Origin of the sequence: Herbaspirillum sp. RV1423 (genome assembly GCF_000577615.1) — a bacterium.
Taxonomy (GTDB): Bacteria; Pseudomonadota; Gammaproteobacteria; order Burkholderiales; family Burkholderiaceae_D; genus Herbaspirillum.
Genome location: NZ_CBXX010000045.1, coordinates 1 through 43,684 on the forward strand (window position 1 = coordinate 1; position 43,684 = coordinate 43,684).

The following is a 43,684-nucleotide window of genomic DNA, read 5'->3' on the forward strand; positions in this document are numbered from 1 at the left end:
CGCTCCATCATACCCGGCGAAAATGGCAATCAGCAAGTAGCTGATTTAAAAGGAAATATTACGGTGAGCACCGCTGTAACCCGCATGAATACTGGGGGCGACTACCGTCGTAGAGTACACGGGAATCAAAGGAACCCCGAGTAGACAAACGTAAATACGCTTTCGTCGGGGTATCTGTTTAAGAACAATACGTGGCCTAAAAGCGAAATGCCCCGCGAGCAGGCGGGGCATTTCTTGAACCATCATTGCGGAGCCTTACGGTTTCAGCTTTGATGCTTTAATTCTAACAGTAGGTGATTTTGGAATCTAGTTAAATCGTGCTGCTGGCAGATCGCAAAAGACCTTGACTGGCGGCTTCAATCTTCTTATTCGATCCCTGCAAAAGCTGTTCAAGCATTGCAATCGCCGCAGTTGGAGACGATGTCAGGTGGTTCTTTTCGACGATCAATCCAGGTCCACCGGCCCTGTTGTTCATCACCATCGACAGCGTTTCACTGAGTTCTTCATACAATGCGTCACCAGCTAACAGATCCGCGTAAGAAACATCTGCTTCGTTAAATCCGAGAGAAACTGATGCCTTCCCACGGGCAATATTCACTGTCATTTCTAAGCCCGCTGGAAGAGTCTCCAAGATGTGAGTAATCTGCTTCCCCAGTTTTTCGATGGCACTGATGGTCAAACTCGCCGGCTTCCCAACGCCGGGCACCGCATTTTTGTTGGTCATGTTATACATCTGCTGTTAAATTCAACAACTCCCTCGCCCCTTGCCGCTAGACGTGGCCCAAATTTCGTTCTTATATTTGCTTCAACCAGTCAACCCTACGCTACCTGACTGGCCTCCCCCTCGATCGTTTGATTGCAGCCCCCTGCTCATACACGATTCACAAACAGGTAAATAAATTCGTTCCGGTTTGGGCCATATCTCTGCTACAGATTTACCAAGCAGATCAGAGATGTACGTCTGAACTCGCATGGATTTGCCACGCCCACTTACAACCAGACTGACTGTTGACGGAGTAATCCCAAGATCTTTCGCAGCAATCGTTATGCTTTTCCCTGCTTTGCGGATGGATGCTTTGATGTCTTCTGGATGCATAGAATATTCGGCGACCACTTCAAAACTTGATCGCCAGTTTATCTAAATAGTTTGATCAACAATAAGTTCAAATTATATGGAGGCGATTTCCAACGCGCAATAGTCGCTGGCATAAAATGTCGAAATACAACTATAAATGATCAATTCGGCACCATAAAAGGGTGATGGGCAACGATATGCGGTGTTACTTATTTTTTGTTGATACCTGACTGTCTCTGCTTTGCAACTTCGAGTAGGGGATGGCGATGTCAATGAAGGAAGAGTTTATAAATAAAAGAATAGGCAAGACGATTGCAAAGAGGAGAAAAATTGCAGGTTTTACACAAGAAGAGGTCGCTGATCACCTGGGCATAAACACAGAATCTTTTTCGCGGATTGAACGTGGATTAATCAGCCCAGGCATATATAAACTTTATATATTGGCGGACTTTTTTGAATGTGGAGTTGACTCGTTTCTTATCGAAAGCAGCCGGCGCCCAACTGACCAGGCCAAATACATTTCGCAACTGTTGATGAAAAATAGCTCAGCTGATCGAGCGGTCATTGTTTCCGTGCTTGAAAGACTTTCCAAACACATGCGGAAATCCACTTTGTCCAATATTGACGAACGTGAATAGTAAAATCACCTGGAATTGCACATTGATTAGATCAATGTGCATAAATCAATTAATCCTTGTGGTACTATTTAGCCTGTTATGTCACGCAAGGTTCATCAAATGAGCACGCAAACTATTGATCATGCAGCTCTGCTTCTCCTCGCTGAGTCTGGCGTCATTACAGACGTTGAGGTTAAAGGGAGCCAGGGAGGATGGGGTATCACTGTTCGCTATGGCACCAAAGAAAGCACGTTGTCCCAAGCTCGACGCAAGAAAACAAAGTTGTTCAAGAATCTCCAACTGGCAACTTTGTATTTAAAGGATCTTGGTTTGCCAACTTTTAAGGTGGATTCTCAATACTATGAACCGGGCGAGAATTCGCGTCCTGGTAATGCCGAGAGACTCAAAAGCATCCATCAAAAAGCCCAAGTTCAAAAAGCAGGTCATTGATGATCGTAGAGATCCCCGTCAGTCATTTTGAGTGAATTTAAGGCATCAAGGAGAACATGTGGACTCATATAGTCAACCCAAAGTTGGTAGCGCGATCGAGATAAAAACAAAGGCAAACTCCGTAAAAGCGGATATGCGTAAGTTGATTCCTGCGCAATTGGCATTCTGGCCGGATAACCAACGCGCTGTCGCGAATGAGCTTGCCCGCTCTGCCCTCTTTCTTTGCCGTGATCCTAGAGAAAAACGTCAGTTTTTCGATAACGAGTCCCTATATGTGCTTGGGGAAGGCGCTATTACCTACAAGGGAGAGGAGCTGAGAGAACGTGACGAGGATATTTGGATCAGCCTGACACACCTCGCCCGCGAGATGAGCGCCGGTAAAATGGTTGTGACAGTGAGCAGTAGCGATATTTGCAAGCAAAATAATTGGCGCCAGGATCAGCGCTATTACAACGAGATCTTTAAGTCCATCCAGCGTATGAAAGGTGGGGTTATTGGCGTCTACTCGAAACGGTTGGCCAAGGCACTTAAGTACGAGAAAGCTATCCAGGCAAATGCTTCTGATGCGGAGCTGGCCAGATTGCACGACGAGCTAACGAAAGTCGAAGCGCGTCTGGCTGAAGGTCATGAAATTCATGATGACGAGCTGGGCGGCATGATGATGTCTCTGATCCATGGCGATCCGACCTTCACTGGCGCCAAAGGACTCAAAAATAATATCCCCCAGGGTAATCTTCAATGGGAGATTGTCCTGGACAAAAAAATGGTCTCGCTTTTTGCAAAGCCGTTTTTGACGCTGGTTGACAACGAAGTTCGTCAAGAACTAACTGGCACAGGCAAGCGCCTTCATACTTATTTTTCTAGTCATCAAAAACCCTACCCTGTGAAATTACGAAATTTAGAGAAAATGGTGGGCTTGAATTTTGGGGCACTTAACGCTTTAAAAGCAAACATCAATTCCCACTTGAAAAAGTTGCAGGATTTGGGTGCTATTTACGATTTCTCCTATAAAAAAACGGCAGACGACACCGATTGGCTTGTTACCGTTAATCGATTCCCTCCGCAAAAAGAATCAGTGAACTCAAAATGACTGACACTCTCAAAATGACTGACACGCCAAATGCCTTGTCACCCATTTTGAGCGGTTTCATGATCAAAATGAGTGACGGCAAACTCAAAATGACTATCCCCAGGTTTCCGAAAAACTCAAAATGACTGATGCGGCACTCACGCACCTACCCTCATCAGTCGCTTTGAGTAATATTTTCACTCAATTCGACTGATATCGATATTTTAAATTTCCTTTATATTTGAATTAGTTACGCGAGTTATGCACAGGTAGTTAACTGGTTTTTTAACTACTTTTAACCTAAAAACAGCGGCCTATGGCCGCGCCGCCTCTTGGGGCTACGCCCCGCCGGCTCCTCCGCGCCTTTGGCGCTTCGCCCGCGCTACGCGCTCCCACCCGGCAACCCAGGGGCAAGCCCCTCGGCCTACGGCCTCACCCAACACCAATACTAGCCCCCAGAGGGGGCCTACGGCCTTCGGCCTTGAAAGCCCCCCACCCCAGTACGATCCCGCTCCGTAAAAGCAATCCGAAGCACTACTGGTCCGCGGGGGCGTGCCGCCCCCCTGTCTGGCCCTACGGGCCACGGACTCGACCCCCCTGTGGGAGGGCAAGCCCTCCCCCCGCTACGCGGCTCCCCCCACCGGCGCCTTTGGCGCGGTTCGGCAGGAAAGGGGGGTGACAAATGCCTATGGCGCCCTCCAGAAACGCCGTGGAGCTACTTTTGACTGACCGGTAAGGGGTAGGACTGTGTTGATGTGCAACGTGCTCATAGCGTTGGTTATGGGCGTTGGCTAATTTTGTGCATTCGACTGATAGATCATCAGTCGATTTGAGCTCAGTTTCTTTTCGTTTTTGATGATCGGAAGATGCTGATTAGAGGCTGGTTGTCGGTGATTTACGGCCTCTACGGTCGTAAGCCAGCTGGACATTGATGTTCCTGGAGGTGGTGGTGTTGGGATGTGGTGCGGCCGGACGGTTTGGGCTCGATCGGAACCCGCTGACCAGCAGCTGGTCGATCGCGTGGATCTGCCTGCCGGCATCGAGCAGCTGGCCCAGTTTTGCGCGCTGCTGAATCTGGTGCGATAGCCCGGCGGTGCCGGCGGCAGCCGTGGTGCCGGAGTCTGCATTGCGCACACCTGGTCGACGCGGATCTTCGGCGCCGGCGGTCGACATCGAGGGTAGCCAGCGACGTGCTCCTGCAGCTGGTGGTGACGGAAATTGGTGCGGTGGATATCTTCCGCCTCGATCGGATGCCGCTTTCGTACAGCTGGTAGACACGGTGGATCTGCATGCTGGCATCGAGCAGCTGGACCAGCGCGATTCACTGCTGATATCAAAACAAAAATACTCCGAAAAGCGAGGCATTTTTTATTTGTATTTTTAAACTTCGCGATCGACGATCAATCCTAATGCACCGCTGCGACTCGTAAAAAGAAACAGGCCGGCCAGGTGGCCGGCCTCTTATGCGGTATTGGAGGTCGGTATTCGATCGGCCAGCTCCGTCGCTGGCCAAGTCATACCAGAGTCACGTCTTCCCCTTGTCGCTAGTCTGTACGCGCAGGGCTTCAGAGACAGCCAATTGCTTTTCGGCGTCGATGCGCTTCTGGCGCTCCTGGTCCAGCTCGACGCGCAAGTCCTCCAGTTCCTTTTTCAAATCGGGCATCGATTCCAGGCGCAACTTGTCCTTGGCCAACTCAACATGGGCGTGTTCCACTGCAGCGCGCTCACGGAGCACGTTGTCTTTTTCCGTGGCCAGAGCATCGGCCAGCATCGCGGCTTTCGTCTCGGCCGCAGATTTGGCGCCGGCCAAGGTTTCAGCTGTGGCTTGCAGGGATTCGATCTCGACGGCCTGGCGCTCATTCTCGGCCGCGAGGTCGTGATTAGTTTGCTGCTGTTCCGCAATCTCGATTTCCAGCGGCGCGCGCGCCGCGGCCATCTCGGCCGCAAAAAATTCAGCAATACCCCGTTGCAGCGACGGCGGTAAGGCCGAGGCCGTCACGGCCGGCGCCGTATGCCCATTCTTCCATTCATTAACGAAGCGGTTGATGGTTAAGTTGCTTCCCGACCCCAAATGTTCGCGCACTGTGCGTAAGGTGGGGCGCACGTTTTTAGCGGTGAGCGTATCGCAGACGCCGAAGACTTGTTCTCGGGTGATGGTTGCTTCGCGGGCCATGTCGAACCTTTCATAACAATATGAGATGATATGATTGGTATGATACGATATGATATGAAGTAAGGCAACCGGAATATTATTATTTTTCATTGCATTGCGTCGATAGGCAATGCCGAGGTATGCGTCGGTGCTCGATGTATTTGGTATGGTGGTCGACGCCACTTCGGGGCATGATGCGCCGGCGGTTGGTGATCCACAATTCGACTGAATGTCATCACCTACGGCATTCGCTGCCCGGTGTCGGCCGCGCTGGTCATGCTCATACAGAGCTGGCCAGGCTCCAGGCTTTCATTGCTATGAAAGACAAGAATGAACTTTCATCCATTGATAACTACTAATTATCAAGGTATGTAAAAAACGGTGTAAAATCTGGCTTAAATTTTCCGCGCCGCTGAAAGCCTTGCCCCGTCAGCGTTTGCGCGCCACGCCACTCCGGAGCCGTTCATGTCGCCGACCACCGTAGATCTGCCGCAGATCACCCCGACCGTTGCCGACAGCGCAGCACCGGCGCCGCTGCTGCGCGTCGTGCTGGCGACTCCTACTCCGGCTCCGCCCACGCGCCGCAAGCTGCATCTGGGCCACTTCGCCTTCATGCGCGCCTTGGTGCAAGGCCTGGACACCGGTGCCAGCTGGGACCGCTACCTGCGCATCGAGGGTGAGCGCAGCGATATCCGCACCGTTCGCCGCACGATCGCCTGGCTGCGCGATGAATTCGCTGCGGCTGCCCAACGCCACGACCGCCACGGCGCCGCGCGCCTGGTGCGCATGAATCTCTCTACCGTGGTCGACCTGGCGCCGGCGTTGCCGTCACTGGAAGACTTCGCCGCCGAGCGCGGCATGGAAGACTTTTCTGAGGCTGAGCAGTTGGAAGCCTTTCATGAAGCCTACGGCGCCGATGCAGGGACACAGAAGCAATCTCGCCGGGCCCGGCTGATTGCCAAGCAGCTTGACGTGCTGCGCTGGCTGGAGAACCTGGTTGCCGAGCCGCCGCGGGCAGGCGATGGCGTTGGCGCCTGGCTGCATCCGGATCGCGCACAGCGCCTGATCGCAGCCGGCGTTGAAACACTCGCGCAGCTGGTGGAGCATATCAATGGCGTCGGCCGTGGCTGGACTCGGCGGTTCAAGGCAATCGGTGCCGGCAAAGGCGAACCCATCCTAGACTGGCTACGCGATCACGAAATCACCATCGGCCTGTCGCTGGCATCGCATGTGGGCCAGCCACGCTCGAAGCTCAATGCCGTTGCGCTGCGTACAGTGGTGCCGCATCAGACCGGCATGGTGCCGATCGACAAATTCATCGTGCCAGCAGACCTGGACGGATCAGCAGGACGCTTCCGAGCGCCGTTAGGTCAATGCCTGATGCGCGCCAATCATGACTACGATGCGATTCTCGCATTCATTCGCAGCAAGCACGGTTTGACTCCGGACCAGCGAGCCGCCTTGGCCAAGAAACGCGGCATCGATCCGGCAGTGCCGGCCGGTCCGCTCGACTGGCTGAGCATGCTATCTAATACGCAGCGCGCCTATCTGAAGGAAACTGAGCGCTTTTTATTATGGGCCATCCTGGATCGTCAATTGCCCTTGTCGTCCATGACGATGGAAGATTGCACGGCATACCGGGATTTTTTAAGCGATCCGCAGCCAGCTGCTACCTGGTGCGCGCCACGCGGCCGGGAGCGCCTGAAAAGCGGCTGGCGGCCGTTCGAGGGACCGCTGTCGCCAAGCGCGCAGCGGCGTACCATCACCATCCTCAAAACGTTTTATAAATTTCTGGTCGATCAGCGCTATCTGATTGGAAATCCCTGGGCAGGCGTAAGCAAACCGAAGCCCGTACATGCCGAGCTGGACGTCGCTCGCAGCTTGACGCAGGCAGAATGGGCCTTTGTAAACGCCCGGCTCGATAAGTTGGCGCCAACCTCCGCCAACTTGCGGTTGCGCTTTGGCTTGCGCCTGCTCTATCGCACCGGCCTGCGTCGTTCAGAAGTGGTTGCGGCACGCGTAGGAGACATGAAATGGGAAACATTGCCGGCAACAGATGCTGGCGATCCAGCGGTGTCAGGCTGGCTGCTGCGCGTAGTCGGCAAGGGGGGCAAGATCCGTGAAGTCAAAATTTCCCTTTCACTGGCCGAAGATCTAGCGCGATACCTTGAATCCCGTGGCTTGTCGCCGTTCGTGATTGATCCTGCCAATGCAAACGCGTATATGCTTGGCCAGGCCGTGGACGTGGCTGAACGGGCGCCCTGGTCGCCGGCAGGGAAACGAGCGCTGGCAGGCCAGCCTGTCGATCCGCGCGCCGGCATTGAGGCTTCGACTTTGCACGATCAGATCAAGGGATTTTTTGCGGAGTGCGCCGGCGCGATGTCGGCCATCGATCCTACGTCAGCGGCCCAGTTTGGAAAGGCCAGCACCCACTGGTTGCGACACACTCGGATCTCACATTCGCTCGCGGCAGGCACGCCAATCGATATCGAGAGCAAAAATGCTGGTCACTCCTCGATCGGCACGACCAGCCTGTACACTCATATTGAGAAACGGCGCCTGCTGGAAGGCGCGGATAAGTTCTGGAAGTCGGCTGACCGACAATAAATCGTCTTAGTTCACTGGCCCACTTGGAGTTTTCTGTCGTGGCGTAACGATGAACTGCTGACCATTGAACTCAATCAAGGTCATTCCGCTTTTGGTCAACTTTATCAATTCAGCCGTTCCAAGAAATTCCCTACTGTTGCCATCCTGGTTGATGAACTGGATCATCAGGATGGCCCCCGCATACTTGACACCAAGACACTCCATCAGACGGTTGATCCATTGGAACTACCTGGTGTCCAATCATCTCTCGATCCTCGTTATAGTGAAGAGGATTGAGTGGTGGTAGCGATGTTAAATCCATCTCTTTCCGGCGTCGGTGATTCACGAGATTTTCCCTATAGTAAAGGCTGATTCTTTACTCCCACATCGATTTGGTTGCTAGATGTCTTCGAATACGCCTAGCCACCCGCTTACCGAAATAACTTCTTGCATATCAAGATCAAAGGCCATGAACTTGCTGTCGAGGTCGGTATCGGGAGCAATTAGTAAGTTGAGTTCCTGGTCAAACGACCTTCCAATAACTTCGCGTGACAATCCGGCTTCAATCGCTTGAGTTTCAGTTGTGATTGGAATCCGACCTGCTGCAAGCACTTCGCGTAACTTGGGAATTAAGTCATCATGACGCCGGATCTCTCTTTCATCTTTTTTTAACAAGAGAGCGGTGTACATATATGCTTCCGCGGCAGCTTGGACATCCCATCCAGTTAATTCTGGATACAACGTCAATACCTTGCGACCATCTTGGTTTAAAAATGGAGTTTCGCTCAGGCCAGATCCGAGTTCAGGAATAACCCTCATCACCAGGCTTGCATTGAATGGAATTTTTTCTGTATTCGGATTCTCACTGGTCATAGTTTTAGATTCCGAATACGTCTTGTTGAAGTCCATTCAGTTCGTCTGCAATCGCAGAAATGCGCTCTTTCAATTTTGGATTGGTGTGTAGAAGAGCGGAAGCGAGCACTTGTGTTTTGAGGCCACTGGCACTGAAATACAGCACATTTGCCAGCTCTTCTTTTGTAGTAGCTGCAGGGGGATTCCATTCAACTTTATCTGTCATTCCGATTCCTTAATTTGGACAAATTTCGCATGCGAAAAATGAAAGGGCCGTCAATGACGGCCCTTTCATGACGGCCCACACAGCGGCCGGAACTTACTCAGCGGGTTTAAGCAGCACTTCAAAACCTTGGCGATTCGCATCGAGAATCGCGTTAACGGTTTCGGTGGAACGATCGACCGTTCCGGTAATTTCAATCCGATCAGGTGTGGTCCGGAGGGCGCTTGTGACTTGAATCGCCAGGGTGCTACCAGTAGCTAACTTGACGATCCTGCGGCCATCTTCAATTTCAATATCCACGATCCATTCCTTTCAAGTTGTGCATAGGCCTCAGTCACTGTGAGGCCATTAGCTATTTGGTTTTCTTGCCGCCGACTTTGCCGATGATAGCCAGGATGATTGCGGCAACCACTGCAATTCCGCCGACAGCATAGGCGCGTTCAGGAGTGTCTTCGAAAAGGGCTCGCAAAATGCCCAGAATGGCAAATGCAGCTGCCATCAGGTAGAAGAACGTTTTGTGGCTCATCAGTTTGTTTTTGTCCATGGGTTGACCTTTCAGTGTGATTAAACGTGGTGAATAATATTTCGCATGCGAAATTCGCAATAACCTGCTCCGAGTTCAGAGTTTTTAGCTGTTGATTTTTGCTCCTTCTCAAGCACCACTCATTGCCTGCTCGTATGCGCGAGATGCGGATGCCGGACTGGTAAACAAAAAATCGAACTGATCCTTAGGAGCCATGAAAGTTATCAGAGCGTCCATCGGATGACTCGGAGATCCTGTTTTCTTCAAGCTCACGCCCAATCGTGCAACCCGTTCGATGAAACTTTGCGACTCTTTACTAAGAGTCTTTTTTGCAATCGCATCAATAATTGATGTCGCCCTGGGGAGGTCAGATTTCAACCATTCCCCAATCTGCGCCCCCTGTTCCCAGGGATTTGACGCTTTCTTACTTTGAGATTCCGGTATTGCCTCAAGATCGACCACGCAACCATGCGTAGCAGATTCGGTATCCGTTACAGCTATGTACACCTTCGACATGCCCTTCTATCCCCCCGTGAGTGGCAATATCGACTGTATTACCCCTGATAATTATACGTTGGGATTATAATTATAATCAATGATTTCGTTTATTTGAATTATTTCTGCTAGGAATCTGCTCCTAATTTGGCCTGCAATAAAGCGCCTTGGCGCGCGGGCGTCCCCGCTTGCTTGCGTACCGACGATAAAGCTGTCGGCACGCCTCGTTACCGCGCCTGGCGGCGCCACGGCGGATCTTGCGCCGCCTTCAAAGCCACTTGCTGTGCCTTGGCGCGCGGGCGTCCCCGCTTGCTTGCGTACCGACGATAAAGCTGTCGGCACGCCTCGTTACCGCGCCTGGCGGCGCCACGGCGGATCTTGCGCCGCCTTCAAAGCCACTTGCTGTGCCTTGGCGCGCGGGTGTCCCCGCTTGCTTGCGTACCGACGATAACGCTGTCGGCACGCCTTGTTACCGCACCTGGCGGCGCCACGGCGGGTCTTGCGCCCGCCACCCTGAATGCCACTAAATCCGATTTGGTCACTCTTTCGTCGCACAGTTAATTGTTCGTTAGGGCTTCGGGCTCTGCCCTTCGCGATTCCAGCCTGGCTATCGCCAGGACAAGAAGTCTCCAAATTTCGCATGCGAAATTTACTCCAGACCACGCTACGCGTGGTGATGAAATTCCCCCTCCTACCTGCCGCCCTATTCGCTGTCACAATACCCTCCGCCCGCGCTTCTCCAGTCAAGGGCCGCGCTGCGCGCTGATATCCTCGCCCGTTCGGTGCTCGCCTTCGGCTGTGCTCCGCATGCGGCCTGCGGTATCTCCCTTGACTGCGCGCCGGCTCCAGGTATTGAGACACCGAGGCGACAGGTATACGGGGAAATTTCATAGCACCGCGACGCTCCGCTTTGCGGTGGGCAAATGCGATGAAACACCTCGGGGCCAGTTCCTGCCCCGAACCCCACCCGAGGCTATAGGAACCGGCGAAATCTGAAAAAACGTCAAGCAAAATAGTTGCTAATTTATGTTGTTATGTATTATCGGATATCCTGTAAAATGTTATAATGATGTTGTTGCGGTGGTGGTGAGCAGACCAAGCCGCAACACCTCTAACCATCATTTATCAGGAGAATGACCGTGACTAAGAATCCCCCAAAGATTGCGATCCAACAGGATGCACATTCTATCTATGTGCCACTGAAAAACTGCGTTTTGTCCCCTCTGAACATGCGCTCCGATGAAGTCGAAAACACCGAGTTGGATGCCTCCATTGATGACGTGGGCCTGCTGCAAAACCTGATCGGCTACCGGGAGACAAACAAGGCCAAGAAACCCACTGGGAAAGTAGCAATCAATGGTGGTGGTAGCCGTCTGCGTTCCCTTTTCAAGAAGCTGGCAGAAGGTCTGATCGATGAAGACTTCCCGGTGCCCGTCAAGATCATCGACATCAAAGATGCCGTCAAAACAAGTCTGATGGAAAACAAGGCGCGCACGAATCCGCATCCAGCCGACGAACTCAAGGCATTTCTGGCGCTGGCAGACATGGGGCATACATCAAAGGATATCGGTGCAATGTTCGGTTATGCACCCATTCTCATCACGCAACGTCTGCGCCTTGCAACCATCAGCCCTATGCTGATGGATCTTTACCGAAAGAATGAAGCAACCTTGCAGCAGCTGACTGCCCTGAGCATAGTGGAAGACCACGCACGCCAAGAAGCAGCTTGGAATGCCACACCAGACTACCAGCGCGATCCGGAAGAACTGCGCGCCCTCGTAACCCAAGGCGAAACGCCTGCTAATAGCCCCCTCGGCCTGTTCGTAGGGAAGGATGCATACCTCGCCGCTGGCGGCGAGTTCAACGTTGACTTGTTTGCCCAAGAGGGTGAAGGTTTCATGGTCAATACTCCGCTGGTTCAACAGTTGGCATTAGAAAAACTGACCTTGGCAGTGAATCAAATCAAGGAACAAGAAGGCTTAGCTTGGGCAGAAGTAAGCGTTGCTCGACCCTACGCGGCGATTTCTGAATTGCGCGATGTACCGACCACCCAGCGCGATTTTACCGAGGAGGAGCAGGCCAAGTATGACGCTCTGGAAACGCGAAATGCCAAGACATATGACGAGTACCAAGATACCTCGGACACCGAAGAAGAAGAAAAGCTGAGCGCAGAAATTGACGCCAATGAGGCAGAGATGGAAGCAATGCAAGATATGCGGGTGATGATTGACCCAGCATACGCCACTCGCGCTGGTGCGTTCTTCTGGTTCAACAATGGCGTTCTGGCGCGCTCCAGTCTGAAAGTCCGCCCCGTCGCAAAAACCGAGAGCGAAAGCGAAGATGAGGAAAGCGAAGAGGATGCAAACGAAGGCGCAGGCATCGCACAGTCACAAGGACAACCAGAGAAAAAAGAACGGTCTGCACATTCGGATGCGCACACCCGCCGTATGAGCGCGCACCGCAATGCGGCGCTGCAAAAGTTGGTTGCAGATAACCAGAAAGTTGCTTTTGCAGTCATGCTGGCAGCAATCCTTCCAGGCGTGCTGAGTGACCGCGATTGGTCGCGTAAAGATTCGACCATCGCAATCCGTCCGCCTTACCTCAAAGGCGCTGCGAATGAAATCGAAACCAACGGAGCATGGCAGAACGTTCAAGAGCAGATCGAGCAAGCGGCTCAGATCGTGAAGGCGAAGGAAGGGGACGACAGCTCGATGTTTTCCCGTCTTTTGGAACTGCCAGAAAGCAGCCTTTTGCAACTGGTAGCGCTTTGCGCGGCGCTGTCTATCGACGTACTGCACGGCAATGGCGAAAAAGAAGTACCTGCTGCGGAACTGGCAAAAGCAGTGAATTTGGATATGGCTGACTGGTGGAAGCCGACACCGGATGCATATCTGAACCATGTTTCGTCAAAGCACCTCTTGGCTGTCGTGACCGAGGCAGTTTCTGCAGACGCCGCAAATAAGATGGTCGGCTTGAAAAAAGCGCAAATGGTTGAAGCGGCAGCACTCAATTTGACTGACACACGTTGGGTGCCGGAAATGATGCGTACCGCCTAAGCATCGGTATCGCGCCGCTCGCAACATCAAAGCGGCGCGATTTATTCAAATACTTGCATATTTATGCAAGTGCTGATATAATTAACCCATGAAACCAATTGAATTTCTCGGCTCAAGTCTGAGCGATTTACGTGATATGCCGGAGGATGTTCGTCACGGTTTAGGCGTTGAGTTGGCACGTGTCCAATATGGATTAGAGCCTACAGATTTTAAACCAATGCCGACAGTTGGTGCAGGAGCATATGAGATCCGCTATCGCGACAAAGCCAATGGTGCGTTTCGCGTAATGTATGTGGCAAAGGTTGCTAACGCCATCTATGTTCTTCATGCCTTCCAGAAGAAGACACAAAAGACCGAAAAGATGGATATCGATCTTGCGGCAAAACGGTACAAAACGATTGGAGTATGAAAATGGAAACCACTGATCCACGCTGGAATGATGAAAGCCGCACACCCAGCAGCGGCAATGTGTTTGCTGACTTGGGTTTCGACACTGCTGAAGCGCAAGTCATGCTCATGCGCGTCAAGGTGCTGGCCGAAACCTCCCAGCGCCTGAAGGAAACAGGCTGGACACAAGCCGTAGCGGCCAAAGAATTAGGTCTGACCCAGCCGCGAGTTTCCCGCCTGATGAAAGGCAAAGTTGAGGATTTCAGCTTGGATATGCTGATGACCTTGGCGGGTAAACTTGGTTTGAAGCCGCAAGTTAGCTTTGCTGGCTAAATCCTCCTGCACGGCTTGGGCTTGGGCGTGGCTACGTCCTGCCACAAGTGACCCGCAGGCTCAGGCCTCCGGGTAAGTCGTCCTGGCATGCCAGGACAAGTCGGACGCTCTTGGGGCTACGCCCCGCCGCTAGGCACCCCCTCCTCTCTCGCATTGGCCTTGCCTGACTTGGCCAACGTAAGACCCAAATGCTCCGATGAAATTTCGCATGCGAAATTTCAAAGAAACGCACACTTTACTTCACAGCTAAATATCTGCCCTGATAAAACCGAATTAGGTTGAAACTTGGTCTGCGGCAAAATTCGGTTTCATTCTCAATCAATTTCGCAGGCGAAATTTCTAAATGATGATAATCAGCAATTTTGCTCAAAATGACTGACGACCGACTTTGTTAGTCATTTTGAGTAGATGAACCATAGCAAAATCCGTTTCAACTTCTAAATGCTATCCCGTGACCAAAAACCTCAGCAACAAGAGTGCCGAGGGGTCTTTACTCAATCTGACTAACGGTAAAAAATTTCCACCTTGCCCCACGCCGGTTTCCGAGGCGTCACTCATTTTGAGCAGCAGGTTGACTAAGGACAAACCTCGGATATTGAGTTGAAAAATCAGTATTGCGATTAATATAAGATATGGAGTAATGCAATCGTAAGTATGAAATCGGTAGATATTGAGCAATAAAGCTGTGAAATTAGTCGTTTTGAGTTAATTAGTTGTCTCAGCATTAAATGCACTCGTTGCGTAGTCGTCAGTCATTTTGAGCATTTTGAATTGAGAGCAAGCCCAGGTTGGGAGTAAATCAGCTGATTTCGAGCTCCGGTTGTGTCGTTTAGAAAGACCTTGGGCGTTCCCCGGCTGCGCCGGGTCGGGCTTTCGTGCTTCGCATCGAGCCGCCTGCAGCGTCTCGCCCCTTCGGGCTTCAATCCTTCCCTCCCTTCGGTCGGCTAACGCCTCCGCGCCTCTGGCGCTGCGCGCTTCGCTTGCCAACCCCCTGATTAGGGCGCCATGCGCCCGGACGGCGCTGCGCGCCGTTACCCCATGCAGTGGCCAGCACGCTACCTACTCGGCGCACATAAGTCCTGCCGCTAGTCAGGCAAAAAATAAAACGGAGACGGCTGCCGGCGCAAGGGTCGCTAACGCTCAAATCCTCACCCGGTCCTGTCCGCTGCGCGGCCAGGCGTGCGGCTTCCGGTTTGCCCCTTGCCCCGGCAACCGCCTCCATTTTTTGCCAGCCTGGCCGCGACAGGACTCATGTGAACCGATCACCAGATAGCCCAAGCGGCATCAGCAGTGTGAAACGAAAACCTACGATCGCCGCGCCGGATCTATGCGCCCCGATCACTCAAAAAACTCGAAAGGAAATTCTAAATGTCGTACAGCGCCACTTACTCCCCTGAAGACAATAAATTGCGTCTCTATGCAACATCTCGCTTGGATAAAGAATTGTACGAGCGAGTAAGAGCGGCCGGTTTCATCTATGCGCCCAAGCAAGGGTTTTTTGTCGCGAGCATGTGGACGCCGAGCCGTGAAGACCTCTTGATTGAATTGGCGGGGGAAGTTGGCGACGAAGATACGACACTGGCAAGCCGTGCAGAAGAACGAGCCGACCGCTTTAGCGATTATCAAGGCAACAGGACTATTGAAGCGAATTATGCGTACAAAGCTGTTTCAGATATCGGGGCACGCTTTGATTTTGGCCAACCAATTATAATCGGCCATCACAGCGAAAAACGAGCGCGTAAGGACAAGGAACGCATGGAAAACCACATGCGCCGCGCTGTTAGCTTATGGGATACCGCCGACTATTGGAAACGTCGGGCAGCTGGCGCGCTTGCGCATGCCAAATACAAGGAGCGCCCGGACGTGCGCGCACGTCGCATCAAGACCATTGAAGCGGATTTGCGCAAGCAAAAGAAAAACCATGATGAAGCAGACATGTGGTTGAAATTATGGACGGAATGCGAAGCCGAAAAAGACACCGAATTGCAAATGGCTGTTGCGCTACGTATCGCCGGTATGTCTACGTTCTACCTGGCGCGCAAGGAGGGCGACCGCGAAGACCATAACGGCAACCCATCGGCATATACGGCATTAACTGGCGAGTATCCGGGATTGTATGCCCCGCGGACGTTGGCGGAGGTTATCAAGGCTGCAAAGTCCGCATACCCACGCCGTATCGCATTTTGCAACCGCTGGATTGCACACTACGAAAACCGCCTTGCATATGAGCGTGCAATGCTGGCAGAACAAGGCGGACTAGCCGCCGATAAATTCGACATCCAAAAGGGCGGCCAAGTAAAAATCGGCGGTGAATGGTTCGATGTTGTACGAGTGAACAAGGCAGGCGACCGAATCAATAGCGTGACCACAAATCAACGATTCGTGCCGATTCGCGGCATCGAAGAAGTGCAGGACTATCGCGCACCAAGTGCAGAAAAAGCCGCTGAAGTGGAGAAGTCTGCCAAGTTGCCGCCAATGTGCAACTATCCAGGAGAAGGCTTCCACCACATCACTAAGGCGGAATGGGATTCTACCCACAAGGATTACAAAGGTTCCCGCGAGTTGGGACATGGTGCAAAGCGCCCCGGCGGCTATCGCCCGGACATCAAGAATGCAGTTTCTCCGGGCGAGCAATACGGGCGGCACCGCGTCCGTTCAATGATTCACCGTGGCAGTTTGACGGCGGTTTATTTGACCGACACCAAGCGAACTAATCCACCAGCAGCACCAGGAGCACCAGCAGCGGAAAACAACTCACCCGCCGAAGTCACACAAGATGAAACCCAAGAGATTGACACGGCTACGAGCTGCACAGCAGCTGAACAGCAACCATCACCAGCAACAGCCAGTGATGTCCCCGCCGCCCAGGGAGAGAAAAAGTCTGAACCCTACATTGACGCTGCAGCTTTTGAGGCGATGCGACAGCAGCTAAAGCGCGGCGTTGAGATCGTAACCGCTCCGCAGCTTTTCCCGACACCCGAAACGCTGGCGGCACGCATGGTCGATGAGGCAGGCATTAAGCCAGGCATGCGCGTCTTAGAACCTAGCGCCGGCACCGGCCGCATTCTTGACCAGCTTCCCGAAGGCTGCAGCGTGGTGGCGGTGGAAATCAATGCAAAACTAGGCGGCCGCCTCGATGCGACAAAGCGTGCTGTTGTTATCGGCGATTTTCTGAACTGCAGCGCTGAAACCTTGGGCGGCGAATTCGATGCAATTTGCATGAATCCGCCTTTTGTAAATGCAGACGATATCAAGCACATTCGCCATGCCTACAACATGCTGAAACCGGGCGGACGACTGGTGGCGATCTGCGCCAACGGCCCTAAACAAAAAGACCTGCTGCTACCGTTCGTTGAGTCCCAGGGAGGAATCTGGGAAGTGCTCCCCGACAGCACATTTGCGGAATCAGGAACGAACGTAGGAACGGCCATGCTGATCCTTGATCGTTGAGTAATTGACGATTGCAATATGCCGCCCTTGTGGCGGCATTTTCATTTCGGCCGCGTGATTGCGTGCCTCAAATTTCGCATGCGAAATTTTTAAAGTAGCGATAGGTAACGTATACCAAAACCTTATGGATTATCAATAAATACAATGATGAATAGAGTCTTTATAGAGTATCGAATACTCTATAACATGCTATAATTCTTTCATTGGTTAATTCAACAGAGGGGCAACGATATGGCGCAATTCACCATCGAGCAAATCGAATCCGCTATCAACCTGATGACCAGACTTGAGGGCACGGAAGGCCAAAAGCTCGGCCCTAAAACCCGAAAACTGGCTGACATTTACGGCACCATGATTTATCAGAAAGTCAAAACCGTCTCTGATTCGGAAATGAATTCTGACCAGCTGGAAATTCTTGCAGCGGCAGGCTTCGGAAACCCTATACCGGAGGCTAAGCAATGAAAAATCCTCAACCTCAAAGCGTCCTGCAGGACGGCTCTGACGACATCGATTATGCCGCAAATCTGGCGTTGTTCCTGCTGGAACATACGGGCAGCATTTACGGCGAATGGCACGGAAAAATGAAGGCTGCGGATCAGCGTGAACTCATGGGCCGATTTCTCGGCAAAGGAACTATCGTTATCAACGGCCTCAATGAGACTGTCCGTAACCGCGTGTCGGTTTGTTTTGGTCATGACTGGGACGACCGCAACATCGCGTCTTTTGCATCGCTGGAAGTGGCACAAGCCGATAACGAAGGCGAACACTTCCAGGAAGCGACGGCCGGAATCCTGACAGTGCAGCGCAGCGGGCGGCGCATGCTGGTTTGCGGCGCCGCTGCCTAAGAGGTGACGGTATGCGCTTTCAACGCTTGGCAAAACGCCAGTATCGGGAGACGCACCAAAAGCGCACCGCCATCGTGCGCAGGCAACGGCGCGAGTTAGAGACAGATTTTCCACTGTTCGCAGCGGAAATCTCTGAACGCCAACTTCCCGTCGATCAGGAAATCGACCAGCTGCGCGCCCTTCATGATCGCCAGCAACGCGAGACCAGGACAGCGAGGGCTCATGGCTGGGTGACTGCCCGCGCACGTATTCGGGCAATGGGTGCGCCAGCAGGCCGAACTGTTCTCAATTACTGGAACAGCCGCAGCAAATACCCTGCCCATCCAGAAGCATTACACCGCCTGATTACCCGTTTTGAACGCGGCCAGGTGAAGCCGTAGGTTACTCAAATTGAGTGACGCCGATGGCGTCACATTCAGCCAAGAAATACGAAAGTGAACTCAAAATGACTAACGTATCCAGCCAGCAACATACACCGTCAGGAGCAGCATTCCGAATTATCGGCAATGTCGTCCGCGACTTGGATATGGGGAAGGACACGAAGAACGCCCAGGCGAGCTTCACGGTCGCGGTGGACAACCCCGATGCGGATCATGAGGCAAGCTATTTTTATCTGCGCTGCTTTGGCCAGCTGGCCAAAGATGCAGAACTGATGCTCACGAAGGGTTCCCGCATCGAGGTCTTTGGCAGCATGCAGACATGGCAAAACCGAGCCGAGAAAAAATCAGGCGTCTATTTCGCAGTCAGAAAAATCATACCGCTGGCGCGTTGCAAACCTCTTCCAGCAGCAACGAATGAACAAAAACCAGCTGATAAAAAAGGGGCGGACGAGTGGATTGCGTCTTACGACGCCGCTGTAGCCGAGCTGGCACGCCAAGAACCGAAACCTATTGCCCGCAGGGCGCAACGATAAGGAAAACCATGATAACTATGTATGAATGGACAGGATCGATTCTTGGCCTGCTGGGAGCGTTCCTGCTGGCGCTCAACAAGCCAGCCCTTGCACGCTTTGGCTGGCTTGGGTTCCTCTTGGCCAATTTCGCAATGATCCTTTTCGCCATCAGCATCGAACGCAATGGCCTGTTAATACAGCAATGCGGTTTTCTCTTTACAAGCCTCTTGGGATTCTGGCGTAGTCAGTGTTGACCAGGAAGAGAATTAAAAAGGGCAGGGCAGGGGAGGCACGATAAAATTACCCTGTTTAAATATGTCCATTAGCCCATGACCTATAGCACTCCCCAAGATCGCCAATCCTTCATTCTGTCTTTGCCTATAGCGATCGGAGAAATTATCCGTTTGATCGAGCAGAACGCAAGCAACCAGGAGGGCGAACAGCTTGTGCAATTTGTGGTGTCGTTCCTTCATCCCGATATGGTATGCAGCCTTTCGTTACTCAATTCGTTGGAGGACAGTTCAAAAACGGCCGTAGAGAAGTTTTTTCAATACGCCTTAGGTGAAGGCTTAGATCCGCTATTATCGGCCCAGCTATACGATTTCCTGACTCCACATCTTTTGGGGCAGTTTAGAGTTCGTTGAATTACCAACCTTCCTTTTGGGGCGTTCCCCGGCTTCGCCGGGTCGGGCTTTCGTGCTCCGCATCGAGCCGCCTGCGGCGTCTCGCCCCTTCGGGCTTCAATCCTTCCCTCCCTCCGGTCGGCTAACGCCTCCGCGCCTTTGGCGCTGCGCGCTTCGCTTGCCGTTAATAGCCTCCAGGAGTAAAGCAAAAATTTCGCATGCGAAATTTCATTGACCTTGCCCGACGGCCTCAGCGCATCCGACGGGCCTTCGCCGGGATACGGAGTGCCGCTGCGCGGCAGCGCTAACCGCGCCGGCTCCTACCGGCTCACCCTGGCACCTACGGCGCCAGGGCTTCGGGCTACCCGCCGGACGTAGATCGCAGGCCGAAACCCCGCGCCCTATCGGGACGCGGCAGCCTGCTCGCCCAGGATGAACAAAGCTCTAAAAAACGGTTCGGCAGCATGGGGGAGGGGATAGCCTATGTATACCAATATCTTACGGATGATTGGTTAATACAATGAGTAAATTACACATTATGCAGTATTCGGTAATCTATAAGTGATATAATGTACTCATTGGTTAAGTCATCCAGGAGATTAAAAATGTCGAGAATCCCCGAGAGTTTTGCAGACGCGCTGAAGTTGGACGCAGCATTTTCATTAAAACGAATCTATGCCCGTATCGACCTGTTAGCAGCCAAAGCGGAATACGATTTTGCCAAACGGCATCTCTCATTTGCTCATGAGCAAGGATACTCGAACGAATATATCGACGTAGCAATGGAACGGATGGAAATAGCAGACGGAAAGTATTCAGCTGCTGAATTTCGCGTTGAAGACGATCATGGCGAGTACATCCGTTGCTGGTCGTCCGGAACCTATTACGATTTGACAGGATTGGACTATACCTATTCGGTCAGTTACTCCCCGAGTGATTATGCATTTGTCGTTCACCGGCATGACGAAGCAGACTCATGGAATACCGGCGAATTCAAAACGAAACAAGAAGCGATCGCTTATGTTGAGAGTTGCGAAGCATGGGAAATTGAAGAAGTAACCCCAGTATTTACCCGTGAAGAAAGCGACCAGGCCGGAGAGGTTGAAATTACCGTGGGCGGCGAAACCAAGAAAATCAAAGACGTTGTAGACGCAATCCTGAGCAAAGCTAATCAAGGATGCGGACTGCACTACGAAATCTATGCAGATCGCGCTAAATCATCTCTGGACGCCTTCCAGCAATCGCGCAGAGATGACGCCCAGCTGATCGCAAAATACTTGGATCACTGCAGATATTGATCCGAAAGTAAGCCAATCATCCATTCCGCATACGAGCTCAAGCGAGAAACAACAATGAAATACGTGATCTACGAGGTATGCCGCCATGGCCGTCACTTCTGCCGCGATCAGGAATGCCTCCCTGCAATCCTACGCAGACAAGCGTTCTAGGAAACATATGCCATCGGTCGAAATTAAGAAAATCCTAGCCGTATCGTTTGCAACTGGTGAAGTGCGAGCATCGTCTAGTCGAATGGTAGACGGAAATTTAGAAATTCTGAAAAAATCTAAATCCGTCGTGAAGTTCTCTGTCGGCGATGAGGTATTTTTCGCCTCTGCTAAGGATTTTTCGAATCGCAATCAAGGCTTCATTTACGTCTGCTAATTCCGAAGAAAATCATGGATTACGAAATCGACTTCAATAAAAAATTGGCATGGTGGCAGCATGCGATGTTGCTCGCAATGGCCGTGGCGCCAGCTGCTGTATACGTGGCTAATTTGTACACTCATTTTATCTACTAAAAATGAAAATTGGAGAATTTCGCCGAATAGTGGATGCGCTGAACTGGTCGAGAAATGACCTGTCCGGCAGCACACGCCAGGAATTTGCCCGATGCAACGTGCCCGCACGGCTCAATGAGCACATCGAGCGCGTAAGAACAGCAACGCAAGAAATATCGCCCAGGTTCACCGACGATATAGAAAGCGCAGCGAGAGCAATCGACTACGCCAACAAGACGATTGAACGCTGGCAAGCCGCCCAGGAGCAAGAGCAAGCCCCTGTCCGCGGGGACATTAAAAGTGCATTTGCGAGAGCAGGCCTAAAGCTCGTTCATTCTGAGAACTAAAAGAATAAAACCATGAATCGCCAAGAAATAAGCACTGAAATGAATCGCCTCCGCAAGCTCGGATTTCGCGGGCCGATTCTGCGTTCTATGAGCATGGAAAATCTAGCCATAAAGTGGGGCATGTTCCTGGATGAAGTTGCCGAGGTGTTTGTCGCGGAACGTCTTTAATTTAAACGAAGAAATCGAACGATGCGATTTAAGCGGCTAGAAAGGTACGAATTTCACGATACCGAGCGCAAGAGAAAGGCATACGCACGTAAGCAAAAACGGGAAATCGAGCGTTATCCGCTTTTCCCTGAAATGATTGCGGCCGAGCAGAAAGACGTAGACAGCGAAATGACATTTCGGCGAGATCGATGGAACAGGCAGGAGGTTGTTGATCGCGCCCGGCGAGCCGTAAGCTGGCGTCAGGCGCGCGAAAAAATGGCGACCTATCCTGACCAGGTGAAGGCCGAATTGCTGGCGTATTGGAAGCGATGCGGCTGGCCGGGCGACCCGAGCTATCTGGCATCCCTGATGCGCATGTTTGACGACGGACGCTTAGACCTGAAGCCACAAGTATTTGAGCAAACAGAGGCGCAGCGCGAGGCGGTTCGTAAGACGATCCAACGGTTACATGAACGGGCAGAAGCCAAGCGAAAACAAGACAACAAATAGAAAGAATGAAGCATCCAGCGAACCAGAATAACAGCTCATTCCTCAAAGGACGGATAGATATGATCGACCAGCAAGTAATTTCATTTAGCGTGATGGTGGCGCTGGAATTAAATGAATTGAAAAAATTAGGTGTACCAGTATCAGCGAATGCTCTTAAATGCGCGAAAGATACAGAACTCATGTCGGAGTACGTAGACATGAAAACTAGCGATTGCGCTGATTTATTGATGAATCTCTATCCTTAGGAAATAGGGGTATAGAAGAAAATCCAGACTAGAAAGATTCCTGCCCAGGATCGACCGCCTTTCAGTCTGGCCACCGCTCTCTCGGAGGCGTTCCCCCTCCGGCGAGGCCACCCACCCCCTCGACCGAAAATCCACGATGGCCCGACCGACATTCGATCCGGCCATCGCTCTCTCGGAGGCGTTCCCCCTCCGGCGAGGCCACCCACCCCCTCGACCGAAAATCCACGATGGCCCGACCGACATTCGATCCGGCCACCGCTCTCTCGGAGGCGTTCCCCCTCCGGCGAGGCCACCCACCCCCTCGACCGAAAATCCACGATGGCCCGACCGACAATCGATCCGGCCACCGCTCTCTCGGAGGCGTTCCCCCTCCGGCGAGGCCACCCACCCCCTCGACCGAAAATCCATGATAGCCCGACCGGCATTCGATCTGGCCACCGCTCTCTCGGAGGTGTTCCCCCTCCGGCGAGGCCACCCACCTCCAGGCAGAACGTTGAATTGGCCGCGCAATGCGCGGAAGATAGTTTGCGCTGAACTGACTGAAATTGGGGAATACGCTTTACCCACAAATCCACAAGCCCACGTGCCTTATCGGTTACCCACAAAAAGTCTTTTGTGGATAACCGGGCACGTTCCCCGGCTCTTGCGACTCTTGCGGTCGCGGCCGGGGACAAGGGGCATGTGGATGTGTGGATAAAGCTCGGAGATGGTCGAAAGGTAGGAGAAACCAAAAAACCAGAAAAAACAGCTGTACCTGCACGTCCGTGATACCCACAAATCCACAAGCCCACGTGCCTTATCGGTTACCCACAAAAAGTCTTTTGTGGATAACCGGGCACGTTCCCCGGCTCTTGCGACTCTTACGGTCGCGGCCGGGGACAAGGGGCATGTGGATTTGTGGATATCACTACATTAATCGCGACATGCTTCTTTCCTAATCCCTGCTGTTATGCACCAACACCTAAAACCTTCTTAATTTGCAGCATGTTTGCTTTCCAAACATCTGCAGGTACATCCAACAATCCTTCCGATTGGAAAAGCGCGGCAATGACTTTTCCGTTCTTTTCCCGTTCCTTCTTTACCATCTCATCCTTCTTACGTTGCAGCACCTTCAGCTGAGCATCAAGCTCCGCCATCTTTTCATCGATCGTCTTGCTGCGTTTCTTCGGTGCAGCATCCGCTACGTTCGCTTGCGCTTCACTTGCCATGTTTCATTTCCTTCGCATTTAGATAATAAGTTGTTTCGGGGTAATTCCCACGTTTCGAATTCTATCTCTAATGATCGAGAAACGCATCCCGAAAAAAAACCGAAATGCTCCAGTGTGTCGCCGGTCGTCTGCGACGCCCATCAACACAAAAACTAAACTTCGTGGGAGTCCCCACACCCCCTTAAATCTGCACACATTACGCACGCGGACGTGTCCTATGCAAATCGGCCTGAAAGCCTTTTACTAGCAAGGTTTACTTCGTGGGACAGAAATGAAAAAGGTGTATGCGAAAAGTACTCCAAGTTTCAAATAGTTGAGTATTTATCAACGATTGCGCTGTGGGACAACGACACACAATGAATTTCCACAAGGGAAAGTGTATTAAAATTCGAATACAAAGGAGTGAAAATGGCAAAAAAGCGATTTGACGTCAGATTGGATCTCGAAGACATCGAGGAACTGAAGAAACAAGCGGACAAGTTAGACATAACACCTTCAACGCTTGCGCGAATTTTTATAAAAAATGGGCTTACCGAGTACAGCCCTGAAAAGTTACGGCTCATGGATTCAGTTGACGCCATATCGGCAGCTACCGGTTCAATCGCCGAGATGCTTTTGGCGAATCTTTTCCTCGCTTCACGTGTGCAGGTTATGAACCTGCCGAAACTGGATGGAGAGTCGCAAGAGGCGTATATGGTGCGGCTGGGTAGCGAATCGATGCGGCTTATTAAAGTCGCCATGGGAAATACGAAAGCAATTCAAAAAAGTCTTGAAGGTAAGTGAGGGGAAAACTATGTTCGATGCGATACCTGATTTTGCTTCAATCAACAAAATAAGCGATCTACGCCAGGGAACCTATAGCAAGGTTTGTTCTGAATATCAAAATGCTGGTGGCACCGCCGCCATCTTAATAAACGAATATCGATACGAATTTGAAGAGGCACCATGTGTCATCGATTTAATCGTTATCGACAACATGGAATTTGTCCGAGCAGCTGATTTTATTCAAATTCAAAGCGGACAATGGCGGACATCAACAGGGCAAGTCGGTCCGACATTAGCGGACGTTTTGCCTCCTGAATTGGAGACTTTCCGTTTGGTAGAAGAAACGAAAAGCGGAGATGTATATGTTGGTGACGGACGTTTTTACATCCTTTAAGCGAGTGTAAAGTGGAAAAGAATTCAGCGGCTACAGATGCCGGAGTTGGCCAAGCGAGTTTTATAACTCGCGTAAAGTTGACCGTTCAGGCTGTGCGAAGATCAGTTCAGTTCGGCCTCATTCCAGGATTACTACTACCGTTTATCTTTTGGTTCTCTTGGAGTTCTGTGCAAAGCGTAGACGTAACCAAAAACATCATCATGTCCAAATTCATGTCCGAAGGATCACATCGAAGATGGTTCATCCGTGACGTAGATAGGCAATCCAAAGTGGTGACTGTCAAGCGACCAGATGGTGTACTTGTGCAAAATTTGTCCGCTGCAGAATTCGAAACCTTGTTCAAAGATGACCGCCAAGGTTTTGACAATCTGATACTCAGCTTCTGGCTGGCCCTGCTTTTTGGGGGTATCGGCTATGCTTCAGTTTGGCAATATTTTGTAAAGATCGGGCGTCATCAAAAAGCCAATAAGCGTATCCAAGGTGCGCTTGAAAAAGTCGATGCAAAAACCCTAGACAAACTTGTGAAAGCGACGGGACCGACCGACTACCAAATAGTAAGCGTCGCAATTCCCAAGGATGCACCAATGCGCGGCATGCTCTTCAACGGCGCCCAAGGATCGGGTAAGTCGCTTGCTATGCATGATCTGATCCAGCAGGTTCTTGCAAGGAAACGTAAGTCAATTATCTATGACAGTACCGGGGGCTACTATCGAAGCTATTTCCGAGAAGGAATTGACGTTTTCTTCAATCCGGCCCTGTTAGGATCGATCCCCATCAGCCTCTTTGTTGAACTTAAATATAGCTATAACGCAAATACACTTTCAGAGGCATTTTTGCCGCCCAGACCTCCAGGGCATGCTGCTGGTAATAACAAGTTCTTTGAAGACGCGGCAAGAGCAGTTTTTACCGTCATCGTGCGAAGGCTGGCCGAAAAGGGATCGATAGATACGCGTGATATTGCACGTGCTTTCCTTGAAATGCCCGCAGAAGAAATGGCAATTCTTGTCAAAAACTCCGTTGCGAGCTCCACGATTGGTGGGGATTCTAAACAGCAACGGCAAGGGGTTCTCAGTTCCATATCAATGTATCTGGATGGTATTGCAGCGGTCAATCCAGGGGCATGGTCGATAAGTGAGTGGTTGGCTCGTGATGATGACAGTTGCCTTTACCTAGTAGGAACAAAAGACACGCGGGCAATGTTTGCCCCAATGTACAGATTGATTCTGCAAATGGCATTTGACTCAATCGCAGCGAAACAAGAAGAAGTCTTTTTTGATCGCTTTTGGTTCTTCTTCGACGAGATACCAACACTTGGCGATATCCAGGTTGATAAGGTTTTGGCCGAGTTGCGCAAATACGGTGTCTGCGTAGCTGCAGGAACTCAAAGCGATAAACAACTGACTGCTGAAGTTGGTCAAGACAGAGCTGAAACCATCATGAATTGCTTCAACACCACTCTGCAATTAGCGATTAACGATCCTGATTCTCAGGAGCGAGCTGCGCGCCGAATAGGACAAATGGAGATGGAAGTTGTATCTCAAAATCAGGCTCTGGCAGTTGTTGAGCAACGTGATGGTGCTGGTCTTGTTATTAACGAGAACGACAGAAAATGGATTGTTATGCCATCGACACTTGGCACACTGAACCCTTGTGTGGGATATATCAAAGTACCAGGTCATTTTCCTGTTGCGGAAGTTGATTTTTCAAGCTGGTTACCAAATGGAAAACAAGCTAGTCGTCTCGCAAGCTTTGCACCAAAGATCGATTTGCCTCCGCGTGACAATCGATTTGCTATTTCTCGGCGCCAGCTGCAGGCGGGCGAGACTGCTTTTGATGGAGTAATCGTAGAAGCGCAAGAAATTCGCGATGCTGCGGCCAAAGAAACAGAACAACGCAAACAGGTTCAGCCTGATGGCCCAGGGAATCAAAATCCTGAAAATCCGGTAACTGCAATCACTATGGGCTTTGCGCCTGCCACGGATTCTGGAAGCGACGGCCCAGCTCCAGAACAGGGTAAGCAGGGCGACCTGAATATGGGATTCTGATATGAGCAACGATTCTTTATGCCTTAAGGGCTTGTGGCAGTTTATTGGCTTCCTGCTGTTTCTCGGAATTCTGGTCATGGTCCTTTACCGGCGCGAACTTCTTGATGCCGTGCAAACCGGGATCGATCCTTTCAATAAGAAAGAGCCGCCGGCGGTTCTGCGCGAAGGAGACTTAGCGCGAATTACTGGCTATGAACTTCGCCCCTACCGGAATGACGCCGCTATGATCCGCGTCGATCAATTCGCGATGGCGCCACGACCAAATGGAACTAGCCAGCTGACGTTCACCATGACGAATGCCGGCGGTGTCAATGCCTATCCCTATTTGAAAGTAACTTGGAATCGCGACGGTCTACCTAGCCGGGCGGAGACATTCGCGCCGAAGGATTACCATCCATCCGGCCGCTTCACATCGATGACAGTAAAGCTGCCGACCGGACCTGGCGCCGGCGAATCTGGCGTGACCGTTGAACCGTTCTACGGAGATGACAATTGATTAGCTCTGCCACGATTTCTAGCAGCGGTGACGCTGCAAAATACCATGACGCAGCGCTGGCAAAAGACGGCAATACTCCTGCGCGTGAAGCTGACAACTACTATGCCAATGACCAGGCGGTAGCCACTTGGCAAGGAGCCGGCGCCGAGCTGCTGGGAATCAAGGGCGAGAAAGTCACTAAAGAAGCATTTGTTGAACATCTGGAAGGGCGTCTGCTGAATCCAGACAATGGGCAAACGCAAGATCTATCGAAGAACAGCAAAGGGGGCGATCGCCGCTTGGGTTATGACTTCACCGTTTCGGCGCCGAAGTCAGTTTCGGTGATGGGCCTGGTTGGTGGAGACAGGCGCGTAGTAGACGCCCACATCGAGGCCAATGCACGTGCACTGGCTTGGATTGAACGTCATGCGTCTCAAGTCCGCATCAAGGACAGCGATGGTAACAACGTCATTAAGCATACGAATAATTTGCTCTATGCCACGGTTCAGCACGAAACCAGCCGTCAAAACGATCCCCAGCTGCATAACCACAATGTCATTGTGTCTGCCACCTACGACACCGAGGCGAAGAAATGGCGGAGCTTGACGAATGATGAGCTGTTTAAGATACGTGCGTCAGCTGACACAATTTATAAAAACGAACTGTCGATGCTGTTGCATGAGGCGGGCTATCAGATTGTCCGAAACGAGAATGGCGTGGACTTTGAGATCGCCGGCATATCTGGAGAGCAGCTGAGCGAATTCAGCCAGCGCACCAAGCAAATGAATGAGGCGATCGCCGCGCACGGGGGCAACCCGGAGCACGCATCCTATTTTGAGCGGCAAACAGCAGTGCTGGATAGTCGGGCAGCTAAGAGCGATATCGGTAAGGATATTCTTTGGCAACAATGGCGCGATCGAGCAGCTGATATGGGACTAGGTGTTGATCGCATTGTCAATTCGGCCATTGATCGCGCAAAATCAAGAGATGAACAGGGGTACGATCCTTCCAGGGCGAGATCCGCGGCTGCAAATGCCGCGCTGAACCGGGCTATCGAGCACTTGTCGGAGCGCGAACAGACTTTCAAGCTGTCAGAGCTGGAAAAGCAAGCCGTGTTTTTCACCATCGGTGACGCCAGCATTACCGACATCCAGGCGGCCATCTCGGAGCGCTTCAAGGACCGTAGCTTGGTGGAGCGAGAGAACCGACCAGGTGAAGACGCAAGGTTGGTTACGACCGCTGCGGCCGTTTCCCATGAACTGACTCTTAAAGACGCCATCGAGCAAGGCCATAACAAGGGCGTGAAAGTACTCATTGAGCAACAGGATTTCGACCGGGCATTGCAAAAGTTTGAAGAGCGCAAGAGCGCGGAGACAAATACCACCTGGCGCCTGAGTTATGAGCAGCGTATCGCAGCACAGAATCTTCTAATGCATGCGGACAAGTACCAGGGCGTGCAAGGCGATGCCGGCACCGGCAAGACTGCAGCACTAGAGTTCGTGCACGAGGTCGCGGCGGAAAAAGGCTGGGAAATTGTAGGTATCGCGACCACGACTACTGCAGCGCGAAACCTGGAGAAAGATACTGGCATCCCTAGCCAAACTGTAGCAGCGTTCATGCTTCACAATGATCAACAGGCAGAGATGCTGAAAAGTGATCTTGATAAGCTGGCCATACAAATCGCGCACGAAAAAGACAATTCCCCGGCCATCAAACTTGTTCAGCGCCTGGACCTTAACTTAAAGGGTGATCTGGGCGGCTTCGGAACTGCCCGATATGTCTTCGACGAGAAAACCGGACAGGTGCATAAATCGCCGGCGTCGCCACACAACGTTTTGAACCGTCTTGGCCACCATCTGACCGATAGCAGCATCGAGCGGCACGAGGCCGCGAAAGTGGCATGGAGATCCGCGGAGCGTTTTCAGGACCGGTTTAAAGCTGGTGCGATCCAGGTAAGAGCAAATTTAGAAACGAGACTCGGCGCCAGCCTTGCCAGCTACAGTATTGTAGGTAGCGACGAAAAAAATAAGGTCATTGACGAGCGGGATAAAAAAGGCCTGCGCAACTTCAATGAGCTGCAGCAGCAGTTCGCAGCGAAGCAGGCCCAGTTGAGCAACCTGCAAACCACCGGCCACGTCGAGGGCCGGCAATACCTGCTGGTCATGGACGAAAGTTCTTTGACCGGCACGAAAGACACGGCGCGACTGACTGAGCTGGCCAGGGATATTGGCGCGCGCGTTGTACTCCAGGGCGACATCAAGCAGCATGGCTCTGTCGCAGCTGGCCGCGCCTTTGCCCAGGCACAGCAAGCAGGAATTAATCTGTCCAAGATCGAAGAGACGCGCCGCTTCGATAATGCGGCACCTGAGCAAAAGTTGGCAATTCATGCGATGAAAAAAGGTTGGTATGCAGAAGCAATCGACGTGCTGCCAATCTCGGAAGTCGAAGAAAAAGACCTGGCCGTGACGGCCGCAGAGCGATATCTTGCCAATACAGAAGAGCTAGAAAAGCGCGGTGTGGAGTCTCCTAAAGTCGGTATCGTTGCGATTACGAATGCCGATCGCAAAGAGATTAATAGCGCGGTACGGGATGGGCTGAAAGAAGCAGGCAGGATCTCCAGTGTCGAGTATACAAAGCAACACCTGGACGACCCAAAACTGACTGCTGCGCAGAAGAAGTATGCTGCCTCGCTTCGCCAGAACAAAGTAAATCGCGTGATCGCGATGAAGCCATATCGATCGCTAGGCGTCCAATCTGAAGACGTTCTCAAGATCCTTTCAATGGATGCAAAGAACAACAAAATTACCATTGAACGTGAAGATGGCAAGCAGTTCACCATCTCACCAGAGAAGTTCAAAAAACTGGACTATGCCCGGCTGGAACAGCGCAGCTATTCAGTCGGCGATCGCGTCGAGGCTCGCGCCAATCACGGTAAAGAAAAAGATCCCAATCGCGTTGTGAATGGAGAGCGAGGAACGATTATTGCCATCGACAACGAGAAGACGACGATCAAATGGGATGGAGAAAAACCACGAGAACTTCCCTTTAGCAACAAGCAGATGGCGACCGTCGATCTGGCCTATGCGCGAACAACTTACAAGGAACAGGGGGTAACGAACCACCGCGAGATTATCGCTGTAAGCGAAATCGGCGCCCACTGGTTCAATCGAGAAGCAGCATACGTGGCTGCGTCGCGTGCCAAGGACAACACGGAAATCGTGACTAGCGACAGAAAGGAAATGCTGAAGAACGCCGGCAAGGAGACGACAAAGACAACGGCGATCGATATCAAGCGGGAGGAAGAAAGCAAGAAGACAAACCAGGAGCAATCGGTTGCACGTCAAATTCAAATCGTCCCAGATCGCGAAAAAGATATTTCGCAAGAACAATCACTCTCGATGTAACGATCTGTAGTCGATTGGTTGAGAACGTGGGTGAAACCATATTCTCAACCGCTATTCATTTCAGTAAGCGGTAATACGGGCGAGCTTGGCATGATCGAACGGCTGAACCGTCAGCGCCTGGAATTTCCATGCACCACCTGCGGCCAAATTTTGCGTAACGGCTGACGCATTGCCGACTTGCGCATTTTGGGCGTCAAACAAATTGAATTCCAGAATTACCGTCTTCAAGTCGCCGGGCGTCACATTGGTTGCTGTTCCCACCAGATAGCGGGCTTGTGGCGCTGGGCCCGGAGCAACGCCCATATCTCTCACGCTAACTTTGTCCGATTGCTGGGCATAGGCGGCGATTGCCAAAAGCATTCCAGCAGCAAGCAAGCTAATTTTTTTCATTTAGTTTCCTTAAAGTAAGTGTTCGAAGATTTTAGCAGTGTGGGAACAAAATGACATTGGGAACCTGGTCATTTTTGTTTGAATGATTCATCGGCAATTTTGGCGAGAAAACGGGACATCATTTCTTCGGTCGGCGTGTACCCAAGATGAACGCTGGCGCCGCGAGGGTCGATATAGCATGTACGGCCATCCGTGAAGTAAAGCATGTAGCCGTGGACGCTGATAAACAGCCTAGTGCGAAGCTTTTCTAAAAGTACCGCAGTGGAAGGCAAGAGGACGCCGGCGGCGGTTCGTCTTGCTGCTAAATCAGCAGCGATAGTTTGGATTTGAACGTCGAGAGCGCCTACCAGGTCATCAAGCGCATTTTGCCCCGTCTCATCGCTAGGACGGGGCAAGAGGGATGCCAAGCTCTTGAGAGCGGCTATTTTCAGCGCCTGTGTCAAAATTACTGGCGCGAAGGCGGAGGCAGTTCGGGAATTTCGGCTTCGCCAACTTTCCAAAGCCAATGTGAGGAATTGTTTTCCGAGATGATTTTTTCCTGCTCCTTCACATATTCCTCGGATGCATCAGCTGGTTGAATAAACGCTGCTACTGCAGGATCTGTGTCTATCAGTGTGACGCACGCCAGCGGCTTCGAAGCAGGCAGGTTGTAGCGCAACCCTTTTTCAAAGCTGCGACGGGAGTCACACAGCTTCGATACTAGGGCAAAATCAGCGGCGCTATCGACCGGTATCCACGATGGATGAGTAACCATCAACGCGATTTCTTCTATCGAGGGGAGATTTGTTGGCCCGACGCTGAATGTTGCGATTGCCATCAAGTGAACTTTTTTTTCTGTATCGGCGTTCCAAATATCGATTTCACGTGCGAAGCGTTTGTTCATTCGGCGGTGAATGTCCTCATTCATCATGAACACACAATCAGCTTGCTTAAACTGGATCTGAAAGCCATACCTGGCTGTCCCGAACGATTTGATTTCCGCAATAGCGATCATCAAGCGCCGCACTCCTTTAACCGCGGAGGAGGCCTTTACGAATGTTCCTAAGCGACGGTTCGCAATCTCCTCTTTTCTTTCGACGGTCCATGGTTCAGGAATAAACAAATATTCCAGAACATTTTTACCCTTTGAAATCTTGTTGCCGGCTGCAAGAAGAAGCTTGTCGCGAATGACTGGCCAAGTAAGGCGTATTGGCATGTCTGGTTGCCAGCGGTGAAGTCCCGATTCTTTCCAGATGTAATGGAGCATGCCGCGCATGGTGAGCTTGCTTCCATCCGTCTTCACGCTATCAGATTCGCCTTCAGAGGATGGGGGAGCTTTCCCATCCCCATTTTTGGATAGCGAAAACGCCAGCTTCAACGTGGTAGTCCCCATCTTTGGATCATCGACGATGGCGGTTCCCATCACTTCACCAAGCCCGGAGTGCGACGGTGGCGGCTCATACGAAACGCAGCCTGGCCAGTGTTCGCTACCAGTGTTTGGCATACGCTTTATCGAATATCTTTCGCCAATTTTGGCGACATACATTTCGATACCTTTTCCCCGACAGCTGCACAGTGGGCGTTGCTTGTTGTCGTAGGCATAGGCGAGCGCTCTTTGAAGCCGAACATCGTCGGCATCAGTTACTTCGTGGCCAGAGATTCTGTAGGTGGGCATGTGATGTTTAATGGTGATTAAACGCGGACAGGAAAAGGCATACCAGCAGCACTCCAATTGCCAGGTAGTGCAAGAACGAGAGCTTCTGTGCTGCCTTTTGAACCGTGCTTGGCTTTTGAGGGGGTGATTCTTTTTTTTCTTCGTTTTCCATTGGCTGTTCCATGCAGATAGGAAAATGGGACATTCGCCCCTGGTTGAAAATTAGAGCTTGAGTTTCGTGCGGATTACTTCGCAAGCCTTGGCCTGCTTAGCGAACGCCAGCAATTGCGACTCTTGCTCATTGATCTTTGTTTGTAAATCGGATTTGGAGTTGCCGATACTTGCGGCATTCATCTCGGCCTCTTTCAGTTTCCCTTCCAGGTCTTTCTTAACTTGCGTCAAACGTGCGACTTCCTGATTAGCATTCTTGAGATTGACCTGAGCAACGTTCTTGGCGCCGATCTGCTGGATAAACGAGTTCACTGCCCATCCACCACCCGCAATGAGCACGATCAGCAACGCGATAACTGAAACACGGATTTTGAGTGACCGCATACGCGCGGCACGGGCTTGTTTTTGAACTTCGTCTGGTTCGTTGAATTGCATGGTTGGCTTCATCCTGAGTTGATTTGGAATGGTGGTGCGGAAATTTCGCATGCGAAATTTTGATTTAATCGTCAGCAACGCATTCTTTGGCCGCAACGCATGCGTCCCACAATGCTTGGCGATCCGCCAGATCTTTTGCTTGGGCTGTCTTGATGGCGTCAAGAGACGAGTCTGCCCCGCTCACTGAAACGATAGCTTTGGCCAATGCGCGGTCTTCTGACTCGGCTGTTTTTTCACCGCGATAGGCAATGATGATTTGCCCAATGTGGACCTGATCTGCTGTAACGCGGCGAATATCGATTGACTGGTAGGCTGTATAGTCAAACGGCACTGATGGTTGCGGCACTAAAACTTTCCTTGCTTGCATAGTTAGGCTAAACACATCCTGCATCGGCCCTTGTGCAGCTTGAATGCCCAGACTTCCGAGTTCCTTGACCCCGATTCCCAGCGTTAATGCGCTTAGCGCAGTACCCAACCATTGCTGATGACGAGTGCTGTTGGTGAGTCGTGCCGGATTGCCAGCTTTTTTCACAATTGCGCCATAGATTTCGTCTTGAGCCTTGTTGAACCCGGTCATATCTTGGGCACTCATCGAAACCGGCTTCGCTACGGCCAGGACAATGCTTCGGAAACCTCCAACCTCGAAACCAAATGGCTTCGCCATTTCGCTCACTTGCTTGGCCAGCGCATCATCATCACCTGACCGCTTCACTCCGTTTTCGGTAACAACGCCGTATCGGATTTGATTTCGCTTGAAGTTGGTAATCACATAGTCATTCCAGTATTCATTCGGCGACCAAACATCGATCGGGCGAATAACGATCACGTGAGCGTCGTCTGTATCAAACTGAACCGGCTCAGCGTGAGCAGTCTGAATTGCACCGGCGGACACCAGGAACGTTGCGGCCGCGATAGCAGAGTTGATGATTTTCATGATTTTTCCTTTTTGATTATTTTGATGCGCCAGGGTACGCAGTGCCGTACGCTGAAGATTGGCTACTTCCAGCTTTCGTGTTTGACATCACCGGTTGATAAGAGGATGAGATATTTTGAGACGATGGGAGACCTTTCATGGCTTGCTCTTGCATGATCGCCGCGAACTCTGAAAGATCAATTTTAGTGAAGTCAAGTTTTCCCACCTGATCGACGGTCAGGCCTGTGCACGTGGAGAAGTCCAAGCCTAATTGTGCCTTCCCTTGCTGATTGATAATGCGTGCCAACACCGAATTGAACGAACAATATGTATCCGTGTACTCCAGACAAGCGCCTAATACTCGCTTACTGCAATCCGTTGAAACATACACGCTCAGATTAGAACCCTTGTGCAAGGCAAGCATCTGTTCGTTTTGAGTGCAACTCATCAAAGACATGATGTATTGAATAGCGATTTGTGCAGCAAGCATGTAGGGATTGAATGATATAAATCCACTACTTACTCCATCCGCGCCGGCGGCGCCAGACCACAATTCTGTTGTTCCGGCAATCGGGCTAGATGCCGCAAATGACCCGGTACCAAACGTGAATCCATATGCACCCATGGACATCCCGTTGCCGGCAAAATTTGTTGCTAAGCTGGTCGGATCTCCGTTTGCTCCGATGTTCTGAACAATGGAGCTGGAAGCGCCCATCATGCTAGTTTGCATACCCGAATCAAAAACGGTTCCGGAAAACATCGCGTCGAACACGTAGGGCGAAACAGTGTCAACGGCCTTCTGCCCCGCATATTTGACCGCCGAATATGCCGCGGTGACGCCGAGTGACGCCACTACGTCGTTGTTCGACTGGCCACCAGGTTCCGCCTTGCAGCAGTTTTTGATGCCGCCATATCCTTTGGCGCAGGTTTCCTTTATCCCACTAAATATCTCGGTGTACACCGACATTTCACGAGAGATTTCCATTGCCAATGCAGCCTTAACGAAATTTGCATTCGGATTGTCAGGTGTGGGTAATGTTGCGACCATCCCCGATGTGCATTGAAGCTCCTGCTTCGTAATTGCGTCTTTCGTTTGGCATTGGTACGTGTAGTTCCAAGAATCGCATGCGCCCGTTACTGGATCATTATCTGAACATTTCGTTATCAGAATTGCGCATTTAGGGTTGTTCTCGTATGGGCCACATGTATTGGTCGGCGTGTTGCTCTTGCATGCGTATTCATATGAGTACTTCCAGCAGGTTTGTGGAATGTTGACTGCGTTTGCTTTTGAAACGCCACTCAAACAAACTTGAACGCCGGATGGATGTGTTTTGCAAGGCGTAGAGTCAATACATGTTTCTGAATACGGGACCGGCGTGCACGCTCCCGGAGCGTAGGTCTGGCCATAGGCGTTCGTAGCCATCACGAACAGTAAGATTGCAAATCCTTTGAGGATCTTATTTATATGGACTCGTGTCATGACCGGCCTATTTTTCGTATTCCGTGCAATTGTCAATCCACGTAGGCGTCCCAACAATGGTGCTGGCGTCCGGATTTAAAAAATTGATTGTGGTGGCAGCATCTATAAAATCATACGAGTAAAAGACTGGTGTCGGTTTCGCCCCGGTTGGGTGCTGCCCGGTGCTATCCACACATATACCTCCGCGATACGACATTGGGAGCGTTGAAGGGTCGATGTAATTGCCGTTGCTATCCAAAAAAACTACGCTGCTAGTATCCTGAAGGTATGAACCTCCAGCACAGCTGTACTCAAATACGGCAACACGTCCAAGTCGAAACGAGACGTTGCAATTTGTCTGGACGGTTGCATCGCAAGTTTGGTTTACAGTTGCTTCCAGCAGCCAATCTCCGGATCTATCCCCTACACAATTCCCGAATTCGTTCAATACTTGTACCCCAGCTTTCGTCAGATCGACTGATCCTGAATATCCTCGGAAACCACAGTCGCCACCATGTGCCCAAAGATAGGCTTGGATCTGATTAGCGTTTCCACCAGCAGAGCACACGAGCGTGGCAGTATCGACGTCGTGACCACAGTCATAGCCGCAGCCCCAAAGGATGTTGCCGTTCACGCATGCCGTTGCTCCTTTTACGACTGACATCGAGCTTATATCCAACGTGTGATTACAACTTGGATTGTCAACGTTCGATGTTTTGACGCAGGTATTCGTCGTGTACTGAGCGGGATCAGTTGTTACCGTTTTCTCTGTGCAATTTTGCGGACCGTTGTTCGCGTTGTCCTGAGCATCTTTAATAGGCCCAAAAATCGGATCATCCGGTGTGACAGTGTTGCCATAGTCGAATTGCGATTGACCAGCACCAAATGTTCCTTGGCAGTTCGCAAGTGAGCCTTGGCTTGCGCCTGATGCTCCCAGGATCTTGTTTTGCCCGCTGGTAGGAGTTAAACAATGTGCGGACATGAAATTGATGGCGGCGCAGCGTTGATCCGTGACGGGATCTCCAGTTGGGACGTAGTTAACGCAGTCATCTTGCGCTTTTACTCCTAAAGCAGACAAGCCACCCATGATGTTCGAACCTGACAGGCTTGAGCTGGTGGTTGGAGATGAAAATTGACCCATCCCACTTGGGGTGGCGGTCGGAACCTTCGTGCTTGACCAGGTTGAGGAATTCACAGCGCTTGGATTAACTATCTGCCCATTAGAACTTGGCTGCAGTGTTTTCGCATACTCCAAAGAGTCGTTGAGCATCTGCTGATTTTGAGCTTGTGACCAGGTGCAGAACAGCATCAGCGCGGACAGTAACCATTTGTTCTTCATTTATTTCTTTCCTGTTATTTCGTCGGAGCGGCTGGTTTCGCGGCGTGCATACGTTTCGAGACTTCTTCCATCGACAAACTGCCGCCCTTAATCGCGCTGGCAATAGCTGCTGCAACTTCTGGCGTATCCACACTATTCTTACCGTTTGCACAGGTAGCGTTGAAAGGCACTAGCTTGTTCGGTTCATCGGGACAAATGCGGTTTGGCGGGTATCCGTTCTCGCAGATATTCATCTGGCCACCACTTTGTGACCAAAATGTGTTCGTTGATTTTTGGTAGAGGCCGAAGCCGATCCGGCCGCAGGACGGCTGCTGATCAAACTGAGAGATACGGAAGGACAGAACCGTGATCGCCGCCGCACTTCCAGTCCGGGCCTGCATCGCAGCAGCGGCTTCCTGGAACTGCTGTTGTGCTGGAATCGGTCCTTCAGCACGTCCCTGCTTCAACGCTTGTACGAACGTGAGTTGATCTACTGTCTGAGCGAAGGATGAGCCTGCGAGGCACGTAAGAATTGCAAAGATAATTGTTTTCATTGTTGTTTGTGCTCGATCAAAGGGAGGAATTGGCCCGTCTCGGTCATGGGGAACGGTAGGTAGGGAACGCTCCACGAGTAGTGGAATTGATTTCTTTGTCGTTCTGACTGGATAGAACGAATCTCTACGTCGACATAATTTGCTATGTCCTGTGACATCCGCCCGTTGCCGTCGCTGGTGCCGGACTTGTTCAGGCATTGCGTAGCAGCTGCCTTTGCTGATTGGGTATCGGTATTCAGGCGATACCGATCCATCAACTCATAGCGGCATTTCAATTGTGGGTCGATCTTTGTCATCGAGTCAGCAATACGACGCATCATGGGAAATGCATCGTCGGCCCCAGTGCCCAGGGTTTCTTTCAATGTGCGAATTCGCTCTAGCGGCAACATCCGCTCTTCGTAGATCGCCATAGGGAGTTTGGCAAGCGTTGAGGTGCAGCCAGTTGCATATCGCAGCGACTCATTTTTATTCCCACTGCGATAGTTGATAAATGCACCAAGGCCGCAGATGCGGCCCGAAGTATCTTGCGCCATCATGTAGGCGCGGCGAATTGCATCGTCCGCCGTACTTGTGTCTTGAACTCCGCCTTTACCGTAATACAAATAGTTTGCGACGTTATACAGAGCAGGCTGATAGCCCGTCGCCGCGGCTGATTGATATAGGTTTAATGCGCGGGCGCCGTCTTTCTTCGCGCCGAACAGGCCGTATTCAAATATGAATCCCACAAAATTCACCGCTTCAGGAAATCCAGCACTGCTGTATTGCTTGATCTTGAGGAGCAATTCCCGGCGCTTATCACCCGACGCTTGAGGAATGGCTCGGATGACGGTGATTACATCTTGGCCGCGAGGCGATGTCGTGAAGTAAGGGCTTTTAGGGCCGCGATAGAGCGCATCAGCAATCTTGGGCAATGCTGCCTTAGCCTTTGCGACCATGCTTTCATCGGTGGCCTCAATGGCGCCTTTGTGCGCCCTGTTTAGTCGCTCTGACATCGCGGTTACGGCCGGAGAATCCGCAATATGCAGGCTTTCCGCGATCTGCGAAGTTTGGATATTCCCAATGACAGCCTCGGCTTGCCCGCGAACGCCTTCCTGCAGTTTCTGGAAATTCAACGATTTCGTCTCATTCAGGGAGTCGCTGACGCCCTTTTGCCAGGCGTCGTTCGACTCCTGGTTGCCGTCAGCTGCTGCGTAGGCTGAACCAGTAATCGAGAGAATGACCGCACAAAGAAATGAATATTTCAATTTAAATTTAAATACGTGATTTCACATCGTTAAATTTTAATTATAATAACCAAAAATGTAAATTTTTAATTGCTCGATTGCCCCTGTAAGCCACGTTTTGCCCTATTAATCCGACTTGGCATTGCGCTGAATAAGGGATCGTGCTCACCTAAAAGGCCGTCAATGCAATCTTTTGTGCTCCCCACGTATTCGGAAATCTTCGAAGAATTCAGTCAGGATCAACAGCAGCAGCTGATGACTCTTTCCTCTGGCCCAGACGGAGAGATCGATAGATTCATCCTCCGCTTGTTCACCTATGCGTCGATCAACGGCTGCTCGGATGTGACCGTGCATCTCAAGGAAAGCGAGCTGAATCCTAAAGTGCGGGTCAACATCCGCACAAAGCATGGATTCCACAATTTCCTATACGCCGGCGGTGGAAGAACCAAACATTTCAAAACAAAAATGCTAGGGTTGATCAATGCAGCCCAAGGGGGGGCAACGAGTGTCACGATCAAGGGCCGTTTTGAAATGGAGTTCCCGCGAGATTGGGCGATAGAGCAAGGGCTGAAACCTCATGAAGATGAGGAGACTTACTACATCAACGTGCGGGTAATGTTCACCAAGACCTATGACGGCGTTTCGTTCGTCTGCCGGATCATTGATGATCAAGGCGCTCCGACGCTGGATCAGGTCGGCATGCCGAATGCGGCTCTCGCTTTGACAAAGGAGATTATTTCCCGACCATCTGGCCTCGTAATTTGCACAGGGCCAACCGGAAGCGGAAAATCAACACTTCTTCACGCAATGATTCTCCTGCTTAATGACGGCACCAAGGCAATATCAACCGGCGAATCGCCAGTCGAATTTCGGCTGCGCGGTCTGGGTCAAATTATTCAGCATGAAGTATTCGGCGAGATGACCTGGGAACGCGTGATGGAAGCTTTTATGCGCCAGCATCCCGATATCGTTGTTTGCGCTGAAATCCTTGACCATAAAATCGCGACGGCATGCATGCAATTGGCGCAGACTGGCCACATTGTGTTCGCCACCATTCATACTGAAGATGCACCTTCAGCAGCTGCCCGTTTGATAGGCATGTATCCGCAGGATCAGCGCGACTGGGCATCTTCTACATTAGCTGCGACACTCAGATTGGTATTGGCGCCCCGACTTATTACCGCCCGTCCTGCAGGCGAGGCGCCCGGTCAGCGCCCACTCTCGTTTGTTGAACGCCAATGGTACGCAAAGAATGGACTTGTCGTGCCTGAAACCGTTCCCAAATACGACGCCGAACCGCGCGGGAAATTTGCGTTGATCGAGGCAATGGAAGTCAATTACGAGATTGCTCAAATCATCAACGATGGCGCGGCTCCTGATGCGGTTTACCGTTCTGCAATCAAGCAACCACAGTATGAGACTCTGGCGATGATGGCGGCGAGATCCGTTGAAGAAGCGCGCTGCAGCTTAACGGACTGCACCACATCCGTCCCGGTGAACTTTACTGCTGCCGAAACGCCCAGTGTCCGGACCCAATTAGCCAAGAAGTATGACCTGAGCTATTCGCAAGTGAATGCCGCCATCGATAAACACTTTGTCGAGCTGCACGCTGAACAAGATATCGCTGAACTAAGCATTGAGGGAATGATTTTGAAAGAATATCCGATGGAAAAAGCAGCATGAAACGGCGAATTGTACTTTCCGCGATGCTATTAGGTGGTTCGCTGGCCAGGTCTGTTTTGGCCGAAGAGAAATTGCCGTTGGAGCAAATGAAGCCGTATCTCCAAGTAAAAACAGTCGTCGGCGATGAATTCGTCGTGCGCGCATTTTTTTCCCCCACATGCAATTTTTCTAAACAGTATTTTCCCTTTTTTAAGAACCTGTCCCGAACCCTTCCCCCAGGCGAGACGTTTGAGTTCACCCCGCTTGTCAACAAGTTGGATGGATACCCCTACTCTTTCGCTTTCTTTGCTGTTCAACGTTATTACCCGAAGTATTTGCCCAACTTTATCGAGGCGTCATTTACGGGTGTTCAAGAGCTGGGGCTGTCCCCGAAAAATTGGGCGGCAATCGAACGTATCTCGCAGGCAGCGCAGATCCCCGTCTCGGTGCCGAGGCTGATCAAAGAGCACTACAAAGAGCTTCAGGGAGATGTTGACGCCGCCATAGCGCGACAAGCCAAGCTGAAAATCACTAACACGCCAACGATCGCCGTTGCCGGCACCTACACGGTTACGCCGGAATTCACGGGGGGAGATGCTGACCAGTTCAGCACCTTGGTAAACGGCGTGATATCCATGGCGACTTTGCGTTAAACGAGTTCGCATCACCCTTCAACCGCAGGACAATTCTTTAACTTGCGCTAAACAATACGGCGAAAGGGGGATATGTGCGCATCTTGAGGCGGTTTTGCTCCTACCCAATGGGAATAGTCTCGTTTTCTGATCCAATTTTCGGCCCTATGACATAAAATCAGAGGCAAAAAAGCCATAAGACTAAGAAAATTATCGTCTTGTAAACCGGAATGCAATTATCATTCCATACTTTACTGTATGTGACCTGTTTGCCCTATGTTGAGCGAGAATCAAAGAGAACAAATTCTGAAGCTCCTAAAATTTGGCTTCAACGACCCAATGATCGCAACGATGATCGATGGCGTAACACCTATTGACGTCTATAACTACCGACATGCCAATGGCATAACCAGTAAAGACGTGCTGGAAAACCGATACAACACCTGGGCGAAACTGGTAGATAACGGTGTCTCAATCAATAGGATTGCGGAGCTATATCACGTGAAAGTGACTACCTTAAAGGGAGCGATCTGGAAGACCAGGAGCATTTCTTTCGTGGAGGTGAAGGCGAAGCAGCAGCAGAATGGCATGAAGATGTGGACTCAGGGAAAAGACGGATTGCCGGACTTCGACAAGCTGGTTTAACTTTTCCTCGACATTGGAAAGCCGCGAAGAAGATCGCGGCTTTTTTTATGGGTATTAAATTTCGCATGCGAAAAATGTCAGCAGGCAGTCAGCCGCGCCCACAGGACTCACCCCATTTTGATTTATGAGTCCGTCGCGACCTCGCCTAGCACTATCTGGCCGGTCGGCTCCAGCAGCTCCGGCCCGTCATGTGCGTGGCCGCCAACGTCCTTCGATACCTCGCTCCATTGAAAATACTCCGGGCCGAGGGCAGCGCTGCGAATTAGTTCTTCTGCCTGCTGGTATGAGAACGACGTATCAAGCCAGGTCATAGCATCTTCAGCTGTCAGCGCAACTGGGCGGCGATCATGAACGTCAACCATGCCTCCTGCTGAATCGTCGGTCACAATCAGAAGGCCGGTGTCATCGTCGATCGCCACGTCGTCGCCCTGGTTGGTCAGCGCCGCAAAAAACAACGGCTTTTTGTCCTTCGCCTGAATGAGCCATGGCTGCCGGTCTCCTTTTGGGCCCGTCCATTCATACCATCCATCTGCAGGAACAACAACGCGGCCATTCTTCATCATGGACCTGTAATAAGGTGTCAGCAGCTTATCCCGCCGCGCATTGATGGCCGGGCGCAGATTCTTTTCTTTCGCCCAATGCGATAAATAGCGCCACGGTAGCGCTTCAGCAACCAGCTTGCCATCGACCAGCCGAAAGACAATGCGCAGCGTGTGCGGCGCGGCGTTGAAGCTCTTCCGGTATTTTTCCGGCACTATGGTTTGCTCAAGCTTGAATTCCATCGCTTCAGCGTACTCGTCCTCATCTTCGATCTGGATAATCCGTCCGCACATGGGGCTAATCTCCTATGGTGTAGCTGGCTTCCTCGCTGAAATACGAGGCGCATTTCTGAAATAGCATATACTGGATATAAACACAGTGTTACTAATTTGCCATGCACCATCACATCTTAACCCTATCCGCCACCGATAAGCCCCTGCCGGCAGCGCTGCTGTGCGAAATTGTGGCCTTGCCGATATTCCTTCAGACGATATCGGCAGGCTTCCCAAGTCCGGCGACCGACTATGCCCAGGAGACGCTGGACCTCAACGAGCTGCTGGTAGAGCACAAAGCAGCCTCGTTCTTCTTCACGGTCAAAGGCCAGAGCATGATCGGCGCCCAGATTGACGATGGCGATCGCGTGCTAGTCGATCGATCCATTGAGCCGAGATCCGGTCACATTGTCGTGGCCATCGTAAATAGTGAATACACCATCAAGCGGCTATACAAAAAAGGCGACGTTACCGAATTGCGGCCCGAGAACTCGGAATATCCGCCTATTCGACTGAAGGAAGGTGAGACGCTGGAGGTGTGGGGCGTGGTGTCCGCCGTCATCCGAAAGTTGAAGGTGTGACGTGACAGTTCCTGCGCGTCAAAAATTTGCCTTGGTAGACGTGAATGCGATGTATGTCAGCTGCGATCGTGCCTTTGATCCGCGCCTGCGCAATCGGCCAGTAGTGACGCTATCGAATAACGATGGCTGCGTTGTTGCTCGCAGCAATGAGGCGAAGGCGCTAGGCAAGAATTATGTGGACTTTATTTGTTCACGACAAAGCAAAAAAGCAAATAGCAACCGGAAATATTAAGACTTTCACTTCGACATTGTTTATGAACAATTCTGAATAACAAAGGCCACCTAAGCAGCCAAAATTGCTCATTTTTTC

The 43,684-nt window shown here is 51.4% G+C and carries 51 protein-coding genes and 1 pseudogene; 31 read left to right on the top strand and 21 right to left on the bottom strand.

The window, feature by feature from the left end; translation table 11 throughout:
* Positions 1-310: 310 nt before the first annotated feature.
* Both RV1423_RS25225 and RV1423_RS31000 read right to left on the bottom strand, forming a co-directional pair.
* Entirely contained in the window at positions 311-724 is a 414-nt protein-coding gene (locus RV1423_RS25225; protein WP_155835275.1) for a hypothetical protein, read from the bottom strand.
* Positions 725-805: 81 nt separating this feature from the next.
* A complete protein-coding gene (locus RV1423_RS31000) occupies positions 806-1,096 on the bottom strand; it encodes a helix-turn-helix domain-containing protein (protein WP_081769004.1) in 291 nt (96 codons plus the stop codon).
* A 251-nt stretch (positions 1,097-1,347) separates the two neighbouring features.
* On the opposite strand from RV1423_RS31000, the gene RV1423_RS25230 reads away from it, so the two are divergent.
* The 3 genes from RV1423_RS25230 (at position 1,348) to trfA (ending at position 3,232) form a co-directional block, all read left to right on the top strand.
* The gene (locus tag RV1423_RS25230; RefSeq protein ID WP_231502505.1) at positions 1,348-1,713 is read left to right on the top strand and encodes a helix-turn-helix domain-containing protein; all 366 of its coding nucleotides are present in this window, start codon (positions 1,348-1,350) and stop codon (positions 1,711-1,713) included.
* A 99-nt stretch (positions 1,714-1,812) separates the two neighbouring features.
* Positions 1,813-2,142: a hypothetical protein gene (locus tag RV1423_RS25235; protein ID WP_155835276.1), complete on the top strand. Its 330-nt coding sequence runs from the start codon at positions 1,813-1,815 to the stop codon at positions 2,140-2,142.
* A 58-nt stretch (positions 2,143-2,200) separates the two neighbouring features.
* Positions 2,201-3,232 (top strand): plasmid replication initiator TrfA, encoded by a 1,032-nt coding sequence (gene trfA / locus RV1423_RS25240; protein ID WP_034303027.1) that lies wholly within the window; start codon positions 2,201-2,203, stop codon positions 3,230-3,232.
* Between the two features lie 852 nt (positions 3,233-4,084).
* Here trfA and RV1423_RS25245 read toward each other — a convergent pair.
* Both RV1423_RS25245 and RV1423_RS25250 read right to left on the bottom strand, forming a co-directional pair.
* Positions 4,085-4,384, bottom strand: a complete 300-nt coding sequence (locus RV1423_RS25245) for a hypothetical protein (protein WP_034303029.1) — start codon at positions 4,382-4,384, stop codon at positions 4,085-4,087.
* Positions 4,385-4,736: 352 nt separating this feature from the next.
* On the bottom strand, positions 4,737-5,474 hold the full coding sequence (locus RV1423_RS25250; protein WP_081769005.1) for a DNA-binding protein: 738 nt from the start codon (positions 5,472-5,474) through the stop codon (positions 4,737-4,739).
* A 354-nt stretch (positions 5,475-5,828) separates the two neighbouring features.
* Between RV1423_RS25250 and RV1423_RS25255 the strand changes: the two genes are divergently transcribed.
* Positions 5,829-7,970 (top strand): phage integrase family protein, encoded by a 2,142-nt coding sequence (locus tag RV1423_RS25255; protein WP_051516946.1) that lies wholly within the window; start codon positions 5,829-5,831, stop codon positions 7,968-7,970.
* 378 nt (positions 7,971-8,348) lie between these two features.
* Here the strand turns inward: RV1423_RS25255 and RV1423_RS25265 are convergent, their stop codons facing one another.
* The 5 genes from RV1423_RS25265 to RV1423_RS25280 all read right to left on the bottom strand — a co-directional run bounded on the left by RV1423_RS25265 (position 8,349) and on the right by RV1423_RS25280 (position 10,063).
* On the bottom strand, positions 8,349-8,822 hold the full coding sequence (locus tag RV1423_RS25265; protein ID WP_155835277.1) for a hypothetical protein: 474 nt from the start codon (positions 8,820-8,822) through the stop codon (positions 8,349-8,351).
* Positions 8,823-8,826: 4 nt separating this feature from the next.
* Entirely contained in the window at positions 8,827-9,027 is a 201-nt protein-coding gene (locus RV1423_RS30135) for a hypothetical protein (RefSeq protein ID WP_155835278.1), read from the bottom strand.
* A 93-nt stretch (positions 9,028-9,120) separates the two neighbouring features.
* Positions 9,121-9,324: a hypothetical protein gene (locus RV1423_RS25270; RefSeq protein WP_034303036.1), complete on the bottom strand. Its 204-nt coding sequence runs from the start codon at positions 9,322-9,324 to the stop codon at positions 9,121-9,123.
* Positions 9,325-9,376: 52 nt separating this feature from the next.
* Positions 9,377-9,568, bottom strand: a complete 192-nt coding sequence (locus RV1423_RS25275) for a hypothetical protein (RefSeq protein WP_034303038.1) — start codon at positions 9,566-9,568, stop codon at positions 9,377-9,379.
* A gap of 108 nt (positions 9,569-9,676) precedes the next feature.
* The gene (locus RV1423_RS25280) at positions 9,677-10,063 is read right to left on the bottom strand and encodes a hypothetical protein (protein WP_034303040.1); all 387 of its coding nucleotides are present in this window, start codon (positions 10,061-10,063) and stop codon (positions 9,677-9,679) included.
* A 1,118-nt stretch (positions 10,064-11,181) separates the two neighbouring features.
* Here RV1423_RS25280 and RV1423_RS25285 point away from each other — a divergent pair.
* The 17 genes from RV1423_RS25285 (at position 11,182) to RV1423_RS25355 (ending at position 22,655) form a co-directional block, all read left to right on the top strand.
* Positions 11,182-13,098 carry a ParB/Srx family N-terminal domain-containing protein gene (locus tag RV1423_RS25285; RefSeq protein WP_155835279.1) on the top strand — a complete coding sequence of 639 codons (1,917 nt, stop codon included), beginning with the start codon at positions 11,182-11,184 and terminating at the stop codon, positions 13,096-13,098.
* An 88-nt stretch (positions 13,099-13,186) separates the two neighbouring features.
* Entirely contained in the window at positions 13,187-13,507 is a 321-nt protein-coding gene (locus tag RV1423_RS25290) for a type II toxin-antitoxin system RelE/ParE family toxin (RefSeq protein ID WP_034303044.1), read from the top strand.
* Positions 13,504-13,818 carry a helix-turn-helix domain-containing protein gene (locus RV1423_RS25295; RefSeq protein WP_231502506.1) on the top strand — a complete coding sequence of 105 codons (315 nt, stop codon included), beginning with the start codon at positions 13,504-13,506 and terminating at the stop codon, positions 13,816-13,818. The genes RV1423_RS25290 and RV1423_RS25295 overlap by 4 nt, the downstream gene beginning before the upstream one ends.
* Positions 13,819-15,186: 1,368 nt before the next feature.
* Complete coding sequence (locus tag RV1423_RS28745; RefSeq protein WP_051516947.1) at positions 15,187-17,268, top strand: DUF3560 domain-containing protein; 2,082 nt, start codon at positions 15,187-15,189, stop codon at positions 17,266-17,268.
* 231 nt (positions 17,269-17,499) lie between these two features.
* Positions 17,500-17,730, top strand: coding sequence for a DUF3717 domain-containing protein (locus tag RV1423_RS25310; RefSeq protein WP_034303048.1), 231 nt, complete (start codon positions 17,500-17,502; stop codon positions 17,728-17,730).
* Positions 17,727-18,113: a hypothetical protein gene (locus RV1423_RS25315; RefSeq protein WP_034303050.1), complete on the top strand. Its 387-nt coding sequence runs from the start codon at positions 17,727-17,729 to the stop codon at positions 18,111-18,113. The genes RV1423_RS25310 and RV1423_RS25315 overlap by 4 nt, the downstream gene beginning before the upstream one ends.
* An 11-nt stretch (positions 18,114-18,124) precedes the next feature.
* Positions 18,125-18,493, top strand: coding sequence for a hypothetical protein (locus RV1423_RS30140; RefSeq protein WP_155835280.1), 369 nt, complete (start codon positions 18,125-18,127; stop codon positions 18,491-18,493).
* A 65-nt stretch (positions 18,494-18,558) separates the two neighbouring features.
* Positions 18,559-19,026, top strand: coding sequence for a single-stranded DNA-binding protein (locus RV1423_RS25320; protein WP_197035004.1), 468 nt, complete (start codon positions 18,559-18,561; stop codon positions 19,024-19,026).
* A gap of 8 nt (positions 19,027-19,034) precedes the next feature.
* A complete protein-coding gene (locus tag RV1423_RS25325) occupies positions 19,035-19,259 on the top strand; it encodes a hypothetical protein (protein ID WP_034303054.1) in 225 nt (74 codons plus the stop codon).
* A 75-nt stretch (positions 19,260-19,334) separates the two neighbouring features.
* On the top strand, positions 19,335-19,649 hold the full coding sequence (locus tag RV1423_RS25330; RefSeq protein WP_034303056.1) for a hypothetical protein: 315 nt from the start codon (positions 19,335-19,337) through the stop codon (positions 19,647-19,649).
* 584 nt (positions 19,650-20,233) lie between these two features.
* Entirely contained in the window at positions 20,234-20,926 is a 693-nt protein-coding gene (locus RV1423_RS25335; protein ID WP_034303058.1) for a hypothetical protein, read from the top strand.
* A gap of 85 nt (positions 20,927-21,011) precedes the next feature.
* The gene (locus tag RV1423_RS25340) at positions 21,012-21,290 is read left to right on the top strand and encodes a hypothetical protein (protein ID WP_034303060.1); all 279 of its coding nucleotides are present in this window, start codon (positions 21,012-21,014) and stop codon (positions 21,288-21,290) included.
* Between the two features lie 14 nt (positions 21,291-21,304).
* Positions 21,305-21,427, top strand: coding sequence for a hypothetical protein (locus RV1423_RS30855; RefSeq protein ID WP_255344237.1), 123 nt, complete (start codon positions 21,305-21,307; stop codon positions 21,425-21,427).
* 2 nt (positions 21,428-21,429) lie between these two features.
* A complete protein-coding gene (locus RV1423_RS25345; RefSeq protein ID WP_034303062.1) occupies positions 21,430-21,753 on the top strand; it encodes a hypothetical protein in 324 nt (107 codons plus the stop codon).
* 12 nt (positions 21,754-21,765) lie between these two features.
* Complete coding sequence (locus RV1423_RS30145) at positions 21,766-21,921, top strand: hypothetical protein (RefSeq protein ID WP_155835282.1); 156 nt, start codon at positions 21,766-21,768, stop codon at positions 21,919-21,921.
* Between the two features lie 21 nt (positions 21,922-21,942).
* The gene (locus RV1423_RS25350) at positions 21,943-22,410 is read left to right on the top strand and encodes a hypothetical protein (RefSeq protein WP_197035005.1); all 468 of its coding nucleotides are present in this window, start codon (positions 21,943-21,945) and stop codon (positions 22,408-22,410) included.
* A 59-nt stretch (positions 22,411-22,469) separates the two neighbouring features.
* On the top strand, positions 22,470-22,655 hold the full coding sequence (locus tag RV1423_RS25355) for a hypothetical protein (RefSeq protein WP_155835283.1): 186 nt from the start codon (positions 22,470-22,472) through the stop codon (positions 22,653-22,655).
* Positions 22,656-23,602: 947 nt separating this feature from the next.
* Here the strand turns inward: RV1423_RS25355 and RV1423_RS25360 are convergent.
* Positions 23,603-23,863, bottom strand: coding sequence for a hypothetical protein (locus RV1423_RS25360; RefSeq protein WP_051516948.1), 261 nt, complete (start codon positions 23,861-23,863; stop codon positions 23,603-23,605).
* 408 nt (positions 23,864-24,271) lie between these two features.
* On the opposite strand from RV1423_RS25360, the gene RV1423_RS25365 reads away from it, so the two are divergent.
* From RV1423_RS25365 to mobF, 5 genes are read left to right on the top strand one after another with little or no spacing between them, the layout of a single operon-like run.
* Complete coding sequence (locus RV1423_RS25365; RefSeq protein WP_034303066.1) at positions 24,272-24,646, top strand: hypothetical protein; 375 nt, start codon at positions 24,272-24,274, stop codon at positions 24,644-24,646.
* Between the two features lie 10 nt (positions 24,647-24,656).
* On the top strand, positions 24,657-25,022 hold the full coding sequence (locus RV1423_RS25370; protein ID WP_034303068.1) for a hypothetical protein: 366 nt from the start codon (positions 24,657-24,659) through the stop codon (positions 25,020-25,022).
* Positions 25,023-25,033: 11 nt separating this feature from the next.
* Positions 25,034-27,067 (top strand): type IV secretion system DNA-binding domain-containing protein, encoded by a 2,034-nt coding sequence (locus RV1423_RS25375; RefSeq protein WP_155835284.1) that lies wholly within the window; start codon positions 25,034-25,036, stop codon positions 27,065-27,067.
* Between the two features lies 1 nt (position 27,068).
* A complete protein-coding gene (locus tag RV1423_RS25380) occupies positions 27,069-27,563 on the top strand; it encodes a hypothetical protein (RefSeq protein ID WP_034303070.1) in 495 nt (164 codons plus the stop codon).
* Complete coding sequence (gene mobF, locus RV1423_RS25385; RefSeq protein WP_034303072.1) at positions 27,560-30,946, top strand: MobF family relaxase; 3,387 nt, start codon at positions 27,560-27,562, stop codon at positions 30,944-30,946. The genes RV1423_RS25380 and mobF overlap by 4 nt, the downstream gene beginning before the upstream one ends.
* 60 nt (positions 30,947-31,006) lie before the next feature.
* On the opposite strand, the gene RV1423_RS25390 is transcribed toward mobF, so the two are convergent.
* The 10 genes from RV1423_RS25390 to RV1423_RS25425 form a co-directional block, all read right to left on the bottom strand.
* Positions 31,007-31,336, bottom strand: a complete 330-nt coding sequence (locus tag RV1423_RS25390) for an FxLYD domain-containing protein (RefSeq protein WP_034303074.1) — start codon at positions 31,334-31,336, stop codon at positions 31,007-31,009.
* A 68-nt stretch (positions 31,337-31,404) separates the two neighbouring features.
* Positions 31,405-31,731 (bottom strand): hypothetical protein, encoded by a 327-nt coding sequence (locus RV1423_RS25395; protein ID WP_155835285.1) that lies wholly within the window; start codon positions 31,729-31,731, stop codon positions 31,405-31,407.
* A gap of 50 nt (positions 31,732-31,781) precedes the next feature.
* A complete protein-coding gene (locus RV1423_RS25400) occupies positions 31,782-32,990 on the bottom strand; it encodes a DUF1173 domain-containing protein (RefSeq protein ID WP_034303078.1) in 1,209 nt (402 codons plus the stop codon).
* Positions 32,991-32,997: 7 nt separating this feature from the next.
* Positions 32,998-33,141 (bottom strand): hypothetical protein, encoded by a 144-nt coding sequence (locus tag RV1423_RS30150; protein WP_155835286.1) that lies wholly within the window; start codon positions 33,139-33,141, stop codon positions 32,998-33,000.
* Between the two features lie 50 nt (positions 33,142-33,191).
* Positions 33,192-33,575, bottom strand: coding sequence for a hypothetical protein (locus RV1423_RS25405; RefSeq protein WP_155835287.1), 384 nt, complete (start codon positions 33,573-33,575; stop codon positions 33,192-33,194).
* 64 nt (positions 33,576-33,639) lie between these two features.
* Positions 33,640-34,509: a hypothetical protein gene (locus tag RV1423_RS25410; protein WP_034303084.1), complete on the bottom strand. Its 870-nt coding sequence runs from the start codon at positions 34,507-34,509 to the stop codon at positions 33,640-33,642.
* Between the two features lie 16 nt (positions 34,510-34,525).
* Positions 34,526-35,968: a conjugal transfer protein TraN gene (gene traN / locus RV1423_RS25415; protein ID WP_081769006.1), complete on the bottom strand. Its 1,443-nt coding sequence runs from the start codon at positions 35,966-35,968 to the stop codon at positions 34,526-34,528.
* 7 nt (positions 35,969-35,975) lie between these two features.
* Complete coding sequence (locus RV1423_RS30155; protein WP_155835288.1) at positions 35,976-37,286, bottom strand: hypothetical protein; 1,311 nt, start codon at positions 37,284-37,286, stop codon at positions 35,976-35,978.
* A 14-nt stretch (positions 37,287-37,300) separates the two neighbouring features.
* A complete protein-coding gene (locus RV1423_RS25420) occupies positions 37,301-37,819 on the bottom strand; it encodes a hypothetical protein (RefSeq protein WP_034303086.1) in 519 nt (172 codons plus the stop codon).
* Positions 37,816-39,063 (bottom strand): sel1 repeat family protein, encoded by a 1,248-nt coding sequence (locus RV1423_RS25425; RefSeq protein ID WP_034303088.1) that lies wholly within the window; start codon positions 39,061-39,063, stop codon positions 37,816-37,818. Before RV1423_RS25425 ends, RV1423_RS25420 begins: the two co-directional genes overlap by 4 nt.
* A 162-nt stretch (positions 39,064-39,225) precedes the next feature.
* Here RV1423_RS25425 and RV1423_RS28750 point away from each other — a divergent pair, with 162 nt between their 5' ends.
* The 3 genes from RV1423_RS28750 to RV1423_RS25440 all read left to right on the top strand — a co-directional run bounded on the left by RV1423_RS28750 (position 39,226) and on the right by RV1423_RS25440 (position 41,981).
* Entirely contained in the window at positions 39,226-40,725 is a 1,500-nt protein-coding gene (locus tag RV1423_RS28750) for a GspE/PulE family protein (protein WP_051516952.1), read from the top strand.
* Entirely contained in the window at positions 40,722-41,357 is a 636-nt protein-coding gene (locus RV1423_RS30695) for a thiol-disulfide isomerase (RefSeq protein ID WP_051516953.1), read from the top strand. Before RV1423_RS28750 ends, RV1423_RS30695 begins: the two co-directional genes overlap by 4 nt.
* Positions 41,358-41,612: 255 nt before the next feature.
* Entirely contained in the window at positions 41,613-41,981 is a 369-nt protein-coding gene (locus tag RV1423_RS25440; protein ID WP_034303090.1) for a hypothetical protein, read from the top strand.
* A gap of 122 nt (positions 41,982-42,103) precedes the next feature.
* On the opposite strand, the gene RV1423_RS25445 is transcribed toward RV1423_RS25440, so the two are convergent.
* Positions 42,104-42,814 (bottom strand): SOS response-associated peptidase, encoded by a 711-nt coding sequence (locus RV1423_RS25445; RefSeq protein WP_051516954.1) that lies wholly within the window; start codon positions 42,812-42,814, stop codon positions 42,104-42,106.
* A gap of 101 nt (positions 42,815-42,915) precedes the next feature.
* Between RV1423_RS25445 and RV1423_RS25450 the strand changes: the two genes are divergently transcribed.
* Positions 42,916-43,374, top strand: coding sequence for a LexA family transcriptional regulator (locus RV1423_RS25450; RefSeq protein WP_081769007.1), 459 nt, complete (start codon positions 42,916-42,918; stop codon positions 43,372-43,374).
* Between the two features lies 1 nt (position 43,375).
* Positions 43,376-43,540, top strand: a pseudogene (locus RV1423_RS29410) (SOS mutagenesis and repair protein); the annotation flags it as partial.
* Between the last annotated feature and the right edge of the window lie 144 nt (positions 43,541-43,684).

Bases quoted from the DNA above. Each gene is read 5' to 3' on its own strand.
- RV1423_RS25345 (WP_034303062.1), top strand. From the start codon at position 21,430: ATGAAAATTGGAGAATTTCGCCGAATAGTGGATGCGCTGAACTGGTCG.
- RV1423_RS25445 (WP_051516954.1), bottom strand. From the start codon at position 42,814: ATGTGCGGACGGATTATCCAGATCGAAGATGAGGACGAGTACGCTGAA.
- RV1423_RS25335 (WP_034303058.1), top strand. From the start codon at position 20,234: ATGTCGAGAATCCCCGAGAGTTTTGCAGACGCGCTGAAGTTGGACGCA.
- RV1423_RS30140 (WP_155835280.1), top strand. From the start codon at position 18,125: ATGCGCTTTCAACGCTTGGCAAAACGCCAGTATCGGGAGACGCACCAA.
- RV1423_RS25280 (WP_034303040.1), bottom strand. From the start codon at position 10,063: ATGTCGAAGGTGTACATAGCTGTAACGGATACCGAATCTGCTACGCAT.
- RV1423_RS25250 (WP_081769005.1), bottom strand. From the start codon at position 5,474: ATGAAAAATAATAATATTCCGGTTGCCTTACTTCATATCATATCGTAT.
- RV1423_RS30695 (WP_051516953.1), top strand. From the start codon at position 40,722: ATGAAACGGCGAATTGTACTTTCCGCGATGCTATTAGGTGGTTCGCTG.
- RV1423_RS25330 (WP_034303056.1), top strand. From the start codon at position 19,335: ATGACCTATAGCACTCCCCAAGATCGCCAATCCTTCATTCTGTCTTTG.
- RV1423_RS25265 (WP_155835277.1), bottom strand. From the start codon at position 8,822: ATGACCAGTGAGAATCCGAATACAGAAAAAATTCCATTCAATGCAAGC.
- RV1423_RS25340 (WP_034303060.1), top strand. From the start codon at position 21,012: ATGGCCGTCACTTCTGCCGCGATCAGGAATGCCTCCCTGCAATCCTAC.
- RV1423_RS25370 (WP_034303068.1), top strand. From the start codon at position 24,657: ATGTTCGATGCGATACCTGATTTTGCTTCAATCAACAAAATAAGCGAT.
- RV1423_RS25380 (WP_034303070.1), top strand. From the start codon at position 27,069: ATGAGCAACGATTCTTTATGCCTTAAGGGCTTGTGGCAGTTTATTGGC.
- RV1423_RS25310 (WP_034303048.1), top strand. From the start codon at position 17,500: ATGGCGCAATTCACCATCGAGCAAATCGAATCCGCTATCAACCTGATG.
- RV1423_RS30135 (WP_155835278.1), bottom strand. From the start codon at position 9,027: ATGACAGATAAAGTTGAATGGAATCCCCCTGCAGCTACTACAAAAGAA.
- RV1423_RS25420 (WP_034303086.1), bottom strand. From the start codon at position 37,819: ATGAAAACAATTATCTTTGCAATTCTTACGTGCCTCGCAGGCTCATCC.
- RV1423_RS31000 (WP_081769004.1), bottom strand. From the start codon at position 1,096: ATGCATCCAGAAGACATCAAAGCATCCATCCGCAAAGCAGGGAAAAGC.
- RV1423_RS25360 (WP_051516948.1), bottom strand. From the start codon at position 23,863: ATGGCAAGTGAAGCGCAAGCGAACGTAGCGGATGCTGCACCGAAGAAA.
- RV1423_RS25230 (WP_231502505.1), top strand. From the start codon at position 1,348: ATGAAGGAAGAGTTTATAAATAAAAGAATAGGCAAGACGATTGCAAAG.
- RV1423_RS30155 (WP_155835288.1), bottom strand. From the start codon at position 37,286: ATGAAGAACAAATGGTTACTGTCCGCGCTGATGCTGTTCTGCACCTGG.
- RV1423_RS30150 (WP_155835286.1), bottom strand. From the start codon at position 33,141: ATGGAAAACGAAGAAAAAAAAGAATCACCCCCTCAAAAGCCAAGCACG.
- RV1423_RS25320 (WP_197035004.1), top strand. From the start codon at position 18,559: ATGACTAACGTATCCAGCCAGCAACATACACCGTCAGGAGCAGCATTC.
- RV1423_RS25410 (WP_034303084.1), bottom strand. From the start codon at position 34,509: ATGAAAATCATCAACTCTGCTATCGCGGCCGCAACGTTCCTGGTGTCC.
- RV1423_RS25275 (WP_034303038.1), bottom strand. From the start codon at position 9,568: ATGGACAAAAACAAACTGATGAGCCACAAAACGTTCTTCTACCTGATG.
- RV1423_RS25315 (WP_034303050.1), top strand. From the start codon at position 17,727: ATGAAAAATCCTCAACCTCAAAGCGTCCTGCAGGACGGCTCTGACGAC.
- RV1423_RS25350 (WP_197035005.1), top strand. From the start codon at position 21,943: ATGCGATTTAAGCGGCTAGAAAGGTACGAATTTCACGATACCGAGCGC.
- RV1423_RS25440 (WP_034303090.1), top strand. From the start codon at position 41,613: ATGTTGAGCGAGAATCAAAGAGAACAAATTCTGAAGCTCCTAAAATTT.
- RV1423_RS25365 (WP_034303066.1), top strand. From the start codon at position 24,272: ATGGCAAAAAAGCGATTTGACGTCAGATTGGATCTCGAAGACATCGAG.
- RV1423_RS30855 (WP_255344237.1), top strand. From the start codon at position 21,305: ATGGATTACGAAATCGACTTCAATAAAAAATTGGCATGGTGGCAGCAT.
- traN (WP_081769006.1), bottom strand. From the start codon at position 35,968: ATGACACGAGTCCATATAAATAAGATCCTCAAAGGATTTGCAATCTTA.
- RV1423_RS25245 (WP_034303029.1), bottom strand. From the start codon at position 4,384: ATGTCGACCGCCGGCGCCGAAGATCCGCGTCGACCAGGTGTGCGCAAT.
- RV1423_RS30145 (WP_155835282.1), top strand. From the start codon at position 21,766: ATGAATCGCCAAGAAATAAGCACTGAAATGAATCGCCTCCGCAAGCTC.
- RV1423_RS25355 (WP_155835283.1), top strand. From the start codon at position 22,470: ATGATCGACCAGCAAGTAATTTCATTTAGCGTGATGGTGGCGCTGGAA.
- RV1423_RS25405 (WP_155835287.1), bottom strand. From the start codon at position 33,575: ATGCAATTCAACGAACCAGACGAAGTTCAAAAACAAGCCCGTGCCGCG.
- RV1423_RS25295 (WP_231502506.1), top strand. From the start codon at position 13,504: ATGAAAATGGAAACCACTGATCCACGCTGGAATGATGAAAGCCGCACA.
- RV1423_RS25255 (WP_051516946.1), top strand. From the start codon at position 5,829: ATGTCGCCGACCACCGTAGATCTGCCGCAGATCACCCCGACCGTTGCC.
- RV1423_RS25325 (WP_034303054.1), top strand. From the start codon at position 19,035: ATGATAACTATGTATGAATGGACAGGATCGATTCTTGGCCTGCTGGGA.
- RV1423_RS25450 (WP_081769007.1), top strand. From the start codon at position 42,916: ATGCACCATCACATCTTAACCCTATCCGCCACCGATAAGCCCCTGCCG.
- RV1423_RS25235 (WP_155835276.1), top strand. From the start codon at position 1,813: ATGAGCACGCAAACTATTGATCATGCAGCTCTGCTTCTCCTCGCTGAG.
- RV1423_RS25390 (WP_034303074.1), bottom strand. From the start codon at position 31,336: ATGAAAAAAATTAGCTTGCTTGCTGCTGGAATGCTTTTGGCAATCGCC.
- RV1423_RS25225 (WP_155835275.1), bottom strand. From the start codon at position 724: ATGACCAACAAAAATGCGGTGCCCGGCGTTGGGAAGCCGGCGAGTTTG.
- RV1423_RS25290 (WP_034303044.1), top strand. From the start codon at position 13,187: ATGAAACCAATTGAATTTCTCGGCTCAAGTCTGAGCGATTTACGTGAT.
- RV1423_RS25400 (WP_034303078.1), bottom strand. From the start codon at position 32,990: ATGCCCACCTACAGAATCTCTGGCCACGAAGTAACTGATGCCGACGAT.
- RV1423_RS28750 (WP_051516952.1), top strand. From the start codon at position 39,226: ATGCAATCTTTTGTGCTCCCCACGTATTCGGAAATCTTCGAAGAATTC.
- RV1423_RS28745 (WP_051516947.1), top strand. From the start codon at position 15,187: ATGTCGTACAGCGCCACTTACTCCCCTGAAGACAATAAATTGCGTCTC.